The organism is Convivina intestini (assembly GCF_003096575.1).
In the GTDB taxonomy this organism is placed as follows: Bacteria; Bacillota; Bacilli; order Lactobacillales; family Lactobacillaceae; genus Convivina; species Convivina intestini.
Genome location: NZ_QEKT01000001.1, coordinates 6,102 through 63,772, shown reverse-complemented (window position 1 = coordinate 63,772; position 57,671 = coordinate 6,102). Strand labels below are relative to the sequence as shown.

The window sequence follows — 57,671 nt, the reverse complement described above, 5'->3', positions numbered from 1 at the left end:
TTAATTTCATTAGCCCGCAAGGCCGCTGCCGTATCGGTTGAGAAGTACGGTGAACCAACACCGGCCGCAAAAATCACAATGCGTCCCTTTTCCAAATGACGGATAGCCCGACCACGAATATAAGGTTCGGCAACCTGTTGCATGGTGATTGCTGTTTGAACCCGGGTGTCAACCCCCATCCGCTCCAAAGCATCTTGAAGGACAAGGGCATTCATAGTTGTACCCAACATTCCTGTGTAATCAGCTCGTGAACGTTCCATACCAACCTTGGCAGCTGGTTCTCCGCGCCACAGGTTTCCACCACCAACAACGATGGCAATTTGTGTACCTAAATCGTGGACTTCTTTTAATTCAGCGGCAATTTCATTAACTGTCTTTAGATCAATTCCTTGACCTTGATCACCGGCCAAGGCTTCCCCAGACAGCTTCATTAACACACGCTTATACTTTCTGTCAGTCATCATAACCTCTTTCATTGCTGCTAATATTATAACAAAGAACCCGGATTAATTGCATTAAAAAAGCGCACCAGCAACGGTGCACTTAGAAAGGAATTACTTACCCAATTGCTTAGCAACTTCTTCAGCAAGGTCAGTAGTTTGCTTTTCGATACCATCACCAACTTGGTAACGAACAAAAGAAACAACCTTACCGTTGTTAGCAGCAACGAATTCGGCAACAGTTTGATCACCGTTCTTAACAAATGGTTGGTCCAACAAAGTAATGTCGGCCAAGAACTTCTTGATACGACCTTGAACCATCTTTTCCTTAATGTTATCAGGCTTACCATTCAAGTCTTCAGAAGCCATTTGAACTTCCTTTTCCTTGGCAACAACATCGGCTGGTACTTGGTCATCAGAAACATACTTAGGTGAGATTGCAGCTACGTGCATGGCAACATCACGGGCTGTTTGTTCGTTACCGCCATCCAAAACAACCAAAGCTGAGATTGAACCAGCCATGTGTGAGTAAGCCCCGAAAGTTTGGTCGTCAGTCTTGTTGACAACAGCGAAACGACGCAAAGTAATCTTTTCTCCAGTAATCTGAGAAACGTTGATAATCTTATCGTTCACAGTTTGACCAGATTCATCAATCTTAAGCTGCAAAGCTTCTTCAACATCCTTAGGCTCGTAAGTCACAATGGCATTAGTAACGGCCAAAAGCAAATCGTTAAATTCTGCGTTACCAGCAACGAAATCAGTTTCAGAGTTTAATTCGATTACGGCACCCTTGTTACCATCAGTAGCAACATAAGTCATACCTTCAGCAGCGACACGGTCACCCTTCTTGGCAGCCTTGGCCATACCCTTTTCACGTAGCAAATCAATTGCCTTTTCGATGTCACCTTCAGCTTCAACCAAAGCCTTCTTAGCGTCCATCATTCCTACGGAAGTCTTGTCACGTAGTTCCTTAACTAACTTTGCAGTAACTGCCATTTGTAATACTCCTTTAATTTAAACATTAACTAGGTGTTATTATATCATAAAAAAAGGCCGTTCCGCGTCCCAAACAGGTCCACCGGAACGGCAAATTAAGGCTTAAACCTTAGTTGTCTTTTTCAACAATGTTAGTAATTTCTTCAATTGACTCTGTTTGGTCATCACCTTCGATGAAAACCGCTTCAGCATTGCCATCTTCACCTTGACGGCCTTCGATAACAGCATCAGCCATCTTAGCCGTGATCAAACGGATGGCACGGATAGCGTCATCGTTAGCTGGAATCTTAACGTCAACAACGTCAGGATCAGCGTTAGTATCGATCATAGCAACCACTGGAATGTTAAGCATGTTAGCTTCCTTCACAGCGATTTCTTCTTTCTTAGGGTCAACAACAAACAAAACGTCTGGTAATTCTTGCATGTCTTCGATACCACCCAAGAACTTTTCCAACTTTTCACGTTGCTTGTTCAACAAAACAACTTCCTTCTTAGGAAGACGTTCGAAAGTACCATCTTCAGCCATAGCCTTCAAGTCCTTAAGACGTTGTACACGCGTCTTAATTGTGTTCCAGTTAGTCAAAGTTCCACCCAACCAACGGTGGTTGATGTAGAATTGACCGGCACGAGCAGCTTCTTCAGCAATTGCATCTGAAGCTTGCTTCTTAGTACCAACAAAAAGGAAAGTAGCGCCATCAGCTGATGCGTTACGCATAAAGTTGTAGGCTTCATCAATCAACTTAACTGTCTTTTGCAAGTCAATAATGTGAATACCATTACGTTCTGTAAAGATGAACGGTGCCATCTTTGGGTTCCAGCGACGAGTCTGGTGACCGAAGTGAACTCCTGCTTCAAGGAGTTCTTTCATTGTAATAACTGCCATAATAGGCCTCCTAGGTTAATCCTCCGGTAAATTCGTGGTTAGCAGCGACATCATAGATGCACCTCTGCCTTCTCCTCTACCGTGTGTATTTTGGTTGCATTGCACAACAGATGTATTTTACCTAAATCAAACATAAAAAACAAGTAGGTAGTTCCCTATTTTTATTTCAGCCAAATATTGACGTCGACCCCCTGGCTTTGTAGGTAAAGTTCCTTTTTAGCACGGGCTAATTTTTTAAACATTGCTTCAGCGTGTAGGGCATCATGCTGATTATCAAAACTTTCAAAGTAGATTAAGCGCAAGGGATGTCGACTTTTAACGCGGGTAAATTTAGCTCCTTTACCAGCTTGGTGGGTTAAAAAACGGCGATAAACATTATCACTATAACCCCCATAAAAATAGCCATCTGCAGTATAGAGCACGTAAAAAAAATACTCTTTTATCATTGCCAGGCGGTCCCATACAAAATTTCATGCATTGCTGCTGTGTATTCGTTATTGTCCTGATAAGCAACCAAAGGTGGCATAATCCGGACACCACCCGGACGCCCGGATTTTATTGCTTCGATTAAGACCATATTCGCTTCTCGGTCAGCCTTTCCATAGACAAACTGAATCCGCTTGGGCATTAATTTACGAGCAGTTAAAGCCGCTAGAATCTCAGCCAAGCGTTCCGGTCGGTGGACCATATAAAACTTGCCATTGTTTTTCAGTAATTTATTGGCCACCTGAACTAAGGCTGGTAAATCAATTGAAACTTCATGTCGGGCTAGCAAATAATGTTCATCTTCATTGACTTTAGTAGTTTCATTTAATGGAAAATATGGCGGATTGGACAAAACCACTTCAGCCGAACCTGGGCGGATGTCGTCAAAAATAGCCTGCATATCTGCTTGGAGAACTTGTACGCGGTCTTGCAATCGGTTAAGGACCACGGAGCGTTGCGCCATAGCGGCTAATTGAGCTTGGATTTCAACCAGATAGACTGGTCCAACCGTTTTAGGTGCATAAAAAAGACCAACCGCCCCAGTACCAGCACCTAAATCAACGGTTAAGCCCTGTCCCCGCCCTTTAACCTGGGCAAAATGAGCCAATAAAATCGCATCCAGAGAATATGAAAACATGTCTGGATTTTGAATAATGTAAATATCTTGGGCGGGTAGCCCATCAAGCCGTTCTCCCGGCTGTAAATCAGGATTAATCATTTGCGTTTCACCCCAAATATAAGTAAAATTAGTTGGATTGTAATTGAAAGGTAGCTATAATAATGAAATTTTATGATTTTATGAAAATCGTAATTACCGGTTTGATTTGGTTGGTCACTGGGCGGGTTCGTTATATGAATCGCGACCGCTTACCCCAAAACGATAATTATATTTTAGTTGGTCCCCATCGGACTTGGTGGGATCCAGTTTGGTACGCCATGGCTGCTTATCCCAAGCACTTTATTTTTATGGCTAAGGTTGAAATTTTCAAACACGCACCGGTGCGGTGGCTGGTCACTAGCTTAGGAGCTTTCCCAGTTGATCGTAAAAAAGTTGGCCCCAATGTTATCAAATACCCAGTTAAAGAGTTACGCAAGGGCAATCGTTCACTGATAATGTTTCCAAGTGGTTCCCGGCACAGCGCCAAGCTTAAGTCTGGTACAATTTTAATTGCGCGGATGTCTGGCAAGGCGATTGTCCCGGCCGTTTATCAGGGACCGGTTAAGTTTAGCCATTTGTTCAAACGCAATAATACCACAATTAATATTGGTACTCCGATTGTCGTTGACAACAAAGGAAAGCTTTCTGAAGAAGTCATTACCAAATACAATGATCAAATCCAAGCTAGTTTTGATGAATTAGACCGAGAAGTCAATCCTAACTGGGTATATCACGATCCGAAAGCACAAAAAAAATAAGCCGTTGAGCTTATTTTTTTTGTGCCTTTTGGCTTTGTTGCTTCATTTGACTCATCATTTGGTTCAACTTCTTTTGTGAAGGCTTTTGACCCATTGACATCATCATTGACTTCATCATCTCTTCTGAAATGGGTGGGTTCTTAGCTAAGTAGCTCTTCATAGTCATCCGAGCTAAGAAAAATCCTCCGACTAAACCAACTGCTAAGGCTAAAATACCAACTAGGTAAATCATAGCCGTCCTCCTTTATTTTTATCGAAAACTTCCAGATAATTATATCATATTGCCACTTAATACTCCGCTTAACTCTAAACAGCAGAAAAACGAACATATGTTTGATTTTTTGCTGTTTTTTCGGTAATATTGGTATATTAGTAAACGTTAAGGAAGATTTTATGGTTAAAAGCGCTGACAGTAAACAAATTCAAGTATTACGCTTTATTCATGATAACCAGTGCAAAAATGGCTATCCGCCCACTGTGCGTGAAATTGGCGAAGCAATTGGTCTATCTTCTTCTTCCACAATTCACGGCCACATTAAGCGTTTAGTAGACAAGGGTTACCTCTCCAAAGACGCCAACAAGCCCCGGGCTCGGGCAATTGAAGTTACTGCGGCCGGGTTAGAAATCTTAGGGGTTTCAGCTAATAGTGGGCAAATCCCCGTGCTTGGTTTAGTTACCGCCGGGCAACCCATTTTAGCTGTCGAAGAAGAAGCCACTGAATTCTTCCCCATTCCGGATAATTTAGTTCAATATGATGGTTCCCTCTTTATGTTAAATGTCCGTGGTAATTCAATGATTAAAATTGGTATTCTTGATGGCGACAAAGTGATTGTTCGTCAGCAAACCAATGCCGACAACGGCGATGTAGTTGTGGCGATGAATGAGGACAACGAAGCCACGGTTAAACGTTTCTTCCGCGAAGCTAATCACTACCGTCTACAACCAGAAAATGATAGTTTAGAACCCATTATTCTAGATCAAGTTTCTATTCTTGGTAAAGTGGTTGGCCTATACCGTGATGCAATTTATTAATTTTATTTCCAAAAAAAGTGGCTGACAGTTTTAACTGCCAGCCACTTTTTTAATTACTTCTTATATTTTTCTTCGAAATTCGTTTCGTCAGTGATGCGTTGCGTGATTTCTTTTTCACTCATCACATTCTTAACCCCAACAACTTTAATACCTTTAGCGGCAACGTCTTTAAACATGTCTACGAAATTCAAAGGAGTGAAGACGGCGTCATATTGAGCGGCCGTTGACTTACCTTCGGCAATACTTGTGTGATTAATCTTGCTAACTGGAATACCCAACTTCTTCATTGATTTCTCAACGTTTTTCATCATCATCAAGCTGGTTCCAGATCCATTTGCACAGGCAACTAAGATATTCATAATATATTTCCTCAATTCTTTTTTATTTAAAACAATAATTTACTTTTCCGTTTGTTCCTTGTACTCTTCGTAGTCTTCGACCATTAAGAAGTAGTGCTTAGGGTCCTTACGGTATTCCAATTGTGGAATGGCCAACAAGATAATTGCAACGATGGCAACACCGACATAACCCAAGTACTTAAGAATAACGGTAAACATTGGCCAAACTGTGTCCCAATCGAACATACCAATGTAGCCACCATACTTTGCCATACCAATCCAAGTGGCGATTAGGGCCGCACCAACGACCTGAATAATACCGGATAAGAATGGTAGAATCATGGCTGCTTTAGCACCCGCCCGGTTATTGGCAATTACACCAAAGACCGCGTTATCAAAGAAGAGCGGGATAAATCCGGCAATAATAATAGTTGGCGAATGGAAGAGCATCAAGGAGCCAATGGCTAGGAACTGTCCTAAGGCACCAAACAAGAAGCCAATTGTCACGGCGTTTTGTTCACCAAAAGCGAAGGTTGCGGCAACATCAATACCAGGAACTGAGTTAGGAAGAATTGTGTCACTAATTCCGGTAAAGCTTTCGGTTAATTCACCAACGAAAGTCCGCACGCCTAACTGCAAGATGGCCAAATTAACCGCGAAGCTTAATGAAGTCGTCATGATGTAGAAGAAGAAACTAGCGTCCTTAGCCAAACCAGTTGCCCCATGGCTAGTTACATAAAGGGTTGTAAAGTAATCACGTCCCAAAACCAGCATGATGATACCGAAGAAGGCAAACATTAAGATTGCCGTCGCAACCATGTTTTCATTGAAAATACGTAGAAAACCAGGTAGTTCATAATCTTCCAAACGCTTCGTTTCTTGATCATTACCCTTTTTATCAGCATGAAACTTCATCTTATCTGAAATCCAAGCTACTAGGGCAATTCCAAACATTTGCTGGTGGGCAATGGCAAAGCCACCACCATCAGTTAATTCTTGAATAGGCTTGATGGTCATGTTTGAACCAACGGCCCAGTATAGACCAAGTAGCAGACCCATAACTAGGAGCACTTCAATACGGCCTAGGCTAGGAATGGCAAACAAGATAATCCAAAAGGCTGTGGCAGCTTGCTGGACCTGGACATTACCAGTGGTAAAGACTGCGCGTAACTTAGTGTATTTCGAAAAGCGCACCAGCAAGATGTTAAAGACAAAGGCAATCAGCAAGAGCACCATTACATCCCCAAAGGACTTACCAAAAGTCTTCATAACTCCTTCAGTAACCGCATTTTGACCAAAATAAGGGTCAATCACCGTGGCAGTTAGATGGAAACGATCCTTTAACCCCGCCAGAATTGGTCGAAAGCTTGTAACCAGGCCATTGGATCCAACAATCAAGATCATATAGCCAATCGTTGCTTTCAAAAAGCCGGCCAAGCTATCATAAAAGGGCTTTTTCTCTAACATATAACCAATCAACACGATAAAACCAATCATGTAGGCTGGCTGGGTCAAGATATTCTTAGCAAAGAAATCCCAAATACCTAGCAGTACAGCTAGTATTGCATTCATAATCCTACTCCCCTCTCATTTATTGACTTAATTAGTCGCTTCGTACTTATCTAACACTGCCTGGTAATCGTCCATATTTTCAATGGCCGACAGGGCTTCAACCATGCCATCAGTCATCAATAGTTCCATTAGGTTTTGGATATTTTCCAGATGTTGATTCTCATCTTTAGCGGCTAAAGTAAAGAACAATTTACCAGCCTTTTCTGGATTATTCTCTTCAAAATAAACAGGTTCGTTGAACTTTGAAAAGCTAATACCAGTATCCAAAACACCAGGACCAGTTGCTAGTGCATGCGGCATAACAACCCCGGGCGTAATCACAATATAGGCACCGTTGGTTTCGACATTTTTAATGATTTCATCAACATAGACATCTGTAATCATTTGCTTTTCTTTTAAGTTTTCACTAGAAACTCGCAAAGCTGTCTGCCAATCCTGAGGCGTCTCATCGTAAATTCGCACTAAGTCGTTATCACGAAAATATTTCAACATTGTCATTTAAATTACCTATCCCCTCGCTCAAGAAACGCTCTATTCCTTGTTTTGTAAGGGCTTTCTTGATTTATTACAACCTCATTATCGCAAGCGCCCCTAGTAAAAAACAGTCCCACATATCCCGACTATTTTTACCAGAATGGGACGGTTCCAAAACAAAAAAAGACGTCCTTTTCAGAACATCTTTTCAAACATACTAAACATCAGCTTTATTTTTATTGGCCATATGAGCTAGATAAGTCCAAATTTGCGCACGCTTGAAGCGTAACGTTCCTTGGGCGAGGACATACAAGAGAACAACTGGTAAAATCAAGTACCAATTTCCAGTAATCCAAATCGCAAAGATTAAGGCTGTAAAGGGACGAGCCATGACGTTAAAACTAACAATCAAGGTCGCACCAGTCGCCACGGCAATGCCATATTTAGCAAGAGCTTCGGTATACATCGGCGCCATATAGGTACCAGCATAGAGTCCCAGGCTAAACCAAACAATCGCACTGGCGAAGATTTTAGTCATATTACCTCGATGAATGGCTACCATCGACTCCAGCATAAATGGCAAGGCAATCAGGTCCACCACTGGAATCATCTTATTGCCAGGGAGAATAACCGCCAACACCAACATCACTGGCATCAAAATCATACCTGAAATCAACGTGGCTGATTCACCATAGCCAAGACCATCATCAACCGCGATAAACCAACGCTTCTTATTGGTAACACTGGCACCACTCTCATCATCTTCCTTACGATAACGATTAGAAATTTCACTGGTAATTGGCTTGAAGGCTTTTCCAAATAAATGAGCAATCATCGGGAAAATTGTCATAACCGTGGCTAATTGAATGGAAAAGAACAAAATCTGTCCCCAGGCCTTCAAAGAACCTAGATGATTTAAATTGGCCAAAAAGCCTAAGATTAGGCCTAAAATTGCCCCAATCATTGTTGGTTCACCAAAGATGCCCATCTTTTCTTTCAACCGTTCTGGCGTAATGTTGATTTTATTTAAACCAATCATGTTCCAAACTGGATCGAGCAAAAGGGCCGGGATAACATTTTCAATGTTTTGCATGGAAGCTGTCGTCCCGTTTGGAATCTGATAGTAGTCAGAATAACGGTCCGATTGGATTTCAGCTAACAGGAGCGAAATCAACATCAAGAAGACACTCAAACTAAATGACAACCAAAAGTTTTTCGTTACCACGTAAGCCACGGTACCCCAAACCATAAAGCCCCAATTTTGCCAGAGGTTGGTTGGGAAAAACACCTTGGTGTAACCCACTAAAAAGAGAATCGTTTCTAAGATTAATCCACCTAAGAAAAATGAAATACCCACTGGTGATTGAAAGGCCGTTAAAGCCGAAGACTGCCAACCAGTATCAACAATGGGTAAGTTTAGCCCGGTGACTTTGACCATTTGATTAATAATTTTGGTTACAACCGGTGTAAAGGAGCCAATAATCCAAGAAAATCCGGTTAAGGCTACCCCAACTAAAATGGCACTGCGAACAGCCGTTGCGATTTTAACCCCCAAGACGACAGCTACTAAAAAGATGATGATTGGCACAATCACATTGTGACCTAAAGTCGTCACAAAATTCATAAATATTTCCATCGTTCATACTCCCCAAGACTTACTCTCACAAGTAAATCCCTATTCCTTGTAGTAACCGGATGCTGTTCCTTGCAGATTACTATATAAATTCGTATTACGAGCATCAAAATCTAACAAGCACTGCACATTGTCCAGATTCGGTTCATAACTTTGTACGGGATCATCAATAATATTTTGGGCAGCATCATGAAAATTGGCATACTCGCCCTGTTGCACTAAGACCGAAATCAAAGCCCCAATCGCCGTTGATTCCACGCTGGCGGTCTTATGAACGGGCATATTATAGGCATCAGCTTGCATTTGATCCATGACTGTACTGTTGGTTAGGCCCCCACTAATAATAACCGAAGAAATGGGTCCGTTCGCCTTAAAAATTCCCAAACCCTTGTTAATTTCCACAAAGAGACTGGCCATTAAGGCATAGAGCATATCTTTGCGCCGAGTTGAAAGGCCAACATTAGAGAAGGCCGCCCGGATATGGGTATCGTAGACCCCAATGGACTTTCCCTTGTGGAATGGTAGAACCGCTAAATTAATGTGTTGGCCGTAGCAGTCACTCAAATCCTGATTTAGCTTATCAAAATCGCGTTCGCCATAGAAGTTATCAATAAACCAATTCAAAGTTGAAGAACAAGCTAGCAAGTCGATTTCCAAAATATATTTATTCGGATTAGCTGAAGTATTGTAGATAATATTTCCGTCTAATATCTTAGGTAAGACATCCACGTTTTTAATTAGATAGCCACGCGTACCGGTATTAATTGAAACTTCATCATTGGTAATACTTCCTGAACCAACCGCCGCACACTGCTGGTCTCCACCGGCTGAAATGACGGGAAGGCCCTTTTTCAAGCCAGTTTTTTGAGAAAATTCTTCTGTAATATAACCACAAACATCCCCAGGAGCTGTGATTTCAGGCATTTTGTTCACATCTAGGCCTAAAATTTTAAACAGATCGGGATCCCAAGTTAAATCATGAATGTTCATTAAGTTCGTCCGGCTACCATAGGTCGTATCCGTCGTATAGGTTCCCGTCATTTGATAAAGCAACAAAGACGGAATGTTTAGCATCTTGTCCGCTTCAGCATAGATTTCAGGACTTTGATACTTAACCCAGCAAATTTTAGCTCCTAAATATACAGCGTTTAAACGACTACCGGAGCGTTGTAAGAAGAAATCATCATAGTCTCGGTACTGGTCCAAAATCTTATTAACCCGGGTGTCTTGCCACATAATAGTTTGGGCAATTGGCTGACCGCCCTTAGTTGGAATCAATGATGAACGTTGAGAAGTCATTGAAATCGCTTTAATTTCATAGGCGTTATCACGGGCAAAGACTGTACATTGCTTGATGATTTGAATTAGTAAATCAATGAAAATTTGTGGATCTTGGGTTACCGAACCATCTGGTAAATATTTCGGCTTATAAGTTTGACTAGCTTTATAGATTATCTTACCCGTCTTATCATAAATGATACCGCGGATACTTGACGTACCAATATCAATAATTAAGTAGGTGTTCATGCTATTTTCTCCTAATTTTTGCTATAATGACTGCACCCATCTCTATAAAAGCGCTTTCATTATATTGGAAAGAAAAACCCATCACTTTGAATAAAATGACAGGCTCATCCTTGGCCCCTCTTAAAACAACAGGGACATTATTTGTAAATCTGAGTTACTCTTTTTGTCCGTAGTAAGCATGGGCACCATGCTTACGATAGTAGTGTTTATCTAATAAATATTGTGGTACATGCAGTTCATTGCGCGTTAATTGCAAAGCATGGTAAGCCATTTCAGCTGATACTTCCAAAACCTTGGCATTATAAACCGACTTAGCCGGTGTTGCCCCCCAGGCAAAAGGTCCGTGTTGACTAACCAAGGCAGCGGGTATCGCGTCAGGGTCAATGTTTCGTTGGGCAAATTCTTTGACAATGACTTTACCGGTGTTTAGTTCGTAACCTTCTGCAATTTCTTGTTCACTTAGGGCTGGTACGGCTGGAATATCCCCATAAAAAGTATCAGCATGAGTCGTGCTAACAGCTGGAATATCTAATTTAGCTGCTGCAAAAGCCACTCCCCATGGCGAATGCGTATGCGTAATCCCACCAATATTTGGAAAATGCTTGTATAAATAGGCATGGGTCGGTGTATCACTGGATGGATTCAAATTCCCTTCGACAACCTCACCGTCCAAGTTAACTACCACCATATCTTCTGGTTTCAAAGCTTTGTAATCCACGCCGGAAGGCTTAATGACAAAGAGACCCTTGCTTCGATCAATACCAGACACGTTTCCCCAGGTAAAAGTTACTAAATCAAGCGCTGGCAATTGCATGTTGGCTTGATAAACCTCTTCTTTTAATTCTTCTAACATATGACACTCCTACTTGTAAAAACCAGCTTGAGCTAACAAATCTTGGACAAACTGTTGGGCTTCAATCACTTGTTCAATGGCATCCGCATCATGTTCGGACCACATCTCAATCGTCAAGGTTCCTTGATAACCAATTCGCTTCAACGTTTTAAATAGACCTAAAAAGTTAACTTCTCCGCGACCAAAGGGAACGTTTTTAAATTTACCGGGCGTAGTTTCCGTTACTTTGTACGTGTCTTTGACATGAATAGCCACGATATTGTCTAAACCATCGGCTAAATCTTGTCCGGGAACATTCTCCGGCCAGGCCGAAATATTTCCTAAATCAGGATAGGCTTGTAGCCAAGGTGATCGTACTGATTGCTTAATTTCTTGAACTTTGGCCACTGAATTAATGAAAGGATCATCCATCGTTTCAATAGCAATCATAATTTGATTTTCAGCCGCAAAATCAACTACCCGTTGCAGATTCTCGATAAAGAGCTCCCGGGTTAAATCGTTTTTTTCGCCATAGTATTCGTCATAGCCGGCGATTTGAACATTACGAATACCCAAATCACGGGCTAAAATAATCGCTTTTTGACAAATTAAATAGGATTTTTCAGCAATATCGGCCTGTTCAGAACCCAAAGGAAATTTTCTCAAACCAGACAACATCATTGTGTCAATCGGCAGATCCACGGCGTACATGTCCTGGACTAAGTTCCAACGTTGCTGCCGACTCCAATCCAAGCGCCCTAAGCGTTCATCGGTTTCATCCACTGATAATTCAATAAAATCAAAGCCTTGGTCCTTGGCTAATTGCAATTTCTCACGCCAAGTCATGGCAAACGGTAGTGATTTTTCATTAATTCCAAGCTTTACCATAGTCTTTAGTTCCAGTACTTTTTAATCTCATCTTGGAAACTCTGAGCGGCAGCGGCTGGATCTTCTTGTCCAGTAATGGCACGACCAGCAATAAAGGTATAAACGGGTACGCCTTCAAATAACTTAATCGTATCGAGGTTTAAACCACCGGTAACGGAGACTTTGAAGCCCATTTCAATAAACTTTTTAACGATATTTAGGTCTTTTTCACCCCAAACTTCACCGGCTAACAAGGCATCGCGGCTTTGGTGATAAATAACCTGTTCAATCCCAATTTCTTTCCATTGAGCAGCACGTTCCCAGTTCCAAGCCGAATACAATTCAACTTGAATACCATCTAAGACTGACTTAGCGGACTTCATGGTCGCAATCGTTGCTGAATCAATGACAGTCATTAAGTCCGCCCCAGCATCCTTAGAATTTTGAGCGACTGTTGAACCAGCATCGGCACACTTGGTGTCAGAAGCGATAATCTTATCGGGGAACATGGCCCGCAAGACACTAATTGCTTCTTGTCCGGCTTGCAATTCCAAAATGGTTCCAACTTCCACAATATCGACAATTGGACCAGCAAAGTGGGCAATGCGAGCAGCTTCAGCTAAAGTATTTTGATCTAAGGCAATTTGTAAATTAGGCTTTCTCATGGTATTTCTCCTTACAAGAATGATGGGAATGGTAGGTCGTTGTCCTTAGAGAAGACATCGGCAAAACCACGGTCATAGTGGTATTGAATCTTATTTTTATCCTGAGGGAAGGTATAACTACCACCAACCTTCCAAACGAATGGATGGAACTTATAATCCAAGGTGTCCTTCTTCATCGCCCATAACTTCACGATTTCTTGTGGGTCAGCATCAAAGTTTGACCAGATATCGTAGTGAACTGGAATGACAACCTTCGTTTTCAAATCTTCGGCTGAACGCAATACGTCAATTGAAGTTACCTTATCGGTAATACCACGAGGGTTTTCACCATAGTTGATGATTTCAACATCAACATCATTTTCATTACCGTGCTTAGCAAACATGTTTGACATGTGTGAATCGGCAGCGTGGTAAAGGTTTCCACCAGAAGTCTTGAACAAGTAGTTAACGGCAATTTCATTCATATCCTGTGGCAATGAACCCTTAATGGTTACATCAGGATCGACTGTTAAGAGGGCTGTCCGGTCAAAGGCTTCCAAGGCTTTGATTGTGACTGACTTGATCTTAACTTCATCCCCAGGGTGGACAACAATTGTCCGGTCACTAGGTACACCCCAACTCTCCCAAATATCAACAACGGCCTGAGGGCCGATAAACTTAGTCTCAGGACCGCTATTTTGCAAAACAGCAGCCGCGGTATTGATATCCAAATGATCGGAGTGAATGTGCGTTACCAACAAAGCATCTACATTCTTGACCGCATAGGGGTCAATCACGAAAGGCTGCAAACGCAAATTAGGTTGCAAGTTTTGCACCCCGCTCATGCGCATCATTTGATGGCCTTCCTTCATCTTGCCGTTACCGTGGCTTTGCTTACCAGTACCATTCCACAAATCAACCAAGATGTTGGTATCTTCATGGGTCTTTAGCCAGATACCGTTGTTAGCTAACCACCACATCCGGAAATTACCTTCAGGTACTTTTGAAGCTTCAATTTCTTCATTCAACCAAGTTCCCCATTCTGGGAAAGTATTTTGAATCCAATTCTCACGAGTTGCTTCTTGAATATTCTTTGGCTTTGCCATAATAAATTTCCTTTCAGTTCACACTCAGTAGCGTCTTTGTCATGTAAGCGCATACCTTCTTGGCGACAACTGAATTATCAAATAAACAAAATAAAAAAAACAGTCTCATTTGCTCACAAAGAGACCGCTTGAATGAGACTGTTGACCCTATTCGTTAGGCTATATACTTTAGATAGATTAACCAACTTTTCCTTTTATAGGAGTTGTGGAGGACCTTTGAATGCAACTAACAGACCTAGTTTATTCAAACTTTATTGGCTACTTAGCCACGCAAATTAAGTTACCCCGAGTAAGTATTATTTCTAATCAGTTAAACCTATCAAACCGCAAGGTTTATTCCCTACTTCAAAAGGCTAATTTAGAATTAAAATCATCACATGAAACTTTTTTGGCAACTGGCCAAGAAATTTCTAAAGATCAGATTACGATTTTACAAAGAAAATTATTAAAATATCCAGTTACCGACAGCATTAATTCCTATCAACGCCAGTTAATGATTGATATTTGCATGTCCTTACCCAACCAAAAATGGACGATTTCTAAATTTCAAATGGTTTTTGAAGTTTCCAGAAATACTATTTTACGTGATATTGCCAAGCTCAAAGAACGGAAGAATTTCAGTCCGGTCTTTAATAAAAAAGATGGCTTCACCTATAGCGAATCCATCTACTCTTTGTTAGTTCATGCTTACAATAAGCTAGTGTTACTACAACATCAGCATGGTTCCTTAGCCTATTTTGTCAGTACATTGTACGACGATGTCAATTATCAAGATTATTTATCAATGAGTGAAGGGCTACAAAAGGAATACCAAAAACTATTGGGTAAAACCATATCAGGCGCTAGTGCCCTGGCCCTTTCGGTTTTTGTCGTTTTGGCTTCCCTATACGAGACAGCCCATCCGATTCAATCTCCGGATGAAATCTTTAATAGTCAAGACATTCAGGCCCTTACCAGCCGGCAAGAATTCAACGTGATTCAACAGTTCATGCCAATTGTTAGCCAGGTCACCGAAAACAGTATCTCAGAATCACTGCAATTATTTTTAACCCTGCAGTTACTTAGTTTAACCAAGGAACATGACGGCCACTTCAATGCCCAGTCCTTTCAAGATTTACTAATTTTAAGTGAACAAATTGTAGATGCCTTTTTGGAAATGTCTGGCACTGATATTAATAATAATCGCGTAGAAAAAAATCAACTAGTACGTGAAATTCAAACCCAATTGAAGCCGTTTTGGTTTGCTACTCGTTTTCAAAGCGTGAACGTTCACGAATATTTGTACCATGAATCTCACTTTGAAAAGTATGTACAAGAGGCGCTTACGCAAGAAAAATCATTGAATTTGTATCATAGTTTGTTTCCAATGGGCCTCTCCAATGATCAGATTACGATTTTAGCCATGATTTTGTATAACTATAGTCTCAATCATCGGCCGATTAAAAAGTTGAATTTACTGATTTTAACTTCCCTGCCGGTCTATAGCCAAAATTTGATTAAAGCCTTTATTGAAAAATGTAGCTTGGTACCAGTAAATTTAACCCTTAAAAGTTTAAATAATTATGATTACGTTACTAACTATGTCGAATCCTACGATTTAATTATTACCGAATCAATGGAAATTAAGCTCAATTCCCCCACTTTTTTAATCGGAAACGAATTAACCAATAAGGAATTGAACCGTCTCAAGAATGTCTTATCTCAAATTTATTTAACGGAGGCCTGATTATGTCAGCTATTAAACTTATTGCCCTGGATATGGACAACACCCTACTTCTTCCCGATAAAACCCTATCTAATCAAAATCAAAAGGTGTTAACGGCCCTACAAAAAAAGGGCATTAAAATCGTCCTTACCACCGGACGTCCCTTTCCCAATGTTAAGCCCTTTATTGAACCGCTCAACTTAGTACATGATGATTTTGTAATTTTATTCAACGGCTCTCTAATCCTAGATTTGGCCGCCCAAGAACCGCTATTTAACCAACCATTTTATTTAGATGAATTATCCTCCATCTTAAATTTAATTCACAATTTGAATTTGCCAGTTGATTTAATTAGCCAGGACCAAGTTTATGCCATTAAGGAATATGGTCAATCGGCCTATATTGATTTTGTTGGCAATCGCATCGATTATAGCCTTACGGCATTGGACGAAATTCCAGCGGGCACAACCTTTAATAAATTTGTCGTTTGTGCCGATGAAAGTCAATTGGATTATTTAGAGGACGTACTAGCCAAAACACCAATATTAACTAAGAATTTGAATATGATGCGTTCGCGGCGGACCTTATTGGAGTTTATGCCCAAGGGCGTTGACAAGGGCAATGCCTTAAAGTATCTCTTGCACCATCTTGGTCTCACCCCGGCTAATTTAATGGCTTTTGGCGATGAGGAAAACGACCGCTCGATGCTCGAACTGGTCCATGTTAGTGTCGCCATGGATAACGCCATTCCCAGCATCAAAGCTATCACAACTAATGTGACCAGCAGTAATGCCGATGACGGTGTTGCCCAGTTTTTAACTAAATATTTCAAACTTTAATCGCTTGAACTATAACTAGACCATTGATACTTGAAAAATAAAAAAATAATTTGTATTAAAATTGGTATAGCTATATAATATCCTTGTTTTCAGCATTAAAAAGCCTGAATAAGAATAAGGAGGTATTAATTATCAAACCTAAACTATTTTTAGATATGGATAATACCATTGTTGATACCCTACCCGTTTTAAATCAACACAGTCATAATTTAGATCAGCATGGGGTCACTAAACCCGATCAAATTCCCGGCATTTTTCGTAACCTAGCTAGCTTGCCGGGGGCTATTGACGGTATTAACCAACTAACTAAATATTACGATCTCTACATTTTATCAACGGCCCCTTGGTACAATCCTAGTGCCTGGCAGGATAAATTGGACTGGTTGACTGAACACTTTGGCAACGATGCTCAGAGTCCCTTTTATAAAAAAGTCGTGCTAGCTCACCAAAAAGATTTGGTCAAAAACAACGACGCCATTTTACTCGATGACCGCCCCTATCACGGGGCCAGCGCTTGGAATGACACCCAACTCGATAGTTTTTGGCTTCAATATGGCTATGATCAGCACTTAGTCTGGCAAGATCAATTGGTTCCCTTTCTAATTGAAATTGCCCAAGCTCCAGGAAATAGCCTACACAGCCGAATTAATTTCGCTAACCACAACCATCACTACGACTTGCATAGCCCCAATGATGACTTTAAAAAAGAAGGATGGGAATAAAAATGACAATTGTAGCTGCAAAAGAAATGGTTCAAAAAGCACGTGACCACGGGTACGCTATCAGTGCCTTTAACACTAATAACCTTGAATGGACAAAAGCCATTTTAAAAACGGCCCAAGCCCAACAGGCACCCACAATAATTGCCGCATCCATGGGCGCCATCAAATATATGGGTGGTTATCGTACGGTTGCGAATTTAATTCGCAATTTGGATGAAGAACTTAATATTACCGTACCGATTGCCATTCATCTTGATCATGGCGATTATGAAGCTGCTAAGCAAGCAATTCAGGCTGATTTTACTTCGGTCATGTTTGATGGTTCTAATCTTCCCCTAGCCGAAAATCTTTCTAAAACCAATGAAATCGTCGCCCTAGCCCATGCCCGCAACATTTCCGTTGAAGCCGAAGTTGGCACCATCGGTGGCGAAGAAGATGGCATTATTGGCAATGGCGAAATTGCCTCAGTGGAAGATGCGCTTACTATGGCGGCTACCGGTATTGATTTTCTAGCTGCTGGCATTGGTAATATCCATGGCCAATACCCAGATAATTGGACTGGTCTTAAACTAGACCATCTTCAGGAATTAACTCGGGCTGTTGATGCTGCCAGTGGCTATAAAGTCCCCTTTGTCTTACACGGTGGTTCCGGTATTCCTGATGACCAAATTCGACGGGCGATTGAACTGGGAATTGCCAAAGTAAACGTGAATACTGAAGCGCAGTTAGCCTTTCATCAAGGCTTGCGTGATTTTATTTTAAGTAATCAAGACCTCGAAGGTAAAAATTATGACCCTCGCAAACTCTTAGCACCTGGCGTTTTGGGCATTGAAACGGCCCTAACCGAGCGAATTGCTGTCTTTGGTAACGGTCATCGTGCTTAAATTAGCACATAAAAAGATGTTAGTCATTTTTCAAATGACTAACATCTTTTATTTTTATTGCCAGGCCTGTGGATTTTGTCGCCACTGGGCCAAGCTAGCTAAATCACTTTCGCTCAACTGACCTGATTGTTGAGCCATAGCCATTAATTCACTAAAAGTTGTCAAAGGATAGAACGGAATTTGAGCTGCATCAAAATTAACCTGACTAGCTGGTAATTCGTAGGAGAAAATCGATACCACGCCGACTACCTGACCGCCACTGGCATTAATAGCTTTGGCCGCTGCTAAGACCGAACCACCCGTTGAAATCAAGTCATCAATTAAAACTAAGCGTTTTCCCTCAATGGCTGCGCCTTCACTTTGCCGACCAGCGCCATGATCTTTAGGCTTAGAACGTACATAAACCATGGGCTTTTCCAATAGATCGGCCACCCAGGCTGCATGGGGAATGCCAGCCGTGGCTACCCCGCCAATAATATCGACCTGATTGAATTTTTCGGTAATTAATTCCGCCAAGCCACGGGCAATTCGTTGGCGAATCGTTGGAAAACCAATCGTTAAGCGATTATCCGTATAAATTGGACTTTGAATCCCCGATGCCCAGGTAAAGGGCTTTTGTGGTGAGAATTTAACAGCCCCAATATCTAATAAGTCTTGGGCAACTTGGGCTTTAATATCAGTCATTTTCGCTCCATTCTTTTACTACGCGTTGATAAGCAGCTACTGGATCGCTAGCCTGGGTAATACTTCGGCCAACAACAATCCCATTGGATCCTAATTTACGGGCCTGACTGGGACTAGCTACCCGATTTTGGTCCTGATGATCATCGCCAGTTAGACGAATCCCTGGCGTAATTTTCAAGAAGCTAGCTGGTAACTGCTGATTGATTAGCTCTGCTTCCCAGGCCGAACAGATTACTCCGGCCACTTGTGCTTGGGCTGCTAACTGGCTTAAATGAACCACACTTTGAGCTAATGACTGCTGACTTTGTGAAACTAACTGGTATTCACTTTCACTAAAAGAAGTTAGCTGGGTCACGGCTAATAATTTTAAACTAGCTGGCGCACTTTGCTGAGCAGCGGCCAACATGGTCGGTCCGCCAGCAGCATGCAACGTTAAATAATCAACACCCAAGGCAGCTACTGATTGAATCGCTTTAGCTACTGTATTAGGAATATCGTATAGTTTTAAATCCAAAAAGATTGGAAAACCGGCAGCCTTAATCTCTCGGACAAAATCAGGGCCAGTAGCATAAAACAACTCCATCCCAATTTTGACGGCTGGTTTCAACTTGGCCGCATCAAATAAATTTAAAAATTCACGTGTTGGTTCAGCGCCAGGAAAATCTAGCGCTACAAATACTGGTCCAGCCATCATAGCTCCTATCAATTTTTACAATTCAGTTACGGTTAAACTTTGACTTTCTAGGACATCAAGGAAGGCCCGCACTGTGTCAAAGGCCGTGAAAAGTGGCAAGCCGTTTTCGATGGCGGCTGCTCGAATTTTTTGACCATCTTCTTCAGCCCGGTCATCAACAGGCGTGGTATTAATTACCACCTGAATGCGCTGATCTTGCATGGCAGTCACGGGATTATTAGCTGATTCGCCCAGTTTATCCAAATGTTCCACCGGTAAATTATGCTTGGTAAAGTAATCGGCCGTGCCAGCAGTGGCATACACAAAGTATCCCAGGTTGCGGAAACGCTCAGCCAAAGCTAAAGCTTCGGCCTTATCCCGATCGGCGACCGTAAAGAGCACATTACCATACTTTGGCACCTGAATACCAGCGGCCACAAAGGCCTTATATAGCGCTTTAGGCAAAGTGAAATCAGAGCCCATTACCTCTCCGGTTGACTTCATTTCCGGTCCCAAAAGTGAATCGACCAAGGGTAACTTAGTAAAGGAGAAGATTGGCGCCTTGACATGCACCATCTCGCCACTAGGTACCAAACCAGTCGTCAATCCTAAATCAGCCAACTTTTCACCCAACATCACCCAGGTTGCTAATTGCGCCAACGGCAACTTAGTCACCTTGGAAATAAATGGTACCGTTCGTGAAGCTCGAGGATTAACTTCGATGACATAGGCCTGATTATCATGAATGACAAATTGGACATTCATTAAACCAATTGTGCCCAGTTTAATCGCTAAACTCGTGGCCGCTGCCACCATCTCATCTTGCACTTTTTGTGACAGACTTTGTGGTGGATAAACAGACATGGAATCACCTGAGTGAACACCAGCACGTTCAATATGTTCCATAATTCCTGGTACCACCGTGGTTGTCCCATCTGACAAGACATCCACTTCGGCTTCTTTACCAGTTAGATAAGAATCAATTAAAACCGGATGGTCATGGGAAACTTTCACCGCCCGTTGCATATAATCTTTTAATTCATCATCGTCAACCACGATTTCCATGGCCCGGCCACCCAGAACATAAGAAGGCCGAATCAAAACTGGATAACCAATTTCTTGGGCTGCTGCTAGGGCCTGCTCAACCGTCGTAGCCGTTTTACCCTTGGGTTGTGGTAACTGTAATTCCTGAATTACCTGGTTAAAGGCTTCCCGATCTTCGGCCCGATTCAAATCAGCGACCGAAGTACCTAGAATTTTAACGCCTGCTTCATCTAAACCAGCGGCTAAGTTGATGGCTGTTTGGCCGCCAAATTGGACCACTACACCGGCCGGCTGTTCTAAATCAGTGACATTTAAAACATCTTCTAAGGTTAACGGTTCAAAGTACAATTTATCTGAAATTGAAAAGTCAGTCGAAACCGTTTCAGGATTAGAATTCATGATAATGGCTTCATAGCCAGCGGCCTGAATGGCTTTAACGGCATGCACCGTCGTGTAATCAAACTCGACTCCCTGACCAATCCGAATTGGTCCGGAACCCAAAACCAAAATTCGTGGTTTTTGGGCGACAGACGATTCATTTTCCTGTTCATAAGTTGCGTAATAGTAAGGTGTTTGGGACTCAAATTCAGCCGCGGCCGTATCAACCATCTTATAAACTGGCAAAATACCGTTTTCTTTACGGAAATCACGAATAGCCTTTCCGTCGGCCCAATCCCATAACTGCGCAATTGTTGTGTCGGCGAAGCCATTTTGCTTAGCGTAACGCAAATAGTCTACATCCCCGACATGCTGTGGTAATTCGGTTTCAATTTCAACAATGTGTAAGACCTTATCTAAGAAGAATAAGTCAATCTTAGTTTTAGCATGGATTTCTTCAACCGTCACGCCCCGCCGCATTAGCTCAGCCAAACGGAACAAACGATCATCTTCAGCCGGCATCAAGCTCTCTAACAAACCGGGCGTTGACCAGTCTTCAAAGCGCAGTTCATTTAATCCATCAACGCCGATTTCTAAGGAACGCACGGCCTTTAAGAGGGCTTCTTCAAAATTACGACCAATGGCCATCACCTCTCCGGTCGCCTTCATTTGCGTGCCTAAATGCCGATCAGCGGTCACAAATTTATCAAAAGGCCAACGAGGAATTTTAACCACCACGTAATCCAAGGCTGGTTCAAACTCAGCCTTAGTTGTGCCAGTTACCGGGTTCATAATTTCATCTAAAGTCAGTCCGATGGCAATTTTAGCTGAAACCTTGGCAATTGGATAACCCGTTGCCTTGGAAGCCAAGGCCGATGACCGAGAAACTCGTGGATTGACTTCGATGATGTAATACTCATAAGAAGCAGGATTAAGTGCCATTTGGATATTAACCCCACCCTCAATTTTGAGGGCCCGGATAATTTTCAAAGCCGCATTACGCATCATTTGCAATTCACGATCAGATAGAGTTTGGACTGGGGCTGTCACAATTGAATCACCAGTATGCACCCCAACCGGATCAAAGTTTTCCATGGAGGCCACAATCAAAGCGTTGTCGTGGCTGTCACGCATAACTTCAAATTCAATTTCCTTCCAACCAGCAATCGAACGTTCAATCAACACCTGAGTAACCGGTGAAAGTTCCAAACCGTTTTCAGCAATGGCAATCAACTCAGCTTCATCTTCGGCAATCCCCCCACCGGTTCCACCTAGGGTATAGGCTGGCCGCACAATCACTGGATAGCCAACCTCATTAGCAAAGGCCACGGCCTCATCTACCTGAGTAGCGATGACTGATTCCGGAACGGGTTCATTTAGCGCTTCCATCAATTCCTTGAAATCTTTACGATCTTCGGCCTGTTCAATGGCCGTTAACTTGGTTCCTAGTAGCTCAACGCCCAATTCTTTTAAAATACCAGCTTCAGCCAAATCTTTGGCTAAATTCAAACCAGTCTGGCCACCCAAGGTTGGCAACAAGGCATCTGGCCGTTCTTTTCGAATAATTCGGTCTAAAAATTCAACTGTCAGGGGTTCAATATAAATTTTGTCAGCAATTTCAGTATCGGTCATAATCGTAGCTGGATTAGAGTTGACCAAGACAACCTGATAACCTTCTTCCTTTAAGGAAAGGGCCGCCTGAGTACCAGAATAATCAAATTCAGCGGCTTGCCCAATCACAATCGGACCCGAACCGATGACTAAAATCTTTTGGATGTCTGTTCGTTTTGGCATTACTTTTCCCCCTGTTTATTTTGTTCGATCATGGTTAAGAAATCATCGAAAAGATATTCAGCATCATGTGGACCGGGTGCAGCATCCGGATGGAACTGGACTGAAAAGGCCGGGTGATCCTTTAAGGTCAAACCTTCAACGGTCCCATCATTAATTTCTTCGTGGGTCACAATCAAGTCAGTATCCTGCAAGCTATCACGATCAACAGCATAACCGTGATTTTGCGAAGTAAAGTCCATGCGGTCCTTGCCCTTGGTAGCAATGGCGTGGTTAAAGCCTCGATGACCAAACTTCATCTTGTAAGTGGAAGCCCCATTGGCCATGGCAAAGAGCTGATGTCCTAAACAAATGCCCATGACTGGTAGTTCTTCTTGAAGTTCACGAATAACTGGCAGCACTTCTTGCACATCTTGCGGGTCACCGGGTCCATTTGAAAGCATAATCCCATCGGGATGAGCCGCCAAAATTGTCTTGGCATCCGTATCAGCTGGAAAAACAATCACGTTGACATCTCGTTTAGCCAAAGAACGCAGGATTGAATTTTTAAGGCCAAAATCAATTAAAGCAACAGTGACCCCTTGATTAGGATTCAAATACTGGGTCTTAGTCGTGGCCTGTTCGACCCGATCATGCTTAGGATCAAATTCCTTTAACGCTTGGAAAACTTCATCGCTAACTTCATCGACCAAAGCCGCTTTCATGCTACCTTCTTGGCGAAGTTCCTTGGTCAAGGCCCGCGTATCGACCCCAGTTAAACCAGGCAAATCATTTTCCTCAGCCCACTGAGGTAGGGACATCATTTCTCGCCAATTACTTGGTCGACGGGCAATTTCATGGACGACGATTGCAGCCGCCGCTGGTTTGATACTTTCAAAATCATCACGATTAATACCGTAGTTGCCAATCAATGGATAAGTGAACACAATAATTTCACCACGATAAGAAAGATCGGTAATTGACTCTTGATAACCGGACATTCCGGTATTAAATACTAATTCGGCGTAGACATCTTTCTTTGAGCCAAAGGCCTGTCCGGCATAAACCGAACCATTCTCCAGTACCAAATAACGTTTTTCCATGCTTAATTCCTTTCAAATACCTGCTGTCCAGCTACCCAAGTGGCGACCGTACTTCCATAAACTGACCAACCTATAAAGGGTGAATTACGACCCTTAGAGTAGAATTGGTCGGCAGTAATTTCAGCTTGATGTTCTAAATCAAAGAGGGCTAAATCAGCAGTAGCTCCGGCTTTAATTTCGATTGGCGCATCTAGGTTAAAGGCCTCAACTGGTTTTACCAACATCCGATCGACCAAGGTAGCTAAATCCATCACCCGTGATTGAACTAAATGGGTGTACATCAAGGCAAAACTAGTTTCAATCCCGGTAATGCCAAAAGGTGTCTGGCGCATACTTTGCGCCTTTTCTTCACTGGTATGGGGCGCATGGTCAGTGGCAATCATATCAATCGTGCCATCCAACAAGCCAGCAATTAAGGCTTGGCGATCATCTTCTGAGCGCAAAGGCGGATTCATCTTTAAGAGGGCATTGTCCTCGGTAATATCATTTTCCGATAGTAATAAATGGTGGGGAGAAACTTCAGCAGTTACCTTGATGCCAGCTTGTTTGGCCAAACGAACCAATTCAACCGATGTTTTGGTAGAAATATGGGCGACATGATAGTGAACCCCAGCTGCTTGGGCCAGGACCAAATCTCGGGCCAACTGAGAACTTTCAGCTAGCGGTGTAATCCCCGGTAAACCAAGTTCTTCCGCCCGCTTACCAGCATTCATCACCCCCCCATGGAGCATGGAATCATCTTCCAAATGGGCTGATAAAGGCTTATTGACTGCAGCCGCTGCCTGCATGGCTTGGTACATTGTTTCCGCCGTTTGCACGCCCTTACCATCATTGGTAAAGGCTACCGCACCGGCTGCTGCCATATCTTTAATATCAGCCACTTCCGTGGCGGTCAAATCAGCTGAAATCGCACCGTACTGTCCGACATGAATCACACCATCGGCTTGATTACGCTGAATTTGGGCTTGCAATCTTTGGACTGTATCAGGCACTGGATTTAAGTTTGGCATGGCTAAGACGGTGGTAAATCCACCAGCCGCCGCTGCCATTGAGCCCGTTTTAATCGTTTCTTTTGCAGTGTAACCCGGATCACGGAAATGCACATGCACATCCACTAATCCTGGTGTTAAAAAGGCGCCATGGGCGGGATATACTGTCATATCAGCTTTAGGTGCAATTGTTGGTGCAACTTCAACAATTTTTCCTTGGTCAACTAATACATCTCGGGTTACCAAAGCCCCCTGGCTTAAAATCTGAGCTTTCTTAATTAATTGCATCTGTTACCTCCTATTGAATACTTTCTAGCATGGCCATGCGGGCATAAACCCCGTTAGTCATTTGTTCAAATATCTTTGATTTTGGTGCTTCAACTAAATCACTAGCAATTTCCACATCACGATTAACCGGACCGGGATGCATGATAATAGCATTATTTTGTAATTTCTGGTAACGTTCCTGGGTTAAGCCATACGCTCGATGATATTGTAAGGCAGAAAAGGACTGATTTTCTTGATTCGTAATCCGCTCATGTTGTACGCGTAAGAACATCAAGACATCAACTTGATCCAGCTGGTCATCCAAATCAACATAGTTCCCGAACTGCTCAAATGCCGAATCATGCCAAATCTCAGGGCCACTTAACGTGATATTAGCGCCCAAACGTTGGAAAATTTCAGCATTGGAATGGGCGACCCGCGAATGGGCTAGGTCACCGACAATCCGAATCTTAAGTCCTTGAAAATGGCCAAAGTGTTCATAAATTGTTACTAAATCCAGCAAGCTTTGGGAGGGGTGCTGCCCGCTGCCATCCCCCGCATTAACTAAAATTGGTAAAGGATGGCGCCCACCATCTAAATGCTCATACCAAGCAGTTTGAGCATGGCGCACCACGGCCACATCAACGCCGATAGCCTTAATCGTTTTCAAAGTATCTGCTAAACTCTCGCCTTTTGACATAGAACTATTTTGCGGATTAATGTCAATCAGCTGCCAACCCAAACGCTGTTCAGCCATTTGAAAACTAGTCGCGGTTCGCGTTGAATTTTCAAAGAATAAATTAGCCACCGTGTACGCCTGGCCTGCTGGCTTAGCCCCCTGTTTCAGGGCCAGCGAACGCTCCACCAAAGCCATAATTTGCTTAGTGGATTGCGCATTGATATTGAGAAAATTAGCCATTGGATTCCTTTCTGATTATAAAAAAAGCCAAGCAGGTAGCGTTCCCTGCTTGGCTAAAAAGAATTACGAGAATCCAGTGCGACCCTGTAATTAATTGAACTCCTTGCAGGCCTCGCAGGACCTGATTAAAGGTTTTATAATTTTATTAAATATAACACGGATCTAACACTATAACAAGTGGTCTACTGATACCTAAAAGGCGCCAACCACCTTACCATGAATATCTTTGGCTGGCACGAAACCAAAATAGCGACTATCGTTGGATTGGGAGCGTTTATCCCCCAGTACAAAATATTTTCCAGCTGGTACTCGTTCTTGATGACGATCAGCGTTTTTCCATAATGAACTTTCGGATAGAGTCTTTAAGTCCCAAGGATCACCAAAAATTAATTCGGTCCCACTGCCTTTTTCTTGATTGCTAAGATAGTTTTGTGAAACTAATTTTTGATTCACGTATAAGGCTCCCTGATGATAAGAAACTGTATCACCAGGCAGGCCAATAACGCGTTGCACATAATTATTAGCTTTACCCTGCCGAGCATCAATCCCGTGAGCCGTAAAGTTAACCACATCGCCGCGTTTAATCTTAGTTAGACGATTAATAAAAATATATTGATGATTTTTAAGGGTCGGCGCCATCGCATTCCCCTGAACCAAACTGGCGGTAAAAACGAAACGATGAATTAACCAGCCAACCAAGAGAGCCGCTAAAATCAAAAGCAAGTACTGCTTAGTAAATTTTACGATGTTGGGCCAAATTTTTTTTACTTTTTCCATAGAATTATTTTTAAAGAAAAAGCAATTCGATTGAATTGCTTTTACAATATTATTACTTATTGAGCGGCATATGCCTTTGAAATTGGCTTAGTAACGATGTCGTTTAATTCGCCCAACAAGCTATTTAAAGCCTGTTCAGCTGCCATCAAAGCCTTGATCAATTCATTTTCTTGGACTTGCTTAGCAACAGCATCCCATTCCTTTTCTTGTTCAGGGGCAGGAGTTTGTTGAGCTTGCATCATTTGTTGAACCTTCATTTGAATGCCTTGGAATTGTTCAAACAAAGCCTTCGCTTCAACATCAGCCTTTACTGCTGAAAAAGCATTTTGCCAAGTAATGTACTGATCAGTTTCAGTTAAAACATTGGCCATTTCGTTTGCATTATCGTAAATATTAACTGTCATTTGACTAGTCCCTTCTAACTCTTAAAATTATCTTGTTGTACTCCTGGCTAATTACCTAGCCAACTCTTAATGGTTTCCCATACTTTATTAGCACCATCAACCGTTTTATTAACCCCGTCGCTAATCGCATTTTGGGCATTGCTAGCCCAATCTTGCTTATTATCGCTGTTGTTTTTATTACTGTCACTAGCAGGTTTATTAGGGTTGGTTACGGTGAAGTTGCGTTCATCAGTATTAGGTAAAATTTGACCCATTGAAGTTTTTACCAATGGTCCAATCGTCCCCATCAAGCCAAGTGGCAAAGAATTAGGACTGCTACCTTCTAATCCCATCCAACTAACCTGAACCACATCCCGTGTATAGGCTACCGCCCATGAATCTTTTGATGAATTTGCATTGTTGGGATCATTAGGATTTTCAGTTGTTCCGGTCTTACCAGCAATAGTATAACCACTTGGCGCAGCACCGGCACCCGTTCCATTAGTATAGGTACCTAACATCATCCGAGTCATGTTGTCGGCAACCTTACTGCTAATCACCTGTTTTTGTTTGTAGTCTGGTTGGCTAACAATCACTTTTCCAGAAGAATCAACAATCTTATTAATGTAATGGGCCTGACTCATGGTGCCATCGTTAGCAAAGGCCGTGTAGGCTTGGGCCATATCTTGCGGTGAAACCCCCTTGGTCAAACCACCCAAAGCCAGCGCATAATTCTTATCATCGTTAGTGACTGGTAGACCAAACTTCTGAGCACTATCAAAACCAACATTAACGCCCAACTTATTTAGTAAGTAAACTGCTGGAATATTATAAGAATGCTCTAGCGCTTGATACATGGTTACATCGCCCGTTTGCACGTTTAACGCGTTATTAGGTGAATAACCATTGGTACCAAAGCTTAACTGATGGTTCGGTAATTTACTGTCAATGGTATACCCGGATTCTAAGGCTGGTGCATAGACCACAATTGGCTTAATGATTGATCCAGGCTGTAGCCGGGACTGATTAGCCCGATTAAAGCCACGGAAAGTATGGGTAGTTTCCCGACCACCAATCACCGCCCGAACACCACCACTTTGCGCATTTAAGACGATGGTAGCAGCCTGAGCTTCATTTTGACTATTAAATAGGGTGTTATTTTGATAATCATTTTGTAGATTTTGCTGATCCTTTTGGTTCAGCGTCGTGTAAATCTTGTAGCCGTGATTCATGATATCTTTTTCATCAAGGCCATATTTGTTGACGGCCTCGGCGATTACAGAATCAAAGAACCAGGGATAACGATAAGACTCATCACCGGTATAAGTATCATTTAAAACAATCGGCGTGGCTTTGGCCTGCGCCGCTTCTTGACTGGTTAACTTTTTATTTTCAACCATTGTCTGTAAGACTAAATCCCGGCGACGCTGCGATCGGTCTGGATGATCGATTGGATTAAAACCACTAGGATTGGTTAACATCCCGGCCAAAGTAGCGGCTTGCGAGGTACTAAGTTCACTGGCATGCACGCCAAAATACTTTTGAGAAGCGTCTTCGACCCCCCAGACACCATTTCCAAACCATGAATTATTCAAATACATGGTTAAAATGGCATCCTTAGAATAAACTTGCTCCACCTGCATAGATAAGAAAATTTCCTTAAGCTTACGGGAAAAAGTTTGTTCCTGAGTTAAATAAGCATTTTTAACCAACTGCTGTGTAATGGTCGATCCACCACCCGAAATGGCATGCGAACCGGTTAAGCGGTTGCGAATAAAGAGCAAGACTGCTCGTCCCAGACCCTTAATCGAGAAACCATGTTCGTGGTAGAAATTACGATCTTCAACCGATAAAACCGCATCACGCATATTTTGTGAAATCTGGTTATATTTAACGTAAGTCCCTTTTTGAGAATATAACTCCCCTGCCATCTGGTCACTATTATCATAAATATTAGTTGTCTGCGACAGGTTAGCTTCTAATTTTTGGACATGAGCCGTCTTAGCAATGGTCACCAAATAAAGACTAACCACTAAAAACAAAGCCAAAAAGCTGACGATCAATAAACGTCCCAGTTGCCATCGGTCCCAGAAAGCCTTCAGACTCTGCTGGAACTTAGGCCACCCTATTAAAGAGTTTGTTTTTTTCATACTTGTCCTTATTTAAATTACACAAATCAATCTTGATCTTGGCAATTTAAAATTTCCAATTATTAATTAGTAAGACCTAATGCTTACATTTCACTAGGAGCTTGAACACCTAACAAACGTAATGATTCGGTCAAGACCGTTGATACGGCAGCAACTAAAGCTAACCGAGCATTTAACTGCTGATCATCAGTCAGAATCTTGGAATTAGCATAATACTTATTAAAGTTACGAGCAAGCAATAATGCATATTTGGCAATCACACTTGGCTCGCGGTTATCCCAGGCCCGTTTAACAGTCTGGGGGAAATTACCTAATGTAGTGATGATATCCCAAGTTTGGGCATCATCTAAATCTAAATCACTCAAGTCAATTTCACGTTGGGCTTTTCGCAAAATCGACTGGGCCCGAGCATTGGTATATTGTACGTATGGACCGGTATCCCCTTCAAAACGAACAACTTCTTCCAAGTTGAAATCAAAATTATTTTTACGATCATTCATCAAATCATGGAAGACCACTGCGCCAGCACCCACTTGTTCGGCTACCAGTTCTTTGTTAGTTAAATCAGGATTTTTTTCTTGAATTTGCGCCAAGGCCAGTTGATGGGCATCATCCAAGACATCCTTTAGCAAAACTACGTCCCCCTTACGAGTAGACATCTTTTTACCGTTAAATGTAATCAAACCAAAGGCAATATGTTCAATATCATCGGCCCAAGGCATCCCCATCAAAGACAAAACGGCCCGGAGCTGCACAAAGTGCTCCCGTTGCTCACCACCAACAACATATAGTGATTTCACAAAGTTATAGGTTTCTTTACGGTAAATAGCAGCAGCCAAATCACGGGTCATGTACAAAGTTGCCCCGTCCGAACGCTTAATCATGGCGGGCGTTAAATTCGGATCGATGTCGGACAAATCAACAATTTCAGCCCCTTGTGATTTAACCAAAAGCTTCTTATCAACTAATTGTTCAACAACACCATCCATTTTATCGTTGTAGAAAGCTTCCCCATTAAACGAATCAAAATCAATCCCTAGGCGATCATAAATAGTCGTAAATTCCTTTAATGATTCATTACGGAACCATTTCCAGAGTTCTTGAGCTTCTGGATCACCATCTTCTAATTTTTTAAACCAGGCCCGACCGGCATCATTTAAGCTATCATCGTCCTTAGCTTTTTCATGAAATTCAACATAATAGCGCAAAAGGGTGCCGATTGGATCAGCCTTAACTTCAGCTTCATTTCCCCAAGTTTTGTAGGCATAGATTAATTTACCAAATTGAGTTCCCCAGTCACCCAGGTGATTAATTCGCACTGGTTGATAACCATTTTTAGCGGTAATGTTAGCCAAAGAATTCCCGATCACAGTGGAACGCAAGTGTCCCATTGACATGGGCTTAGCAATGTTAGGAGAAGACATATCAATGGTCACATTCCCTGCTTGACCATCTTGATTATCACCGTAGTGCTCACCAGCTTCTAAAATACTAGCAATGGTTAGCTTAGCCGTTGCCATCTTATCTAGGAAAAAATTAATGTAAGGACCAGTAGCCACTACTTTTTCAAAGTTGCTTTTATCAATTTTTTCTACCAAGTCAGCAGCAATTTGCTGAGGGGCTTTCTTATATAACTTAGCCAAAGTAAAAGTTGGAAAGGCCCAATCCCCTAATTTAGCAGTTTTAGGCGTTTCCATTTTTTCATCAATTTCGGCGGGGCTTAATTCTGGAACCACTGCTGTTAAGGCAGCCACCACCATTTGATTTTTCGACATATAACAATCCTTTCGGTTAATTAATACTATTATACTGTATCAATTCTCATTGAACTAGTAAATTAAAAGGGCTCTCTCCCGATTAAATCAAGAGACGAGCCCTGCTTGCGCGACCGTGCTAACCCAACAACAAGTCTTTCTAGTAGTAGCCTTAGCTAAAATATTAATCGGCTTGTTCTTCTGGAGCTGGAGCAGCCTGAATTACCTCAACCTCAGCCATACGGACAATGGCCCGATGGTTCATTTCGTTCACTGCTGGTTGATCAGCCGGTGCATTCTCAACAATTTCAACCAATAAAGCATTTTCGTAAACCTTTTCAACTTTACCGGTAAATGGTTTTTCTAAATTGCCATAGGCAGGGGCCAATAGGACATCCCCCACATGAAACTTTGCAGCTTGTTCTTCTTCTGCCTTACTCATTTTGGCCTCCGTTCACCTTACATGAAATATTATTTTATCATATTTAGATGCTTTATTCTAGCACCTTACTGGCCAGCAAGGCCATTGTTTGATCGATAATTTTACGCGCAATAACCAACTTATCGGCCAATGCCACTGTTTGCGGTGATTGATTTTTGATAAACAGAATCACTGCATTGTCATTACTATTAAAGCCGGCTGCTTGGTCACTAACATCATTAGCAACAATCATATCGGCCCCTTTACTAGCTAGCTTTTTTTGCGCGTTGTCAGCTAAATTCTGCGTTTCTGCGGCAAAACCCACGACAACCTGTTGTGGCTTTTTAGCTTGACCAACGGTTGCTAAAATATCTGGATTCAAAGTTAAGGCTAATTGCCAACTTGTCTGTCCCGGCATCTTCTTAATTTTATTTTTGGCCAATTGGACGGGCCGAAAATCAGAAACCGCCGCGGCTGCAATAAATACACTCGCACCTGGCAAATACGACTCTACCGCACCTAACATGGATTGGGTATCACTAACCTTTATAAGCTTTACGCCATAAGGTACCGGACGCTTAACCGTAGCAATCAAGATAACCTGAGCACCACGCTCAGCGGCGGCCTCAGCCAAGGCATAACCCATCTTTCCCGAAGAACGGTTGGTTAAATAACGGACCGGATCCAGTGCCTCTTGGGTGCCCCCAGCAGTAATCACCACCTGTTTATCCTTTAAGATGTTATCTACTCGGGCTAATAAACGAATTGGTAGTTGATTCACAATGTCATTTAAATCCGCTAAACGGCCGGTGCCTTCATAACCCTCGGCCAAGAAGCCAGTAACTGGATCAATGATTAGCCAATCATCAGCTTTCAATTGACTAATATTACGTTGTAACGCTGGACTAGCCCACATGCCATCATTCATGGCTGGCGCCAAAACTTTATCAGCCCGACTAGCCATAATGGTCGTTGATACCACATCATCAGCCAATCCTTGGGCAATCTTTCCGATTAAATTAGCAGTCGCCGGTACTACTAAAATGAGATTAGCCCAATTAGCCCAGGCAACATGATCAACTGTGTCCCCATCTCTTTGCCAACTGGCATCCGTTAGCACAGGATTTTGCGATAAAATTGCTAAAGTTTTAGCTGGTATAAAAGCTTGGGCTGCTTGGGTCATCATCACCCGAACCTGGGCCCCCTGCTTGATTAACAGACGGGTTAACTCGGCCGCCTTGTAGGCGGCAATGCCACCCGAAACAGCTAGTAAAATTTTTTTATCTCTATACCAATCCGTCATTTTACTGTGCTTCCTGCTTTTGATAGGCCACTACCACCGCATAATCACCAATATAGGGCACATCCTGGCCATTAATCTTTTGGTAAGGATCTTCGCCCTTACCCGCCACAACGACAATGTCTTCTGGACCAGCTTCATCAATGGCTGTATGGATTGCTTTAATTCGATCCATTTGATAGTGAATCTTCACGTGCGGATTGGTAATATGTTGGGCGATTGCCTGGGCAATTGCTTGTGGATCCTCATACTGAGGGTCATCAGCCGTCAAATAGACTTCATCGGCTAACTTAGAAATCACTTTTCCAAAATCAGCTCGCCTAGACACTCCTTTATTTCCAGGTGAACCCACTACGACAATCACCTTGCCCTCAGGATACTGATCCTGGGCAAAACTCAATAAGGCTGACATGGAGGCATAATTATGAGCATAATCCACAAAGGTTACACCATGCCCGGCAATTGGTAAGCTTAACATCCGCCCAGGAATAACAACCTGATCAAGTCCCTGTACCATGTCGCCATGCTTAGCCCCGGCTAAAGCGACCATAATCAAGGCCGCCATGGCATTGGACTCATTAAAGTCACCCGGTACATTTAGCCGGTAATCCCCCTCCATCTCAGTTAGTGAGCAGGCATTAACGGTAAAACGGCTCTCATGAATGGCACTTTCATGCGAAAGGTAGGTAAACTCACCACCGGCTCCATAGGTATAAACATGGTCATGATTTTCCTGCGCCCGCTTCATAATTTGTTCTAAGTGATCACTTTCAGCGTTGACAATCACCTGCTTGGAATGGTCAAACAGCATTAACTTGTGAGCCAAGTAGTCTTCAAAAGTTGGATGCTCATTAGGGCCGATATGATCTGGCGAAATATTCAAAAAAGCACCAACTTGATAATCTAAGCCGTAAACTCGGTTACGCAAATAGGCCTGAGAACTGACTTCCATCACCAAATGGGTCATCCCATTATCGACGGCCCGGCGCATATCTTTGAAGAGTTCATAAGATTCCGGCGTCGTCAAATCGGACTTATGCCGGTCTTGGGCCGTTGGTCCGGTGATGCGATCAACCGTGGAAAATAAGGCAGTTTTATTGCCTGTCGCTGCTTTTAACATGTAGTAGGCAAAGTAAGCAGCAGTCGTTTTCCCCTTTGTACCAGTAAAGGCACCAATCCATAACTGCTTTTGCGGATAGTCAAAATAGGCCATCGACAAAACCGCCAAAGCTTTTTGGCTGTCAGTCACAATCCATTGGGGGCCATCCCATTCGAGGGGCTTTTCGGTCACCAAGGCTCTAACCCCAGCTATTCCTTGTAGATATTCAGCTTTAAAAGCCCCTTTGACTACAAATAGGGTGTCCGGTCGCACTTGCCGACTATCATAGTGTAAAAACTCAAAAAGTAAATTATTTCCTTGGGGAGCATCTTTTAAAAGTTGATGTTGATTCAGTAATTGGGTAATTTTTTGACTAGTTAATTGCATACCAATATTATAGCAAATCATCAAAAATTCGCCCGACCATTTAGGCCTAATTGCCACCGTAAAACAATTGGCGTGAAAATTGTCGTTAGTAGGACCACAATGCTTAAGGTGGCATAACTTTTAGCTGTTAAAACATTGCTAGCCAAAGCTAAATTGGCAATTACCAAGGCCATCTCCCCCCGCGAAACCATGCCGGTTCCAATCATGGCACTGTCTAAGCGATTGATTTTCATGATTTTGGCACCAGCAGCAGCCCCTAACCATTTAGACAAAATAGCAATCAAGGTCATCAAAACAATGACTAAAAGTTGGCTTAATTGGCCTTTGAGCGTGATATTTAAGCCAATCCCAGCAAAGAAAACTGGTATTAAAAAATTTTCTCCAATAGGCGCTATTTGATCTTGAATTTTCTTTTTAAGAGGCGATTGGGCCAAAAACAAACCAATCAAAAAGGCGGTAATCGCACTGGAAAGCCCTACCTGTTCGCCTAGGTAACTCAGTCCTAGTAACAATAATAGACAAAAACCACCAAAAAATCCTGGTAAATCAACTGGATTAATCAAATTAATTAATCGGGGCATAATTTTCCATAAAAAAATCACCAAAAGAATTAAAGTAGTCAGTAAGATCATCAATTGTAGCCACAGGGGCTGACTAGTACTTGTTCCATTAAGCTTAAAATAGGCGGCGTAGAAGGTCCACATTAGTACAGCCAAAAGATCGTCAACCACGGCTGCCCCCAAAATGGTCACCCCTGCAACCGAATCCAAACGATTATACTGACTCAATACCTGAGCCGTAATTGAAACAGAGGTTGCCGAAAATAATACGGCCAAGAGCCAAGTATACTGTCCAGAATAATGAAATTGCCAGCCAAAATATAAAAAAAACAATAAGGGAACCAAGACACCAGCTACAGCGACCACCGTTGCTGGTTTAAGATATTTTTTTAACAGGGAAAGATTACTATCTAAACCGGCTAAAAACATTAAAATTATCAAGCCGATTTCGGTCAAAAATGCCAAGACAGTACTGGGATTAACCCAGTTTAAAAGTGCTGGTCCTACGACAATTCCTGCGACTAATTGCCCCACCACTAGCGGTAATTTGATGCAATTAGCTAGGTAACTAAACACTAAGCTGGCTAACAAAACAATTATTAAATTCATTAATATCATGATTTCTCACTTTCATTTCAAACAAAAAAGGCCACTCAAAGGAACACCGCTCCCCCGCAAGTGTTCGCCTTGAGTATGACCTCAACCAAAAAATTATTAAATTATTTACTGATAAAACTTAAGCTTGCCCTTGATCAAAAGCCAATACCCGTGGCTTTTCAGCCGCTAAAATTTCGCGCACTTCCGCAGTACTGTGGGTTTCCATTAGCTGTAAACGCAGATGGGCCGCGTGTGGAAAGCCCCGTAAATAAATCTTAAAGTAACGCTTCAAGGCTTCAAAATGCTTGGGCATTTTGGCCGTATTAACTTCGTCAAACAGTTGTAATTGTAATTCTAACAAGCTAATTGACTCAGCCAAACTATGTTTTTTAACCACCGGTTCAAAGGCGTACGGATTTTCTAACACGCCCCGGCCAATCATAAGGCCATCAATTCCTGGATGGGCTTTAGCTAACGCCATCCCCGCCTGATAATCAGCAATATCACCATTAAATTGAATTAAAGTTTGCGGTGCTAGCTCATCACGCATAGCTAGAATTTCATCAATGTACTCATAGTGAGCCGGTGCTTTGGACATCTCCTTACGCGAACGTAAATGGACCGTTAGAACTTGAATATCGGCCTGTAGTAAGATGGGCAACCATTCACGGAACTCTTCGGCTCGGTAAAATCCCAACCGGGTTTTGACGGAAAGTGGTATACCAGCCTGCTTGCCGGCCTCAATTAGAGCCAGTGCCCGATCGGGATGCCGAATCAAATCGGAACCAGCACTATTTTTAATGACCGTACCATCTGGACAACCCATGTTCAAATCAACGGCTTGATAGCCCATTTTCGGCAGTAATTTAACTGCACCAGCTAATTCTTCAGGACGGGAACCCCATAGCTGGGCAATCGGTTGCTGTTCGCCAGGGGCTACCGCCAAACGTCCCTGTACGGAAAATTTTGCCTTGGGATGAACCATTGAACTGGCATTGGTAAATTCGGTATAGTACACATCCGGTCCAGCCGATTGGGCAATGACCCGACGAAAAACCGTATCAGTGACGGCTTCCATGGGCGCCATACTAAAAAATGGTCGCGCTGACCCGTCTGGATTTTTAGCATTGGCCACTATTTTTTGCCAATAAGGACTTAATTCAACACTCATTAGATTCTCCTGTCAACAAATACCGTCAAACGGACTCCGCTATTTTAGCACGGTTTAGCCTTTGGGCAAAGCCTTTAGCAAGGTGGCCAAGGCGCGGGAACGATCATGATAGCCGACTACCTCTTCCAAAGACATTTCCGAAAGGGTCAAGCCATTTTCAGCTTCTAAAATATTATCCAAGCCATCTAGCCATTGACCCCCACGAATATTATCGGCAATCCGTACGCCCCCTTTGCCCCAGGCCAACAATTCCTGTCCACTCGGGGTAATCAGGGCCATTACTGCTAAAAGACAGGCCGAGCGATCCTGTCCCGGTTGATATAGGCTCAAAATGTACTCTTGTTCGGCCTGAGTACCAATAATTCCCTTTTCTTTAAACTCGCGGGCGGTTACCACACCAAAGCGCTGCGGGTAGGCGTCTAAATAGAGACCAGTATCGTCGGCTAAAACATATTCATCCGGAAAAGCTTGATGAATAAAACGGGCCTTAGTTAGGGCATTATGCCGTTGAGAATTGGTACTCTCGGCTGGAAAAGATAATTTCTGGTTGGATAACTCACGATAATTAATAATCTTTTGACCCATTTCTTGCGCTAAAATGGCAATTTCTTGGGTTTTTGCAGAATTATTGGAGGCTAAGATGAAGGGCATGAACGACTCCTTTGATTGGATTCAAATTGATAATGGTCTATTTCTATTCTAACAGAATTTAAATTCCACCTTTTATTTTTACTAACAAAGGGTTATATTTGTATTATAATTTTTTAATGTAAATATCATAAATAACTCGGAGGGATTTAAATGACAGAGAAAAAAGCACAACCAAGCGACTTTGATTGGAACGATTTGGGTTTTGAATATCATGACCTGCCCTACCGTTACCGCGCCTACTACAAGGACGGTAAGTGGAGTGCTGGTGGACTTGAAACTTCATCAACATTGCCAATTCATGAAGCAGCTACTGGCCTCCATTATGGTCAAAACATTTTTGAAGGTTTAAAAGCCTATCGTCGTAAAGATGGTGGTGTGAATCTATTCCGCCCCGATATGAATGCGGCCCGTATTCAGCGCTCAGCTGATCGTTTGCTGATGGCCGAATTTCCGCAAGAACAGTTTGTTGAGGCCTTGAAAGAAGTTGTCAAGGCCAATCAAGACTTTGTGCCACCATATGGTACCGGTGCGACCTTGTACTTGCGACCATTCCAAATTGGAAATGGTCCCGTCGTTGGGGTTCATCCAGCTGATGAGTATGTATTTGAAGTCTATGCCACACCCGTTGGTGCCTACTATAAAGGTGGCTTGACCCCAACCGCCTATGTCACTAATTCCTATGACCGGGCTGCCCATGGTGGTACTGGTCAAGCTAAGGCTGGTGGTAACTACGCTGCCTCCATGTTGCCCGGTAAAGAGGCTCACGAAGCCGGTTATTCGGATGTTGTTTACTTAGATCCCCGTTTGCATGAGAATATCGAAGAATTGGGTTCGGCTAACTTCTTTGGGATTACCAAGGATGGCCGTTTCCTAACACCTAAGTCACCTTCTATTCTACCATCGGTTACTAAATACTCGCTTTTGGCTATAGCCGAAGAAATGGGCTTGCAACCCGAAGAAACGACTATTTCAATCAATGATTTGGATCAATTCGCTGAAGCCGGTGCTATGGGTACCGCGGCGGTCATCTCGCCGGTTGGATCCATTACCCATAACGGTAAGAAGCATGTCTTCTACTCCGAAACCGAAGTCGGTCCTTGGACCCAAAAGCTTTACGATCGCCTAACCGCTATTCAAAATGGTGATCAACCTGGCCCTGAAGGCTGGGTAGTTGATGTACCCCTCCAGTAAAAATCAAAATGACACTATCTTGATGATAGTGTCATTTTTTTATAAATTCAAATTAGATAACAACTTAATTTTAGTAACTTCCCCACTATAAATGGTTTCAGCTTGTCCTTGTTCATTGATTAGCAGCAAAGAACCCTGATCATCAATACCGGTAACCCGACCATTGATGAACTCACTACCAACCTGGACGGTCACTTCTTGATTTGTTAAAATCAATTTTTCTCGATATTCATCTAAGTAATCACCATTTTGGTAGTTAGTCGACATTAATACTAATTCATCCAAAATTTTAGCTAAAATTACATTACGGTCAACTGCCGGATCACTTTCATCCATGACACTCCCCGCTTTAGCTCTAATTTCAGCTGGAAAATCAACCGGCAATAGGTTCAACCCCAAACCAATAATCACCGCTGAATAGTGCTGACTCTCCAAGTCCATCGTTGCTTCAGTGATAATCCCGCCGATTTTATGATTATTAAGGAGTAAATCATTCACCCATTTCACTTGAAAATCTTTGTTGGGAAAAAAACTACTCAAAGCTCGAATAGCCGCAATTGCAGCACTGGTAGTTAATAGACCGGGTTCTAATTTAGAATCTTTCACCGGCAAAATCAAACTGACATAAATCCCCCGGCCGCTGGGACTAACAAAATGACGTCCCTGCCGACCATATCCACCGAATTGACCTTCAGCGGTAATGGCAACCGGTGCATCAATTGTATTTTTACTAATATAGTCCTTGGCATTAATCTGAGTTGAAGCAACCTCATCAAAACAGAGGACTTTAACAGCTGGTTTTATCTGTTGATAATTAGCTACTACCTGTGGATCTAACTTTAAACTTCCTTGGTAACAATAACCGCTTTTTTTCTTACTTTCAATTTGGTGACCACTGGCCTTTAAGGAACGAATTGCCTTCCAAACTGACTCACGGCTAATACCAAGTTGGTTGGCCAAAAGATCACCAGATAACCATTCTTGCGGGTGCTGCAAAAACTCTGCGAGAACTAAGTTTTTGGTACTTTCCACCATGTTTATCTCCTTTATTAATCAGCCATGGCGGGCATGCGCGAAACTGCCATGGCAATGATGACTGCCAAAACTACTTTAATTGTATCACCAATAATAAAGAACCCATTAGCTACTAAGGCAGACCAGAAAGGTAGATGGGCACTGCTACTTAAGAAAAGTGTACCGATACCATAAACCCAGATAATACTGATTACCCAGAGTAAAATCCCTTTTACCCACCAACTGCCAGGATTTGGTAACCTTTTAAGGATGCCATTGTAAATAATTGGCATGAATAACCAAGAAATGATATATCCGGCACTGGGTCCCATAAAGACCACCCAGCCACCACGACCACCGGATAAAATTGGTAATCCCAATGCAATTAAAATCATGAAGACGGCCATGACTGCAGTGCCCCGTTTAGCTCCTAACAAGAGCGTAATCAACATGACCCCTAAGTTTTGCACGACAATTGGTACTGGAATTACCCCCAACGGTATTCCTGGAATCATCCCCATCACAATCAAAAGTGCCAAAAAGGCGGCCGAAATCGTTAACGCTGACAATGAATTATTCTTACTCATATCTTCCTCCCATATTTTTTGATTAAGAACGAATTTATTCTATCATTTAGTTACCCAGCTGTAAAGTTAAGGGTTACTTAAATAAGACGATAAAAAAACAACTCGCTTAGGAGTTGGTCTTATTACTGTGATTATAGTTACGAGAACGGTGTTTACGTGGCGCAGGATGATTATTTTTACGAGGAGCACGTGGCGTTAAATTTTCTAAAACAAAATACGGAGCGCCAAAATTGACATACTCGTAGAGATAATCCTCCAAAGCAAAAATTTTGTTTTCCCCCGGAACCGCCCGGCTATTTTTGTAAAAGCCCTTGAGTCGAAGCTGGTCAGCAGAAATATCCCCTACTAGATAATCATACCGGGCTAATAAAGGGGTGTAACGTACTGCCAATTTAATTGGGTCAAAAGCTGATTTAAAGTTCGTCACCAGTTGTAAATCTAAATGATCAATCGTAACTTTATCGCCTAAATAACCCACTTCAAAGGCCTTTTGACGTTCAGCCTGTTGGGCAATCGTGCGCTCTTTTAAGGTTTCATGGTCCATATTTTATTCCTTCTCGGGCTTAAATCCATAACGACGCTGATAATAATCAGCCATAAATTCTCGTAGCAAGGTGCCTAATTTAATTGTTAAACGGGCATCATCCAAAACTGGGAAAAACTCAATCCAATGGTAATGATCCAAAGTAGCTAACTGATAATCAGCTCGGTCATTAATTGGTTGTCCTTGATACAGTATCTGTCCAGTATGGTTGCGTTCAATACCAGATAACATTACCTCACCGAAAACTTTACCACGAAAGCCATTGCCTTTCATGGGATGATCTAAAAGATAAGTTGCTTTTTGATCAATTTCATCCATTAATTGCTTTAATTCACGGCCACTTAAAGTGACTAGCATCGGATTAATCGAATGGGGCATACTTTCTAATAAATCATACTGGTTGAGTGGTCCTGCCAGTAAATCATTGACAAACATCCCGGTCGAAACCATTGCGGCTGGCACTTGAAAAATTTCTTTTAGCGCCGTCATTGCCGCTTCTCCCTGCTGACTAGCCGATAATTCTTCCGGTAAATCAGCGACGGGGCGCGCCTTTAAGACTTCACTCCCCGCTTGCAACCAGGAACGAACCTGTTCTAAATCATCAACTTCTTCGGCTAATTCATAGCTGGGAATTGCCTGAGCCTGACAAGCAACCAGTTGATGCTGAGCGTTCACCGTTAAATCGACTCGGCCGACATGACTACCATAGCGACCAGCCGCAGCTAACATGGTGCCGTTGATCAATTTTCCTTCTGGTAAAACATGATGAGTATGGGCACCCAAAATTAAATCTAAATCAAATTTTTCAGCCAATTCTTCATCAGTTGGTAAACCTAAATGTGATAGAAGTACAACAATATCAGCCTCTTGGTGCAAAATTGGTACATAGCGACTTAAAGTCTCATCCACTGATAAGGGTTGCCAATTCAAAGAGCGGTAGGTCAATTCATAGGGGGCGGTTAAACCAATGACGGCGATTTTTGTCCCAGCTGGACTGGTATAGATTTGATAAGGTTGCGCCCAGGCCGGTTGATTGTTTTCAGGTAGTTCCTTAAAATTAGCGAGTAAAACATCAAAATTGGCTTGATCGTATAATCGGTTTAAATTGGCATGAGATAAAACTAATCCCTCATTATTACCAATCGTGACTGCATTATAATGCACGGTATTCATTAACTCGACATTGGCCCGGCCCATCGTCGCATCAGTTAAGGGATTTAACCGGTCAATGGCATCGCCAATATCGAAGGTAAAAACTGCTGGATTTTGGGCTTGTTCTGCTTGCAAATAGCGGGCAATGCGGGGCCAATTTTCAAAGTGTGAGTGGAGATCATTGGTGTGTAATATTTCAATTTTTTCCATGGTAACCTCCCTTTCTTCTTATTGTAAAGGACAATGCGGGTCGGCGCAAAAAAACCTCTAACCAAGTTAGAGGTTGAACTTAAATTTAACGATCAATGACAATTAATTCCTTGCTAATACCTTCAGTTAGGTTTTCATGTCCTTGGGGTGTTACCAAAATATCATCTTCAATCCGAACACCACCACGATCTGGTAAATAAATACCCGGCTCAATCGTTAGTAAGTTACCAGCTAAGACTTCATCGCCAGCGTTAACCGTCAAGACTGGTCCTTCATGAATGTTCAAACCAGCACCATGTCCGGTTCCGTGATTATAATATTGACCATAGCCCCGTTCTTCAATGTACTGGCGGGCAACCCGATCAATTTCAGCAGTGGCAATCCCAGGCTTTACAACATCAATTGCCTCAGCGTTTGCCTCTTTGACAATGTTGTAAATCTTTTCTAGTTCAGGATCGATTTGACCCATAGCAATCGTCCGCGTCACATCCGAAGTATACCCATCGACATAGTAACCAAAATCAATCGTGACTAGGTCACCGGCTTCAATGATCTTGTCAGTTGCTTCCCCGTGAGGTAAAGCGGAACGATAACCCGAAGCCACAATTGTATCAAAGGAAGGCTTGCTACCACCGAATTCCTTTTGCAGGCGATCTAATTCATCAGCTACTTGTCGTTCAGTTTGACCAACTTTAATGAAGTTCAACAATTCATTAAAGGCTTTAACTGAAGCCTGCGTCGCTTTTTTAATGGCGGTAATTTCTTGCTCATCTTTAGCTTCACGGAGACTTTCAATCGCACCCGGCAAAGCATCTAGACTAATATCAGCCGGCAATAGCTCTTCGATATAGTTGTAAATTTCGTATGACAGACTAGCTTCAAAGGCTAATTGCTTAATACCAAATTCAGCTACGGTTTTCACCGCTTCAGCATAATACTCGCGCGTAATGGCCAAGCTTACATCTTCTGGCAATTGATCTTGATATTCAGTTTGATAACGAGCATCGGTAATTAAACGAGCTTCATGCAAGCCAACGACTAGCAAACCGTCGCCTGTACCCCCCTTAAAGCCGGTTAGATAACGCAGATTATAGCCTTCCGTTACAATCAAGCCATCTAAGCCCATCTTTTGCAACAATTGTTGTAACTTATGAATTCGATTTTCTAAATATGCCATACTAACCTCATTTCCTATTAATCTTATTGTAACATAAATGACCTAGACCAAAAAAAGACTAACTCCAAAGAGCTAGCCTTCAATATTTTAAACGTAGATTTTACGATCCAAAGTTGGTGTTTGAATCTTGTGTCCATCAGCGGACATATCCTTCAAATATTGAACGAATATATCAGTATCAGAACCAGCAGAAGCCAGCACCTTACTCTTCTTAAAGGCTGTGAAATAATCTCCCCCACCTTGTAAGAATTCGTTAGCAACAACTTGATAAGTCTGATCGTCTTGAACCTTAGTACCATCATCTTTGGTAATGTCTAGCACCACAAAAGGTTGATCAGGATTATCTTGCTTAGTGTAAGTATAATGTAAGCCAGCAATTTGCAATGATAGGCGTTGACCGTTCATATACTGTTGGTTTAGCGCCTGACGAATGTCTTGCCCCTTCATTTCGACAACCTTCAAAATGTTACCAAAAGGCTGAACAGCTGCTGCTGCTGACCAAGTAACGGCGCCATCAGCTGGGTTAACTTCCAAGTCCGAACGAATGCTACCAGTATTTGTCATGGCAAAATCAGGATGGAAACCTTGCTTGGTTGCTTCGTAAAGTTGTGCCTTAGCAACCAATTCACCAGCTTGGTTTTCCATGCTGGCCGTGTTGTGCAACCGACCAGTAATGGTCTGCTTATCTTGGGCATAACCAATCACAGCGTTAGCCTTCTTAGCAATCCGGTGATCCGCATCAGCTACAATGGCCGCCACGTTGGCATCATCCTTAGTAGCTGGATCATCTTCTTTGGAAAGCACTGGATAAACATGACTAGTAATATGATCAAATTCACCCGTATCAGGATTTACGTAAGCCCAAGTATCATCATAGGCCTTACCGGTATAAACCGCCTGAACCACATGAGTTTTACCAACCTTGGCATTGGCGTACTGGTGCGAGTGAGCAGCTACGTACAAACCAACCTTGTTATCAGGGTCGATTGCATTTAACTTTTGCAAAATATCAACCGTTGGACCAGTTGTACTTGCGTTAGGATCAGTCTTAACTCCGGTATGGGCCACTACAACAATGGCGTTAACGCCCCGACTACGCAAAATCTTATCGTACTTGGCAATTGTTTCAGCTTCGTCAAGCACCTTGTAGTCCTTGTAGTTGTCATAAATAGTTAACGTTGGTAGGGTTGACGTTTCCAAACCAATAAAACCAACGCGAGCATCACGACCGTTGAAGCTGACATTACGAATTTCGTAAGGCTTGTAACCGTATGGGATTTGACCATTATCAGCCCGAACCACATTAGCAACAACCATATCCAACCCACTATTCTCGTGGGGATATTCTTTAACAAGTTCATCGGCGTTGGCAGCTGGTTGGCCACCCGTTAAAATCCGATTAAACTCTGGCAAACCACGGTCAAATTCATGATTCCCTAAAGTAGCGATATCAAAGTTCATCGCCTTTAAAGCATGCATGGTTGGTTCGTGAGCTAGTAGAGCTGAATTAGCCGGAGAAGCCCCGACTGCATCACCAGCTTCCAACCGAATCGAGTTATCTGAACCAGTCGTATCTTTAAACTGTTCCTGAGCTTGATTCAAATATGAAGATAAACGGGCTACTGTCCCAGCATTTTGATAAGTCCGCTGGCCGATAGTAACGGCATCCTTGGTATCCAAACCACCGTGCAAGTCGTTAATTCCTAAGAATTGAACCGGAATGTCCGTTTGATACTGCTCTGGTATATACCAGAAATCAGGTTCTTGAATCGGCTTGCTGTATTTATCGACACCATTAGCAACCGTTACTGTTGGACTAGTGGTACTATCCGTAGCCGTCTGAGGCTGGTTCGTCACTTGTACTGACTGTGTGTTCGTCTCAGGTGTGGCCTGATCGGCACTAGCCGGTAATGCAATCCCCATAAATCCTAGGGTAGCGGTTCCCAATAGGAGCCGCATCCATCGTTGTTTTTCCATTGCCATTCCCCCAATATTCCTTATATGTACCATTATACCTAAAAAGCAAACGTTTTTAATGATAATCAGATTATAATTCGTTAATTAGTTAAATGAGGGCACAAAAAAACAGCCGAAGCTGTTCTAAAAGTTTAGGCGTTAGCCAAGATTTGCTTGTATTCTTCACGTGTGTAAACGGATACTTGACGCTTGTCACGGCCCTTACGCTCGAACTTAACAACCCCATCAGTCAAGGCAAAAAGTGTATCATCGTTACCCTTCTTAACGTTAACACCTGGGTAGATGTGCGTACCGCGTTGACGGTAAATAATTGAACCAGCAGTCAAAGCTTGTCCATCAGCAACCTTAGTACCCAAGCGACGACCGGCTGAGTCACGACCGTTGGCTGAAGATCCGCCTCCCTTGTGGTGGGCAAACATCTGTAAGTTATCTTGATTCATCAACATAAGTCTATTCTCCTTTACAAAAAATGATTACGCGATAGAATCAATCTTAACGCGCGTATATGGTTGACGGTGTCCCTGCTTAGTGTGGGAATGCTTCTTAGGACGGTACTTGAAAGTTACAACCTTCTTTTCCTTACCCTGCTTTTCAACAGTTCCCTCGACCTTAGCACCTTCAACAAAAGGTGCACCAATCTTTGAATCCGTCAATACAACTTGGTCAAATACGACCTTTTCACCTTCAGCAGCATCCAACTTCTCAACGAAGATAGTATCTCCTTCAGTGACCTTGTATTGCTTACCGCCTGTTACAATAATTGCGTATGCCATTACTGTTATTCTCCTTTTACTTAGACTCACCATTATAGGCGGCTGGGCCCTAGTCCACAGCATGCTTTAACCTAATCTGAGTGGTTGTAGCTACGCTAACAACTTCTCCAGTTTATCAAAAAAGGACTTGTAAATCAAGGTAAAGGCTCAAAGTTAAACCAAATCAGAGCGGTTTGACTGTTGGCGCCAATGCTAATTCTAAATATTTCTGTAAATTCACGTAATAATTTAGCTTGGCTAAGCTCCATGTTGTTCGTCAACCAACGTGCCAGGCAGGCCCAAAAGCCCGCCATAATAACTTCCCCCTGATAGAGCAAGTCCCGCCGCACGTTTGGATCTGTGACTTGCTTTAGTCGGTAACCAGCAGCCTGTCTTAATTGCCTTAAGAGTTCTGGATAAAAACTCGGGTTAATAGCCATATTCAGGCTTTGATGATAAAAAGCGGCTCGCTCTTGGACTAAATTAATAACTCGGGCCACTGGAAATTGTTCATCAATTTGATCCAAAATTTCTTGGATTAAATCTTGGTTTACATCCCTAATTAAGGCATTTTTATTAGCATAGTGCCGATAAAAAGTCCCCCGTGATACCTCAGTAGCTTCAAGTAAATTAGCTATTGAAAAATCTTGACCATGGCTAATAAAGTTTAGTGCCGCGTCTTTAAGTGCTTGTTTGGAGCGCACTGTCCGCGCATCCTCGGTATTTACTTGCATACTTCTCCCACTAAAAATTCAAGTTCTTTCTATTATACCAGACGAATTTTAAAAGTCGGCCTGGCAATCTAGTAATTGCGCTGGGATTCTGCTATTCTTAGATAGTAAGTTTTTGCACTGGTAGCTCAGCTGGATAGAGCAGCCGGTTTCTACCCGGCAGGTCGAGGGTTCGACTCCCCCTCAGTGCATAGAACGTGTTGATATGACAGCATTTATAGCTTATTTACAGTAATAATATAAACAGCATCCAAACTATTCTTAGTGGTCTGGGTGCTTTTATATTTGTACAAAATTATTAAATATACTGATAATTATTTTTGTAAACTATTTAGTTTTTTCAAAACTCTTTTATTACGACTCTTCATCTTTGGAACAATCCAAAACAGATTCCCTTCTTATTATTAGTTGTCAATTTTAATGTTAAAATATCAATTGTTTACCAATAGTGGTAAATAAATCATTACGGTGCGTTGCTTCCGATGACGGCACCTAAAAAACAATAGGAGGATTCAAATGAATCACACGAAAGATGTTCTTAGAATGACATTCGGATGGAAAGCCATTCTAACGGACTTGCTGACCCTTAAGAAAGCAACTAAATGGCTTCTACTAGCCATGATTGCCTCTCAAGTTGTTACATTCATATTTTCTGGGGATCGTTCACAATTAGCATGGTTGACCCTTTGGACAGGTCTAGCAACAGTGACCAACCTAGCATTAGTTGATCAGGGAAAACAGTCAAACTTCTTCTGGGGACTGCTTTGCACCTCAGCATGGATGATTGTCGCCCTAAACTCCCGTACCTTTGGGGACGTTTTCGCTCAAGGATTTGCTTTCATCATGCAATTCTTTGGCATTTATTTCTGGTCAAAACATCGTAATGAGCAAAAAGGAGAGCTTATTGCTAAGAGTATGCCAAAAAAACTCGGATTGCTGACAGCAATTATAACCATCATTGTTTATATTGGGGTATTGATGATTTCAAAACATTTGAATGGTCTGCAAGTGTATCTTGATTCTGCAGTCCTACCACTGAATATTATTGGTCAAGTCCTAATGACCTATGGCTACCGTTCCCAATGGTTCGCTTGGTTATTAGTTAATCTAATTCAGGTCATTGTATGGAGCCAAAATATTTTTATCCTAAATGGCTCTTACGCAGTGTCAATGCTTGTTTTACAAATAGTCATGCTACTAAATTCCATCTACGGAACTTGGTATTGGTATAACAAACAAGAATAATTTTTCACAGGCCTACCTAAAAGGTAGGCTTTTAATTTGTCTATGACAACAAAAATATGATGTTCCATCGTTTAAAGGTTATGGTAAAACACCATTCCTTACTTTCAGCACGTTTTCTTAGCAATATAGTTTCACCACTGCTGGCAAAAAATACTAAAAGTTATCATTTTCTAAGATCATATCAATATGTGGTAATCCATCTTCTAAATAGACCTCAGAAACTGGTTTGAAGCCAAAAGAGCTATAAAAATCTTTTAGATATTCCTGCCCGGCAATTTTTACACCTTTATCTGGATACAGTCGCTTAATTGCGGCTAATGTTGTTTCAATTAGTTTACGTCCAAGGTGTAAATTGCGATACTTTTTAGGTACTAATACACGTCCAAAACTAACATATTGAGCGTTATCACTAGAAACAATACGAGCATAAGCCACTAATTTACCATCACTTTTTAAAATAACATGCGTTGCTGAGTAGTCTTTTATATCTACCTCTTGATATGCACAGTTCTGTTCAACAACAAAGACACGCACACGTTCTTCAAATATATTTAATAGTTCTTTTGGACTAAGTTCATCCGTTTTCTTTACAATAATTTGAATATTATCCATAGGTATTTCCCTTCCGTGCATGAAAATCATTTATGACCGATTCGTAGCGCTATCATCCTTTCGCCAACAGGACAGAAAATATCCCTTTTTCGTTGGCATTTTTTTGGCCAACCGACTACGGATGGTACCATTTCCTACTCAGAAAACCATGCCCTCATAGTCGCTATTTTGTAGCTCATAATTTATGCTAGAGATTTCATTATGCAATCTATCCTGTATCACTTGTTCCATCAACTTTAAAGATTTCATATTTATATCCTTAAAAAAATCATTGTGTGCAACTATTTGGGCCATATAATAAATTTAACATATGGAACAAATGTCATTGTCAATTATTAGCGATACATTATCTTATATAGAAAGCGAGTAGCAAAATGCAATTTAAACTTGATGAATTGGTTAACCTCACCATTAAATATAGTAACGGCTACGAAGATTTTCCCTTTAACGGTGGCAAGTCGCACGAAAAAATTATTTGGCATATCATTCGACATCCAAAAAATAAAAAAATCATAGCAATGATTTTTATCAAGGATACGACGCTATGGCTGAATTTAAAATTAACCGCGGAACATGTCAGCCAAATGGTTCATATTAGTGGGATTGAACCTGGTTATCATATGAATAAAAAATACTGGATTTCAATTAACATCAACAATACCGAAATATTAGAAGAGGAACTAATCAATATGATTAAAGAAAGTGCCCAGTTAACGGAGTAACGGTACTGCTAATTTACGACAAATAAAAAAACGGCGTTTAACCGTTTCCTTGTCCCCTTATAGCCACATGAAGAGCAGTCGAATACCTGCGCGCCTAAGAGGCACAGGATCAAAGCAATATAGATTAGTTTTAATTCTTTTCGCATAATCAATTAACCTAATCATTGTTTGGTTCAATTTAAAGGAGCTAGCGGGATTTGAACCCGCACACCGCCATACGACGGCTCGACGGATTTCGAGTCCGCTGCAGTACCAGATTGTGCCATAGCTCCAATTTCCATTAATGAATAGCAAACTATCCGAATAATATTGTATCTTATGCCAGTCCTGTTTAGTAGTGCACAATTTATACCATTTACGACTACAAATCCTACCATTAAGCTATTTAACAAGATATTTTTAAATAAAAATATTCCAAAATCAGCCCTTGTTACAGCACTTAAATTTTAAGTTTGCTTTTCTTTTAAATTGTTCTATACTGAACTCGTATGAAGTTTTTGATATATGGGTTTTAGGCATTTTTGGAACCGTTACCACAAACTTGGGCATTCACTAGGTACCTTCAAATACAATCTCATGCAATCTCACTTTTAGCCTAGTGTTGTAAGCCCCGCTACTTATTATTAGGGCGTTCATCAGTTTCGATTTCTCATAGTTTGTTAGATTGCACACACTTATCCGCTGATGATATAAGTCCCAGGCGTCTTACGTCTACCCTAGGCGTTCGCTATCTCTTCTGGCTGATAGCGATATAAGTCCTATACATAACCTGCTGTATACCCAGGTTAATATTATTATGTCTAGGGTGCAAAAACCTCAGGCGCACAGATCACACCGCATTCTCGTAATTGAGGATGCTTTTTAATTTATGGCTTTTAAATGCTCTAATACCAAGCATGTTAAACTAAAATTGTTACTTTATAATAATTAAGGAGAAATATTGTAATGCCTACAACAAACGAAATTCGAAACGGTCGCACTTCATTTTTTGATGGTGGTTTAGTTTCTTTAATTGGCTGGTCTGTTTTGGGAACTATTATTACGGCCTTTTCATTCGGTATTCTCTACCCTTGGGCGCTGGTCATGATTTATGGTTGGAAAATTAATCATACTGTTATCGATGGACATCGCATGCAATTTAATGGTAGTGCACTAGGTCTTTTTGGTAACTGGATTAAATGGCTCTTTTTCATAGTCATTACCCTTGGCATTTACGGCTTTTGGGTTGGAATCAAACTTGAAGATTGGAAAGCTCGTAATACAACTTTCATTAACTAACCACCCTCTCTGAAATTTAATGGCCGAAAGTATGCAAAATAATTGTATGCTTTCTTTTTTTATCCCTAAATTGATAAAATATTAATCGACTGGAATGTTAAATATGCCACATTATGGTTATTTACCTCCAGATAAATAGATTTCGGGAGAAAAGTATGCTTACATTTTTTGCACTATTACTTTTAATTAGTTTTTTTACCAGTTTAATTTTTGGTATCAAAATTTTAATTAATAAATTCATATATAAAATTGATTATGCCAAAAATAAGAAAATAACACTGGTATCATTCGTTGTATTACTGATATCATTTGTCGGTGTTGGCTTCAACAGCTCTGAAAGCAAATTAACAGCCCAACAAGTCCACCGGAATAGTTCATCCAGTAAGAAATCCAGTACTAGCAGCTCTTCACACAAACAAGAAAGTTCTGCTAGTTCCACCAAAAAAGAGTCTTCCTCTTCAACAACCAAGCACAACAGCAGTACCACTAGTCAGTCTTCCAGCACAAGCACTATTAGTAGTTCTTCATCAATCAGCTCTACTGCACAACCAGCTGTAGAGCCAGAGTCAAGTCAATCCAGCCAACCAACACCTCCGGCTGATCCACAACCCCAACCGGAAGTCCAAGCAGCACAACCGGCTTCACAGGTGACTGGTACAATTATCGGCGATGCTAAAAGTAGAATTTATCATATGCCCGATCAACAGCATTACAATATCAAACCGGGTAACGCCGTTTATTTCAATAGTGAACAAGATGCCTTAAATGCCGGATTTAGAAAATCTAAACGATAAGACCTCCATAAAATAACATTACAAAAAGCCCCTGGATTTAAAATCCAGGGGCTTTTGCCATGCTTGGGGTTAAAAAGTAATGCTTGTTGTCTTACTTTTCTTCCTCTTTCTTGCGCTTTGAACCAAGTACACCTAGTGACAAGGTTGCAGCAGCTAAGCCGATTAGGCCGGCGGCTGATTGCTTATTACTATCTTTTCCTGTATTTGGCAAAGCACTGTGTCCTTGTGCTTTCGCATTCGAAACAGAAGTTGAAAGAACAGGGCTCAAGCTTGTTGATGTTGAGTTTGGTACTACCTTACCGTGAGCCGAACTCGTTGATGTTGAAGCAGCAGCCGAGGCTGATTGACTCATTGATTCAGAATCAGACATTGAGGCTGGGTCGTTGGCCTTTGACTTTGAAGTCGAAGCTGATTGACTAGCACTCGTTGACATTGACGTTGAACCAGCAGCCGAGGCTGATTGACTCATTGACTCAGAATCAGACATCGAGGCTGGATCGTGCGCTGCCTTTGAGCTTGAAGTCGAAGCCGATTGGCTCGCACTCGTTGACATTGACGTTGAACCAGCAGCCGAGGCCGACTGACTCATTGACTCAGAATCAGACATCGAGGCTGGATCGTGCGCTGCCTTTGACTTTGAGGTCGAAGCAGATTGGCTTGCGCTCGTTGACATTGAGCTTGATGTTGACTGGCTCGTTGAGGCTGAAGCCGGGTTGCTACCATCCTTTGAAGTTGATGTTGAAGCCGACTGACTTGCACTTGTAGACATTGAGTTAGAAGTTGACTGACTCATTGAGGTTGAAGCAGAAGCTGAAGCCGGATTGCTACCATCCTTTGAAGTCGATGTTGAAGCTGACTGGCTTGCACTCGTTGAGGTTGAGTCTGAATTATTACCATTCTTTGAAGTCGAAATTGAAGCCGATTGACTCGTTGATTCGGAAGTACTGTCAGACTTTGAATCCGAAATTGAGGCTGAAGTTGACGCACTTGCTGAGATCGAAGCAGACTTTGAACCAGAAGTTGAATCAGAAAGCGACGTGCTGGTTGAAGTTGATGCACTCATCGAAGCAGCCGATACTGATTCACTCGCAGAATTACTAATTGACTTTGAATCAGAAATCGAAGTCGAAGTTGAAGCGCTTACTGATGTTGACGTAGAAGTGCTAATTGACTTTGAGTCAGATTCAGAATCAGAAGTCGAGGTACTTACTGACTTAGAAGTCGACTTGGATGTTGACTTGGAATCAAAGGATGAAGTCGAGCTAGAAATTGATTGACTAATTGAAGTCGAATCACTGCTTGACGTTGAATCAGCATTCGATTGAGAAGTTGACGTACTTGCCGACTTTGACGCAGACTTTGAACCTGAAACTGAATCAGAAATCGAAGTGCTAGTTGAGGTCGAAGCACTCATTGAAGTAGCCGATGCTGATTCACTAGCTGAATCACTCGTTGATTTCGAATCAGAGTTCGACATCGATGTTGAGGTGCTTGCTGACTTGGAAGCGGACTTCGAACCAGATACGGAATCAGAAACCGACGTACTAGTTGAAGTTGACGTACTCATCGAAGCTGCTGATGTCGATTCACTAATTGATGCTGAAGTAGAATCGCTAGTTGACTTTGAGTCAGAATTTGAGTCTGAAGTCGAGGTACTTGCCGACTTCGATGTTGACTTAGATCCAGAATTTGAATCTGAAGTAGAGATTGAACTTGAAATCGACTGACTCACTGAAGTTGAATCACTAGCTGACTTTGAATCAGAATTTGAAATACTGGTTGAAGTCGAAGCACTAGCTGAGGCGGTCGAATTCGATCCAGAAACAGAAGTACTTACAGAACTTGACTTTGAATCAGAAACCGATGTCGAAATCGAAGCTGAAATTGAACTTGAATCGCTGGTTGACTGTGAATCTGACTTAGATTCAGAAGTTGACGTACTTGCCGACTTTGAACTTGACTTCGAGCCAGAGGCTGAATCAGAGATTGAGTTACTGGTTGAGGTCGACTGATTTGATGAAGTCGATTCTGAAGTCGACTTGGATGAGCTATTTGAAATCGAAGTACTGATTGATGACGAATCGCTCACCGACTTAGAGTCAGAACCAGATTCAGAAGTTGACGTACTTGCTGACCTTGAAGACGACTTTGAACCTGAAGTTGAATCAGAAATTGAAGCACTAGTCGAGGCCGATTGACTTGCTGAAGCCGATTCAGAAGTTGACTTCGAAGAACTATTTGAAATCGATGTACTCATTGAAGCAGTTGAATCGGAGTTCGAAATTGAAGTCGAGATTGACTCGCTAGTTGAGGTTGAATCTGAGCTCGACCCAGAGGTTGAAGTGCTAGTTGACTTAGAAGTCGACTTTGAACTTGAACCAGAATCAGAAGCCGAAGCACTGGTTGAAGTCGAAGTACTTACTGAAGCTGCGGAAGCCGATGTTGAGGCCGACTTTGAAATACTGTCAGAAGTTGAGTTAGAAATCGATGTTGAAACTGAACTTGAGGTCGATGTTGACTCACTACTTGACTTTGAATCTGAGTTCGAATCAGAAGTCGAAGTACTTGCGGAACGTGAGGCCGACTTTGAGCCAGAAGTTGAATCGGAAATCGAGGCACTGGTTGAAGCCGACTGACTTGCTGAATCAGAAGCTGAAGTTGACTTCGAAGAACTATTTGAAATCGACGTACTCATTGAAGCCGTTGAATCGGAGTTCGAAATTGAAGTCGAGATTGACTCGCTAGTTGAGGTTGAATCTGAGTTCGAATCAGAGGTTGAAGTACTTCCCGACTTCGAAGTCGACTTTGAACTTGAACCAGAATCAGAAGCCGAAGCGCTGGTTGAAGTCGAAGTACTTACTGAAGCAGCCGAGGCCGATGTTGAGGCCGACTTTGAAATACTGTCCGAAGTTGAGTTAGAAATCGATGTTGAAATTGAACTTGAGGTCGATGTTGATTCACTACTTGACTTTGAATCTGAGTTCGAATCAGAAGTCGAAGTACTTGCTGACTTAGAAGTCGACTTTGAACCAGAAGTTGAATCTGAAATCGAAGCACTCGTTGAAGCCGACTGACTGGCTGAATCAGAAGCTGAAGTTGACTTTGATGAGCTGTTGGAAATCGAAGTACTCATTGAAGCTGTTGAATCAGAGTTCGAAATTGAAGTCGAGATTGACTCACTAGTTGAGGTTGAATCTGAACTTGAGTCAGACATTGAAGTACTTGCTGACTTAGAGGTCGACTTTGAACCAGAAGTTGAATCTGAAATCGAAGCACTCGTTGAAGCTGACTGGCTGGCCGAAGCAGATTCAGAAGTTGATTTCGAAGAGCTATTTGAAATCGACGTACTCATTGAAGCCGTTGAATCCGAGTTCGAAATCGAAGTCGAGATTGACTCGCTAGTTGAAGTTGAATCTGAACTTGAGCCAGAGGTTGACGTACTAGTTGACTTTGAAGTCGACTTGGAACTTGAACCAGAATCAGACGCAGAAGCACTGGTTGAAGTCGAGGTACTTACTGAGGCTGCCGAAGCCGATGTTGAGGCCGACTTCGAAATACTGTCAGAAGTTGAGTTAGAAGTTGAGTTAGAAATCGATGTTGAGATCGAACTTGAAGTCGAAGTCGAGTCACTACTTGACTTTGAATCTGAATTGGAATCAGAAGTTGAAGTACTTGCTGACCTTGAAGCCGACTTTGAGCCAGAGGTTGAATCAGAAATCGAGGCACTAGTTGAAGCTGATTGACTGGTCGAAGTAGATTCAGAAGTTGATTTCGAAGAGCTATTTGAAATCGACGTACTCATTGAAGCAGTTGAATCTGAGTTAGAAATTGAGGTTGAAATCGAACCACTAATTGAGGTCGAATCTGAGGTCGAGTCAGATGTCGAAGTACTTCCCGACTTCGAACCAGAATTTGAACCAGAAGTCGAGTTAGAAGTTGAAGTACTCATCGAAGTCGAAGTACTTGCTGAGGCAGCCGAAGCCGATGTCGAAGCTGACTTAGAGATACTGTCAGAAGTTGAGTCCGAAATCGACGTTGAAATTGAACTTGACGTCGAAGTTGACTCACTACTTGACTTTGAGTCAGAACTTGAATCGGAACTTGAGGTGCTAGTTGACTTCGAAGACGACTTCGAACCTGATGTTGAATCGGAATTTGATGTCGAAGTTGAAGTACTTGAGGACTTAGAAGCAGATGTCGAAGCCGAAGCTGAATCAGAAATCGAGGCACTGGTTGAAGCCGACTGGCTCGCTGAATCAGAAGCTGAAGTTGACTTAGATGAACTATTTGAAATCGACGTACTCATCGAAGCAGTTGAATCTGAGTTCGAAATCGATGTTGAAATCGAACCACTAATCGATGACGAATCAGAAGTCGAATCAGATGTCGAAGTACTTCCCGACTTCGAACCAGAGGTAGAACCAGAATTCGAGTTAGAAGTTGAAGTACTCATCGAGGTCGAAGTACTTGCTGAGGCAGCCGAAGCCGATGTCGAAGCTGACTTAGAGATACTGTCAGAAGTTGAGTCTGAAATCGACATTGAAATTGAACTTGACGTCGAAGTTGACTCACTACTTGACTTTGAGTCTGAGTTTGAGTCAGAAGTTGAAGTACTTGCTGACTTAGAAGCTGATTTCGAACCAGAAGTTGAATCTGAAATCGAAGCACTCGTTGAGGCCGACTGGCTTGCTGATGCAGAGGCCGATGTCGACTTAGAAGAACTATCCGAAATCGAAGTACTCATCGAAGCGGCTGAATCCGAGTTAGAAATCGACGTTGAAATTGAACCAGAAATTGAGGTTGAATCTGAGGTAGATGTACTTGAAGCCTTCGAACCAGAGGTAGAGCCAGATGTCGAATTAGAACTCGAAGTACTCATTGAGGTCGAAATACTCATCGAAGCGGTTGAGTCCGAATTCGAGATTGAAGTTGAAATTGATTCGCTCGTCGACTTGGAATCTGAGTTTGAACTAGATGTTGAAGTACTTGCTGACTTGGAAGCTGAAGTTGAACCAGAAATTGAGTCCGAAATCGAAGCACTCGTTGAGGCTGATTGACTGATTGAGTCTGAAATCGAAGTTGACTTCGAAGAACTATTTGAAATCGACGTACTCATTGAAGCCGTCGAATCCGAGTTCGAAATTGAAGTCGAGGTTGATTCACTGTTTGACTTCGAATCAGAACTTGAATCCGAACCAGAAGTACTTGTTGATTTAGAAGTCGACTTGGAAGTTGAACCAGAATCAGAAGTCGAAATACTCATCGATGTCGAAGTGCTTGTCGAAGCAGCCGAAGCACTGGTTGAAGCCGACTTAGAAATGCTGTCAGAAGTCGAGTCCGAAATCGAAGTTGAAATTGAACTTGATGTTGAAGTTGATTCGCTACTTGACTTTGAGTCAGAGCTTGAATCCGAACTTGAAGTGCTGTTCGACTTAGAAGTTGACTTTGAACCGGAAGTCGAATCTGAATTTGACGTCGAAGTTGAGGTACTTGCTGACTTGGAGGCCGATGTCGAACCAGAAGTTGAATCAGAAATCGAAGCACTAGTTGAAGCAGACTGGCTAGTTGAAGTTGACATCGAACTTGAAGCAGACGTGCTAGTTGAAATCGAAGCACTAGTTGAATTTGAAGTTGAAGTCGAAATCGAACTAGATGTTGAAGTTGACGCACTGGCTGATGTTGAGTCCGAGTTTGAAATCGAAGTCGAGGTACTTGCTGACTTCGATGCTGAAGTTGAACCAGAAATCGAATCGGAAATCGAAGCACTAGTTGAAGCCGACTGGCTCGCTGAATCCGAAATCGAAGTTGACTTTGAAGAACTGTTCGAAATTGAAGTACTCATCGAAGCAGTTGAATCAGAATTTGAAACCGAGGTCGAAATCGATTCGCTACTTGAAGTTGAATCTGAGGTTGAAGTGCTCGATGACTTTGAACCAGAGGTTGAACCTGAAGTCGAGTTAGAAGTTGAAGTACTCATCGAAGTCGAGATACTTGCTGAAGCAGCCGAAGTCGATTCAGAAGCTGAAGTTGAACCAGAAGCGCTGGTTGAATTCGACGTTGAAGTCGAGATCGAACTAGACGTCGAAGTTGATTCACTAGCGGACTTTGAATCCGAGTTTGAAATCGAAGTCGAGGTACTTGCTGACTTCGATGCTGAAGTTGAACCAGAAATCGAATCGGAAATCGAAGCACTAGTTGAAGCCGACTGGCTA

54 protein-coding genes, 2 tRNA genes, 1 pseudogene and 1 other annotated feature (1 of these 58 only partly in view) are annotated in these 57,671 nt (G+C 42.1%); of the genes and pseudogenes, 13 read left to right on the top strand and 44 right to left on the bottom strand.

What is annotated here, in order from left to right:
• The 5 genes from pyrH to C7384_RS00300 form a co-directional block, all read right to left on the bottom strand.
• Window positions 1-461 carry the 5' portion of a UMP kinase gene (gene pyrH, locus C7384_RS00320; RefSeq protein ID WP_089937297.1) on the bottom strand. Its footprint begins 265 nt before the window's first position, so the window shows 461 of its 726 coding nt (coding positions 1-461); the start codon lies at window positions 459-461; its stop codon lies beyond the left edge, outside the window.
• A 93-nt stretch (window positions 462-554) separates the two neighbouring features.
• Window positions 555-1,436: a translation elongation factor Ts gene (gene tsf / locus C7384_RS00315; protein ID WP_089937296.1), complete on the bottom strand. Its 882-nt coding sequence runs from the start codon at window positions 1,434-1,436 to the stop codon at window positions 555-557.
• Between the two features lie 109 nt (window positions 1,437-1,545).
• Window positions 1,546-2,319 (bottom strand): 30S ribosomal protein S2, encoded by a 774-nt coding sequence (gene rpsB / locus C7384_RS00310; protein ID WP_089937294.1) that lies wholly within the window; start codon window positions 2,317-2,319, stop codon window positions 1,546-1,548.
• A gap of 161 nt (window positions 2,320-2,480) precedes the next feature.
• The gene (locus C7384_RS00305; protein WP_176760682.1) at window positions 2,481-2,765 is read right to left on the bottom strand and encodes a GIY-YIG nuclease family protein; all 285 of its coding nucleotides are present in this window, start codon (window positions 2,763-2,765) and stop codon (window positions 2,481-2,483) included.
• Window positions 2,762-3,523, bottom strand: a complete 762-nt coding sequence (locus tag C7384_RS00300) for a tRNA1(Val) (adenine(37)-N6)-methyltransferase (protein ID WP_089937292.1) — start codon at window positions 3,521-3,523, stop codon at window positions 2,762-2,764. Before C7384_RS00300 ends, C7384_RS00305 begins: the two co-directional genes overlap by 4 nt.
• Before the next feature lie 62 nt (window positions 3,524-3,585).
• Between C7384_RS00300 and C7384_RS00295 the strand changes: the two genes are divergently transcribed.
• A complete protein-coding gene (locus C7384_RS00295; protein ID WP_089937289.1) occupies window positions 3,586-4,221 on the top strand; it encodes a lysophospholipid acyltransferase family protein in 636 nt (211 codons plus the stop codon).
• Window positions 4,222-4,231: 10 nt separating this feature from the next.
• Here the strand turns inward: C7384_RS00295 and C7384_RS00290 are convergent, their stop codons facing one another.
• Window positions 4,232-4,453 carry a YneF family protein gene (locus C7384_RS00290; RefSeq protein ID WP_089937288.1) on the bottom strand — a complete coding sequence of 74 codons (222 nt, stop codon included), beginning with the start codon at window positions 4,451-4,453 and terminating at the stop codon, window positions 4,232-4,234.
• Between the two features lie 161 nt (window positions 4,454-4,614).
• Here C7384_RS00290 and lexA point away from each other — a divergent pair, with 161 nt between their 5' ends.
• On the top strand, window positions 4,615-5,253 hold the full coding sequence (gene lexA, locus C7384_RS00285) for a transcriptional repressor LexA (RefSeq protein WP_089937286.1): 639 nt from the start codon (window positions 4,615-4,617) through the stop codon (window positions 5,251-5,253).
• Between the two features lie 53 nt (window positions 5,254-5,306).
• Here lexA and C7384_RS00280 read toward each other — a convergent pair whose 3' ends face one another.
• The 9 genes from C7384_RS00280 to ulaG all read right to left on the bottom strand — a co-directional run bounded on the left by C7384_RS00280 (window position 5,307) and on the right by ulaG (window position 14,246).
• A complete protein-coding gene (locus C7384_RS00280; protein ID WP_089937282.1) occupies window positions 5,307-5,612 on the bottom strand; it encodes a PTS sugar transporter subunit IIB in 306 nt (101 codons plus the stop codon).
• Window positions 5,613-5,651: 39 nt separating this feature from the next.
• Entirely contained in the window at window positions 5,652-7,163 is a 1,512-nt protein-coding gene (locus C7384_RS00275) for a PTS ascorbate transporter subunit IIC (RefSeq protein ID WP_089937280.1), read from the bottom strand.
• A gap of 27 nt (window positions 7,164-7,190) precedes the next feature.
• A complete protein-coding gene (locus C7384_RS00270; RefSeq protein ID WP_089937275.1) occupies window positions 7,191-7,661 on the bottom strand; it encodes a PTS sugar transporter subunit IIA in 471 nt (156 codons plus the stop codon).
• A 193-nt stretch (window positions 7,662-7,854) separates the two neighbouring features.
• Window positions 7,855-9,273: a PTS galactitol transporter subunit IIC gene (locus tag C7384_RS00265; RefSeq protein WP_089937274.1), complete on the bottom strand. Its 1,419-nt coding sequence runs from the start codon at window positions 9,271-9,273 to the stop codon at window positions 7,855-7,857.
• Window positions 9,274-9,312: 39 nt separating this feature from the next.
• Window positions 9,313-10,797, bottom strand: coding sequence for an FGGY-family carbohydrate kinase (locus C7384_RS00260; protein WP_089937273.1), 1,485 nt, complete (start codon window positions 10,795-10,797; stop codon window positions 9,313-9,315).
• Between the two features lie 154 nt (window positions 10,798-10,951).
• Window positions 10,952-11,650, bottom strand: a complete 699-nt coding sequence (locus C7384_RS00255; RefSeq protein WP_089937272.1) for an L-ribulose-5-phosphate 4-epimerase — start codon at window positions 11,648-11,650, stop codon at window positions 10,952-10,954.
• A 9-nt stretch (window positions 11,651-11,659) separates the two neighbouring features.
• A complete protein-coding gene (locus tag C7384_RS00250; RefSeq protein WP_089937271.1) occupies window positions 11,660-12,517 on the bottom strand; it encodes an L-ribulose-5-phosphate 3-epimerase in 858 nt (285 codons plus the stop codon).
• A gap of 5 nt (window positions 12,518-12,522) precedes the next feature.
• Window positions 12,523-13,161, bottom strand: coding sequence for a 3-keto-L-gulonate-6-phosphate decarboxylase UlaD (locus C7384_RS00245; RefSeq protein WP_089937267.1), 639 nt, complete (start codon window positions 13,159-13,161; stop codon window positions 12,523-12,525).
• 11 nt (window positions 13,162-13,172) lie between these two features.
• Window positions 13,173-14,246, bottom strand: a complete 1,074-nt coding sequence (gene ulaG, locus C7384_RS00240) for an L-ascorbate 6-phosphate lactonase (RefSeq protein WP_089937265.1) — start codon at window positions 14,244-14,246, stop codon at window positions 13,173-13,175.
• A gap of 220 nt (window positions 14,247-14,466) precedes the next feature.
• Between ulaG and C7384_RS00235 the strand changes: the two genes are divergently transcribed.
• The 4 genes from C7384_RS00235 to fba all read left to right on the top strand — a co-directional run bounded on the left by C7384_RS00235 (window position 14,467) and on the right by fba (window position 18,396).
• Window positions 14,467-15,972, top strand: a complete 1,506-nt coding sequence (locus tag C7384_RS00235; RefSeq protein ID WP_089937263.1) for a BglG family transcription antiterminator — start codon at window positions 14,467-14,469, stop codon at window positions 15,970-15,972.
• Between the two features lie 2 nt (window positions 15,973-15,974).
• On the top strand, window positions 15,975-16,790 hold the full coding sequence (locus C7384_RS00230; RefSeq protein ID WP_089937261.1) for a Cof-type HAD-IIB family hydrolase: 816 nt from the start codon (window positions 15,975-15,977) through the stop codon (window positions 16,788-16,790).
• Window positions 16,791-16,945: 155 nt separating this feature from the next.
• Complete coding sequence (locus tag C7384_RS00225) at window positions 16,946-17,512, top strand: 5' nucleotidase, NT5C type (protein ID WP_089937259.1); 567 nt, start codon at window positions 16,946-16,948, stop codon at window positions 17,510-17,512.
• Window positions 17,513-17,514: 2 nt separating this feature from the next.
• A complete protein-coding gene (fba, locus tag C7384_RS00220; RefSeq protein ID WP_089937257.1) occupies window positions 17,515-18,396 on the top strand; it encodes a class II fructose-1,6-bisphosphate aldolase in 882 nt (293 codons plus the stop codon).
• 54 nt (window positions 18,397-18,450) lie between these two features.
• Here the strand turns inward: fba and pyrE are convergent, their stop codons facing one another.
• From pyrE to C7384_RS00140, 16 genes are all read right to left on the bottom strand, one after another.
• Window positions 18,451-19,080 carry an orotate phosphoribosyltransferase gene (gene pyrE / locus C7384_RS00215; protein WP_089937255.1) on the bottom strand — a complete coding sequence of 210 codons (630 nt, stop codon included), beginning with the start codon at window positions 19,078-19,080 and terminating at the stop codon, window positions 18,451-18,453.
• The gene (pyrF, locus tag C7384_RS00210; protein ID WP_089937253.1) at window positions 19,073-19,774 is read right to left on the bottom strand and encodes an orotidine-5'-phosphate decarboxylase; all 702 of its coding nucleotides are present in this window, start codon (window positions 19,772-19,774) and stop codon (window positions 19,073-19,075) included. The genes pyrE and pyrF overlap by 8 nt, the downstream gene beginning before the upstream one ends.
• Before the next feature lie 15 nt (window positions 19,775-19,789).
• Window positions 19,790-22,969, bottom strand: a complete 3,180-nt coding sequence (gene carB / locus C7384_RS00205; RefSeq protein ID WP_089937251.1) for a carbamoyl-phosphate synthase large subunit — start codon at window positions 22,967-22,969, stop codon at window positions 19,790-19,792.
• Window positions 22,969-24,048, bottom strand: coding sequence for a carbamoyl phosphate synthase small subunit (locus C7384_RS00200; protein WP_089937249.1), 1,080 nt, complete (start codon window positions 24,046-24,048; stop codon window positions 22,969-22,971). The genes carB and C7384_RS00200 overlap by 1 nt, the downstream gene beginning before the upstream one ends.
• 2 nt (window positions 24,049-24,050) lie before the next feature.
• Window positions 24,051-25,325, bottom strand: a complete 1,275-nt coding sequence (locus tag C7384_RS00195) for a dihydroorotase (protein WP_089937247.1) — start codon at window positions 25,323-25,325, stop codon at window positions 24,051-24,053.
• A gap of 10 nt (window positions 25,326-25,335) precedes the next feature.
• On the bottom strand, window positions 25,336-26,223 hold the full coding sequence (locus C7384_RS00190; protein WP_089937244.1) for an aspartate carbamoyltransferase catalytic subunit: 888 nt from the start codon (window positions 26,221-26,223) through the stop codon (window positions 25,336-25,338).
• 192 nt (window positions 26,224-26,415) lie between these two features.
• Window positions 26,416-27,000, bottom strand: a complete 585-nt coding sequence (gene lepB / locus C7384_RS00185; RefSeq protein WP_089937242.1) for a signal peptidase I — start codon at window positions 26,998-27,000, stop codon at window positions 26,416-26,418.
• A 56-nt stretch (window positions 27,001-27,056) separates the two neighbouring features.
• The gene (locus C7384_RS00180; RefSeq protein ID WP_089937240.1) at window positions 27,057-27,404 is read right to left on the bottom strand and encodes a YlbF family regulator; all 348 of its coding nucleotides are present in this window, start codon (window positions 27,402-27,404) and stop codon (window positions 27,057-27,059) included.
• Between the two features lie 47 nt (window positions 27,405-27,451).
• Window positions 27,452-29,533 (bottom strand): PBP1A family penicillin-binding protein, encoded by a 2,082-nt coding sequence (locus C7384_RS00175; RefSeq protein WP_089937238.1) that lies wholly within the window; start codon window positions 29,531-29,533, stop codon window positions 27,452-27,454.
• A gap of 83 nt (window positions 29,534-29,616) precedes the next feature.
• Window positions 29,617-31,308: an arginine--tRNA ligase gene (gene argS, locus C7384_RS00170; protein ID WP_089937237.1), complete on the bottom strand. Its 1,692-nt coding sequence runs from the start codon at window positions 31,306-31,308 to the stop codon at window positions 29,617-29,619.
• A 163-nt stretch (window positions 31,309-31,471) separates the two neighbouring features.
• The gene (locus tag C7384_RS00165) at window positions 31,472-31,729 is read right to left on the bottom strand and encodes a hypothetical protein (RefSeq protein ID WP_089937235.1); all 258 of its coding nucleotides are present in this window, start codon (window positions 31,727-31,729) and stop codon (window positions 31,472-31,474) included.
• Between the two features lie 52 nt (window positions 31,730-31,781).
• Window positions 31,782-33,011 carry a bifunctional phosphopantothenoylcysteine decarboxylase/phosphopantothenate--cysteine ligase CoaBC gene (gene coaBC, locus C7384_RS00160; RefSeq protein ID WP_089937233.1) on the bottom strand — a complete coding sequence of 410 codons (1,230 nt, stop codon included), beginning with the start codon at window positions 33,009-33,011 and terminating at the stop codon, window positions 31,782-31,784.
• 1 nt (window position 33,012) lies between these two features.
• Window positions 33,013-34,494 (bottom strand): UDP-N-acetylmuramyl-tripeptide synthetase, encoded by a 1,482-nt coding sequence (gene murE, locus C7384_RS00155; RefSeq protein WP_089937921.1) that lies wholly within the window; start codon window positions 34,492-34,494, stop codon window positions 33,013-33,015.
• A gap of 20 nt (window positions 34,495-34,514) precedes the next feature.
• The gene (locus C7384_RS00150; protein WP_089937231.1) at window positions 34,515-35,672 is read right to left on the bottom strand and encodes a cation:proton antiporter; all 1,158 of its coding nucleotides are present in this window, start codon (window positions 35,670-35,672) and stop codon (window positions 34,515-34,517) included.
• A 118-nt stretch (window positions 35,673-35,790) separates the two neighbouring features.
• Window positions 35,791-36,822 (bottom strand): tRNA dihydrouridine synthase, encoded by a 1,032-nt coding sequence (locus tag C7384_RS00145; RefSeq protein WP_089937229.1) that lies wholly within the window; start codon window positions 36,820-36,822, stop codon window positions 35,791-35,793.
• 54 nt (window positions 36,823-36,876) lie between these two features.
• Window positions 36,877-37,473, bottom strand: a complete 597-nt coding sequence (locus tag C7384_RS00140) for a non-canonical purine NTP pyrophosphatase (protein WP_089937227.1) — start codon at window positions 37,471-37,473, stop codon at window positions 36,877-36,879.
• A 150-nt stretch (window positions 37,474-37,623) separates the two neighbouring features.
• Between C7384_RS00140 and C7384_RS00135 the strand changes: the two genes are divergently transcribed.
• Complete coding sequence (locus tag C7384_RS00135; protein WP_089937225.1) at window positions 37,624-38,664, top strand: branched-chain amino acid aminotransferase; 1,041 nt, start codon at window positions 37,624-37,626, stop codon at window positions 38,662-38,664.
• Window positions 38,665-38,703: 39 nt separating this feature from the next.
• Here the strand turns inward: C7384_RS00135 and C7384_RS00130 are convergent, their stop codons facing one another.
• The 9 genes from C7384_RS00130 to C7384_RS00090 form a co-directional block, all read right to left on the bottom strand.
• Entirely contained in the window at window positions 38,704-39,699 is a 996-nt protein-coding gene (locus C7384_RS00130; protein ID WP_089937223.1) for a biotin--[acetyl-CoA-carboxylase] ligase, read from the bottom strand.
• A gap of 14 nt (window positions 39,700-39,713) precedes the next feature.
• Entirely contained in the window at window positions 39,714-40,265 is a 552-nt protein-coding gene (locus C7384_RS00125) for a biotin transporter BioY (RefSeq protein WP_089937221.1), read from the bottom strand.
• Window positions 40,266-40,371: 106 nt separating this feature from the next.
• Entirely contained in the window at window positions 40,372-40,809 is a 438-nt protein-coding gene (locus C7384_RS00120; RefSeq protein ID WP_089937219.1) for a YutD family protein, read from the bottom strand.
• Between the two features lie 3 nt (window positions 40,810-40,812).
• A complete protein-coding gene (locus C7384_RS00115) occupies window positions 40,813-42,171 on the bottom strand; it encodes a bifunctional metallophosphatase/5'-nucleotidase (RefSeq protein ID WP_089937217.1) in 1,359 nt (452 codons plus the stop codon).
• Window positions 42,172-42,256: 85 nt separating this feature from the next.
• Window positions 42,257-43,348 carry a M24 family metallopeptidase gene (locus tag C7384_RS00110; protein WP_089937214.1) on the bottom strand — a complete coding sequence of 364 codons (1,092 nt, stop codon included), beginning with the start codon at window positions 43,346-43,348 and terminating at the stop codon, window positions 42,257-42,259.
• 87 nt (window positions 43,349-43,435) lie between these two features.
• Window positions 43,436-45,325 (bottom strand): bifunctional metallophosphatase/5'-nucleotidase, encoded by a 1,890-nt coding sequence (locus C7384_RS00105; protein ID WP_243400686.1) that lies wholly within the window; start codon window positions 45,323-45,325, stop codon window positions 43,436-43,438.
• A gap of 131 nt (window positions 45,326-45,456) precedes the next feature.
• A complete protein-coding gene (gene rpmA, locus C7384_RS00100) occupies window positions 45,457-45,771 on the bottom strand; it encodes a 50S ribosomal protein L27 (RefSeq protein WP_089937212.1) in 315 nt (104 codons plus the stop codon).
• Window positions 45,772-45,798: 27 nt separating this feature from the next.
• Window positions 45,799-46,098: a 50S ribosomal protein L21 gene (gene rplU, locus C7384_RS00095; RefSeq protein WP_089937210.1), complete on the bottom strand. Its 300-nt coding sequence runs from the start codon at window positions 46,096-46,098 to the stop codon at window positions 45,799-45,801.
• A 12-nt stretch (window positions 46,099-46,110) separates the two neighbouring features.
• Window positions 46,111-46,194 (bottom strand) — a sequence feature (ribosomal protein L21 leader region).
• Between the two features lie 38 nt (window positions 46,195-46,232).
• The gene (locus C7384_RS00090) at window positions 46,233-46,811 is read right to left on the bottom strand and encodes a TetR/AcrR family transcriptional regulator (RefSeq protein WP_089937208.1); all 579 of its coding nucleotides are present in this window, start codon (window positions 46,809-46,811) and stop codon (window positions 46,233-46,235) included.
• Window positions 46,812-46,925: 114 nt separating this feature from the next.
• On the opposite strand from C7384_RS00090, the gene C7384_RS00085 reads away from it, so the two are divergent.
• Both C7384_RS00085 and pnuC read left to right on the top strand, forming a co-directional pair.
• Window positions 46,926-46,999: transfer RNA gene (locus C7384_RS00085), tRNA-Arg, on the top strand.
• Between the two features lie 325 nt (window positions 47,000-47,324).
• Complete coding sequence (gene pnuC / locus C7384_RS00080) at window positions 47,325-48,053, top strand: nicotinamide riboside transporter PnuC (RefSeq protein ID WP_089937206.1); 729 nt, start codon at window positions 47,325-47,327, stop codon at window positions 48,051-48,053.
• Between the two features lie 153 nt (window positions 48,054-48,206).
• On the opposite strand, the gene C7384_RS00075 is transcribed toward pnuC, so the two are convergent.
• Together C7384_RS00075 and C7384_RS08375 are read right to left on the bottom strand one after the other, a co-directional pair.
• The gene (locus tag C7384_RS00075) at window positions 48,207-48,665 is read right to left on the bottom strand and encodes a GNAT family N-acetyltransferase (protein ID WP_089937204.1); all 459 of its coding nucleotides are present in this window, start codon (window positions 48,663-48,665) and stop codon (window positions 48,207-48,209) included.
• A gap of 30 nt (window positions 48,666-48,695) precedes the next feature.
• On the bottom strand, window positions 48,696-48,788 hold the full coding sequence (locus tag C7384_RS08375) for a hypothetical protein (RefSeq protein WP_354001561.1): 93 nt from the start codon (window positions 48,786-48,788) through the stop codon (window positions 48,696-48,698).
• 251 nt (window positions 48,789-49,039) lie between these two features.
• Between C7384_RS08375 and C7384_RS00065 the strand changes: the two genes are divergently transcribed.
• Window positions 49,040-49,387, top strand: a complete 348-nt coding sequence (locus C7384_RS00065) for an MmcQ/YjbR family DNA-binding protein (RefSeq protein WP_089937203.1) — start codon at window positions 49,040-49,042, stop codon at window positions 49,385-49,387.
• A gap of 182 nt (window positions 49,388-49,569) precedes the next feature.
• Here C7384_RS00065 and C7384_RS00060 read toward each other — a convergent pair.
• Window positions 49,570-49,659: transfer RNA gene (locus tag C7384_RS00060), tRNA-Ser, on the bottom strand.
• A 673-nt stretch (window positions 49,660-50,332) separates the two neighbouring features.
• On the opposite strand from C7384_RS00060, the gene C7384_RS00055 reads away from it, so the two are divergent.
• Window positions 50,333-50,665: a YjgN family protein gene (locus C7384_RS00055; RefSeq protein ID WP_089937201.1), complete on the top strand. Its 333-nt coding sequence runs from the start codon at window positions 50,333-50,335 to the stop codon at window positions 50,663-50,665.
• A 155-nt stretch (window positions 50,666-50,820) separates the two neighbouring features.
• Window positions 50,821-51,459, top strand: coding sequence for a sunset domain-containing protein (locus tag C7384_RS00050; protein ID WP_089937199.1), 639 nt, complete (start codon window positions 50,821-50,823; stop codon window positions 51,457-51,459).
• Between the two features lie 91 nt (window positions 51,460-51,550).
• Here C7384_RS00050 and C7384_RS08235 read toward each other — a convergent pair whose 3' ends face one another.
• The gene (locus tag C7384_RS08235) at window positions 51,551-57,037 is read right to left on the bottom strand and encodes an LPXTG cell wall anchor domain-containing protein (protein WP_338064691.1); all 5,487 of its coding nucleotides are present in this window, start codon (window positions 57,035-57,037) and stop codon (window positions 51,551-51,553) included.
• Between C7384_RS08235 and C7384_RS08340 the strand changes: the two are divergent.
• Window positions 56,958-57,671 (top strand): annotated as a pseudogene (locus tag C7384_RS08340) (hypothetical protein); the annotation flags it as partial. The gene C7384_RS08235 and the pseudogene C7384_RS08340 overlap by 80 nt on opposite strands.

What these genes read in the sequence shown, in the direction of transcription:
- tsf (WP_089937296.1), bottom strand. Translation starts at nt 1,436, where the DNA reads ATGGCAGTTACTGCAAAGTTAGTTAAGGAACTACGTGACAAGACTTCC.
- rpsB (WP_089937294.1), bottom strand. Translation starts at nt 2,319, where the DNA reads ATGGCAGTTATTACAATGAAAGAACTCCTTGAAGCAGGAGTTCACTTC.
- C7384_RS00305 (WP_176760682.1), bottom strand. Translation starts at nt 2,765, where the DNA reads ATGATAAAAGAGTATTTTTTTTACGTGCTCTATACTGCAGATGGCTAT.
- C7384_RS00300 (WP_089937292.1), bottom strand. Translation starts at nt 3,523, where the DNA reads ATGATTAATCCTGATTTACAGCCGGGAGAACGGCTTGATGGGCTACCC.
- C7384_RS00295 (WP_089937289.1), top strand. Translation starts at nt 3,586, where the DNA reads ATGAAATTTTATGATTTTATGAAAATCGTAATTACCGGTTTGATTTGG.
- C7384_RS00290 (WP_089937288.1), bottom strand. Translation starts at nt 4,453, where the DNA reads ATGATTTACCTAGTTGGTATTTTAGCCTTAGCAGTTGGTTTAGTCGGA.
- lexA (WP_089937286.1), top strand. Translation starts at nt 4,615, where the DNA reads ATGGTTAAAAGCGCTGACAGTAAACAAATTCAAGTATTACGCTTTATT.
- C7384_RS00280 (WP_089937282.1), bottom strand. Translation starts at nt 5,612, where the DNA reads ATGAATATCTTAGTTGCCTGTGCAAATGGATCTGGAACCAGCTTGATG.
- C7384_RS00275 (WP_089937280.1), bottom strand. Translation starts at nt 7,163, where the DNA reads ATGAATGCAATACTAGCTGTACTGCTAGGTATTTGGGATTTCTTTGCT.
- C7384_RS00270 (WP_089937275.1), bottom strand. Translation starts at nt 7,661, where the DNA reads ATGACAATGTTGAAATATTTTCGTGATAACGACTTAGTGCGAATTTAC.
- C7384_RS00265 (WP_089937274.1), bottom strand. Translation starts at nt 9,273, where the DNA reads ATGGAAATATTTATGAATTTTGTGACGACTTTAGGTCACAATGTGATT.
- C7384_RS00260 (WP_089937273.1), bottom strand. Translation starts at nt 10,797, where the DNA reads ATGAACACCTACTTAATTATTGATATTGGTACGTCAAGTATCCGCGGT.
- C7384_RS00255 (WP_089937272.1), bottom strand. Translation starts at nt 11,650, where the DNA reads ATGTTAGAAGAATTAAAAGAAGAGGTTTATCAAGCCAACATGCAATTG.
- C7384_RS00250 (WP_089937271.1), bottom strand. Translation starts at nt 12,517, where the DNA reads ATGGTAAAGCTTGGAATTAATGAAAAATCACTACCGTTTGCCATGACT.
- C7384_RS00245 (WP_089937267.1), bottom strand. Translation starts at nt 13,161, where the DNA reads ATGAGAAAGCCTAATTTACAAATTGCCTTAGATCAAAATACTTTAGCT.
- ulaG (WP_089937265.1), bottom strand. Translation starts at nt 14,246, where the DNA reads ATGGCAAAGCCAAAGAATATTCAAGAAGCAACTCGTGAGAATTGGATT.
- C7384_RS00235 (WP_089937263.1), top strand. Translation starts at nt 14,467, where the DNA reads ATGCAACTAACAGACCTAGTTTATTCAAACTTTATTGGCTACTTAGCC.
- C7384_RS00230 (WP_089937261.1), top strand. Translation starts at nt 15,975, where the DNA reads ATGTCAGCTATTAAACTTATTGCCCTGGATATGGACAACACCCTACTT.
- C7384_RS00225 (WP_089937259.1), top strand. Translation starts at nt 16,946, where the DNA reads ATGGATAATACCATTGTTGATACCCTACCCGTTTTAAATCAACACAGT.
- fba (WP_089937257.1), top strand. Translation starts at nt 17,515, where the DNA reads ATGACAATTGTAGCTGCAAAAGAAATGGTTCAAAAAGCACGTGACCAC.
- pyrE (WP_089937255.1), bottom strand. Translation starts at nt 19,080, where the DNA reads ATGACTGATATTAAAGCCCAAGTTGCCCAAGACTTATTAGATATTGGG.
- pyrF (WP_089937253.1), bottom strand. Translation starts at nt 19,774, where the DNA reads ATGATGGCTGGACCAGTATTTGTAGCGCTAGATTTTCCTGGCGCTGAA.
- carB (WP_089937251.1), bottom strand. Translation starts at nt 22,969, where the DNA reads ATGCCAAAACGAACAGACATCCAAAAGATTTTAGTCATCGGTTCGGGT.
- C7384_RS00200 (WP_089937249.1), bottom strand. Translation starts at nt 24,048, where the DNA reads ATGGAAAAACGTTATTTGGTACTGGAGAATGGTTCGGTTTATGCCGGA.
- C7384_RS00195 (WP_089937247.1), bottom strand. Translation starts at nt 25,325, where the DNA reads ATGCAATTAATTAAGAAAGCTCAGATTTTAAGCCAGGGGGCTTTGGTA.
- C7384_RS00190 (WP_089937244.1), bottom strand. Translation starts at nt 26,223, where the DNA reads ATGGCTAATTTTCTCAATATCAATGCGCAATCCACTAAGCAAATTATG.
- lepB (WP_089937242.1), bottom strand. Translation starts at nt 27,000, where the DNA reads ATGGAAAAAGTAAAAAAAATTTGGCCCAACATCGTAAAATTTACTAAG.
- C7384_RS00180 (WP_089937240.1), bottom strand. Translation starts at nt 27,404, where the DNA reads ATGACAGTTAATATTTACGATAATGCAAACGAAATGGCCAATGTTTTA.
- C7384_RS00175 (WP_089937238.1), bottom strand. Translation starts at nt 29,533, where the DNA reads ATGAAAAAAACAAACTCTTTAATAGGGTGGCCTAAGTTCCAGCAGAGT.
- argS (WP_089937237.1), bottom strand. Translation starts at nt 31,308, where the DNA reads ATGTCGAAAAATCAAATGGTGGTGGCTGCCTTAACAGCAGTGGTTCCA.
- C7384_RS00165 (WP_089937235.1), bottom strand. Translation starts at nt 31,729, where the DNA reads ATGAGTAAGGCAGAAGAAGAACAAGCTGCAAAGTTTCATGTGGGGGAT.
- coaBC (WP_089937233.1), bottom strand. Translation starts at nt 33,011, where the DNA reads ATGACGGATTGGTATAGAGATAAAAAAATTTTACTAGCTGTTTCGGGT.
- murE (WP_089937921.1), bottom strand. Translation starts at nt 34,494, where the DNA reads ATGCAATTAACTAGTCAAAAAATTACCCAATTACTGAATCAACATCAA.
- C7384_RS00150 (WP_089937231.1), bottom strand. Translation starts at nt 35,672, where the DNA reads ATGATATTAATGAATTTAATAATTGTTTTGTTAGCCAGCTTAGTGTTT.
- C7384_RS00145 (WP_089937229.1), bottom strand. Translation starts at nt 36,822, where the DNA reads ATGAGTGTTGAATTAAGTCCTTATTGGCAAAAAATAGTGGCCAATGCT.
- C7384_RS00140 (WP_089937227.1), bottom strand. Translation starts at nt 37,473, where the DNA reads ATGCCCTTCATCTTAGCCTCCAATAATTCTGCAAAAACCCAAGAAATT.
- C7384_RS00135 (WP_089937225.1), top strand. Translation starts at nt 37,624, where the DNA reads ATGACAGAGAAAAAAGCACAACCAAGCGACTTTGATTGGAACGATTTG.
- C7384_RS00130 (WP_089937223.1), bottom strand. Translation starts at nt 39,699, where the DNA reads ATGGTGGAAAGTACCAAAAACTTAGTTCTCGCAGAGTTTTTGCAGCAC.
- C7384_RS00125 (WP_089937221.1), bottom strand. Translation starts at nt 40,265, where the DNA reads ATGAGTAAGAATAATTCATTGTCAGCGTTAACGATTTCGGCCGCCTTT.
- C7384_RS00120 (WP_089937219.1), bottom strand. Translation starts at nt 40,809, where the DNA reads ATGGACCATGAAACCTTAAAAGAGCGCACGATTGCCCAACAGGCTGAA.
- C7384_RS00115 (WP_089937217.1), bottom strand. Translation starts at nt 42,171, where the DNA reads ATGGAAAAAATTGAAATATTACACACCAATGATCTCCACTCACACTTT.
- C7384_RS00110 (WP_089937214.1), bottom strand. Translation starts at nt 43,348, where the DNA reads ATGGCATATTTAGAAAATCGAATTCATAAGTTACAACAATTGTTGCAA.
- C7384_RS00105 (WP_243400686.1), bottom strand. Translation starts at nt 45,325, where the DNA reads ATGGAAAAACAACGATGGATGCGGCTCCTATTGGGAACCGCTACCCTA.
- rpmA (WP_089937212.1), bottom strand. Translation starts at nt 45,771, where the DNA reads ATGTTGATGAATCAAGATAACTTACAGATGTTTGCCCACCACAAGGGA.
- rplU (WP_089937210.1), bottom strand. Translation starts at nt 46,098, where the DNA reads ATGGCATACGCAATTATTGTAACAGGCGGTAAGCAATACAAGGTCACT.
- C7384_RS00090 (WP_089937208.1), bottom strand. Translation starts at nt 46,811, where the DNA reads ATGCAAGTAAATACCGAGGATGCGCGGACAGTGCGCTCCAAACAAGCA.
- pnuC (WP_089937206.1), top strand. Translation starts at nt 47,325, where the DNA reads ATGAATCACACGAAAGATGTTCTTAGAATGACATTCGGATGGAAAGCC.
- C7384_RS00075 (WP_089937204.1), bottom strand. Translation starts at nt 48,665, where the DNA reads ATGGATAATATTCAAATTATTGTAAAGAAAACGGATGAACTTAGTCCA.
- C7384_RS00065 (WP_089937203.1), top strand. Translation starts at nt 49,040, where the DNA reads ATGCAATTTAAACTTGATGAATTGGTTAACCTCACCATTAAATATAGT.
- C7384_RS00055 (WP_089937201.1), top strand. Translation starts at nt 50,333, where the DNA reads ATGCCTACAACAAACGAAATTCGAAACGGTCGCACTTCATTTTTTGAT.
- C7384_RS00050 (WP_089937199.1), top strand. Translation starts at nt 50,821, where the DNA reads ATGCTTACATTTTTTGCACTATTACTTTTAATTAGTTTTTTTACCAGT.
- C7384_RS08235 (WP_338064691.1), bottom strand. Translation starts at nt 57,037, where the DNA reads ATGTCAACTTCAACTAGCCAGTCTGCTTCAACTAGTGCTTCGATTTCT.